The 57,671-nt window shown below is 46.3% G+C and carries 53 protein-coding genes, 1 tRNA gene and 1 rRNA gene (1 of these 55 running past the window's edge); 34 read left to right on the forward strand and 21 right to left on the reverse strand.

The window, feature by feature from the left end; translation table 11 throughout:
• Positions 1–4: 4 nt before the first annotated feature.
• Positions 5–116 (forward strand): 5S ribosomal RNA (rrf, locus tag NC796_RS18260).
• Between the two features lie 322 nt (positions 117–438).
• Here the strand turns inward: rrf and tgt are convergent.
• Positions 439–1,569 (reverse strand): tRNA guanosine(34) transglycosylase Tgt, encoded by a 1,131-nt coding sequence (tgt, locus tag NC796_RS18265; protein ID WP_409070395.1) that lies wholly within the window; start codon positions 1,567–1,569, stop codon positions 439–441.
• A gap of 165 nt (positions 1,570–1,734) precedes the next feature.
• On the opposite strand from tgt, the gene NC796_RS18270 reads away from it, so the two are divergent.
• From NC796_RS18270 to NC796_RS18315, 10 genes are all read left to right on the forward strand, one after another.
• Positions 1,735–2,463 (forward strand): polyprenol monophosphomannose synthase, encoded by a 729-nt coding sequence (locus tag NC796_RS18270; protein ID WP_310686508.1) that lies wholly within the window; start codon positions 1,735–1,737, stop codon positions 2,461–2,463.
• A gap of 150 nt (positions 2,464–2,613) precedes the next feature.
• Positions 2,614–3,588 carry an acetyl-CoA carboxylase carboxyltransferase subunit alpha gene (locus NC796_RS18275; protein WP_310686509.1) on the forward strand — a complete coding sequence of 325 codons (975 nt, stop codon included), beginning with the start codon at positions 2,614–2,616 and terminating at the stop codon, positions 3,586–3,588.
• A gap of 4 nt (positions 3,589–3,592) precedes the next feature.
• Complete coding sequence (locus tag NC796_RS18280) at positions 3,593–4,024, forward strand: thioesterase family protein (protein ID WP_310686510.1); 432 nt, start codon at positions 3,593–3,595, stop codon at positions 4,022–4,024.
• Positions 4,025–4,030: 6 nt separating this feature from the next.
• Positions 4,031–4,501 carry a DUF2085 domain-containing protein gene (locus NC796_RS18285; protein ID WP_310686511.1) on the forward strand — a complete coding sequence of 157 codons (471 nt, stop codon included), beginning with the start codon at positions 4,031–4,033 and terminating at the stop codon, positions 4,499–4,501.
• Between the two features lie 11 nt (positions 4,502–4,512).
• Positions 4,513–5,103: a DUF4199 family protein gene (locus tag NC796_RS18290; RefSeq protein WP_310686513.1), complete on the forward strand. Its 591-nt coding sequence runs from the start codon at positions 4,513–4,515 to the stop codon at positions 5,101–5,103.
• An 11-nt stretch (positions 5,104–5,114) separates the two neighbouring features.
• On the forward strand, positions 5,115–6,074 hold the full coding sequence (locus tag NC796_RS18295) for a CPBP family intramembrane glutamic endopeptidase (protein WP_310686514.1): 960 nt from the start codon (positions 5,115–5,117) through the stop codon (positions 6,072–6,074).
• Positions 6,067–6,342 (forward strand): putative signal transducing protein, encoded by a 276-nt coding sequence (locus NC796_RS18300; protein WP_310686516.1) that lies wholly within the window; start codon positions 6,067–6,069, stop codon positions 6,340–6,342. Before NC796_RS18295 ends, NC796_RS18300 begins: the two co-directional genes overlap by 8 nt.
• Positions 6,339–7,160 (forward strand): phosphatidate cytidylyltransferase, encoded by an 822-nt coding sequence (locus tag NC796_RS18305; RefSeq protein WP_310686518.1) that lies wholly within the window; start codon positions 6,339–6,341, stop codon positions 7,158–7,160. Before NC796_RS18300 ends, NC796_RS18305 begins: the two co-directional genes overlap by 4 nt.
• Positions 7,147–8,199 carry a dipeptide epimerase gene (locus NC796_RS18310; RefSeq protein ID WP_310686520.1) on the forward strand — a complete coding sequence of 351 codons (1,053 nt, stop codon included), beginning with the start codon at positions 7,147–7,149 and terminating at the stop codon, positions 8,197–8,199. The genes NC796_RS18305 and NC796_RS18310 overlap by 14 nt, the downstream gene beginning before the upstream one ends.
• Positions 8,200–8,776: 577 nt before the next feature.
• Complete coding sequence (locus NC796_RS18315) at positions 8,777–9,256, forward strand: hypothetical protein (RefSeq protein WP_310686521.1); 480 nt, start codon at positions 8,777–8,779, stop codon at positions 9,254–9,256.
• Positions 9,257–9,616: 360 nt separating this feature from the next.
• Here NC796_RS18315 and NC796_RS18320 read toward each other — a convergent pair whose 3' ends face one another.
• Positions 9,617–9,790, reverse strand: coding sequence for a hypothetical protein (locus NC796_RS18320; protein WP_310686522.1), 174 nt, complete (start codon positions 9,788–9,790; stop codon positions 9,617–9,619).
• A 738-nt stretch (positions 9,791–10,528) separates the two neighbouring features.
• Positions 10,529–12,454, reverse strand: coding sequence for a hypothetical protein (locus tag NC796_RS18325; RefSeq protein WP_310686524.1), 1,926 nt, complete (start codon positions 12,452–12,454; stop codon positions 10,529–10,531).
• Positions 12,455–12,692: 238 nt separating this feature from the next.
• Here NC796_RS18325 and NC796_RS18330 point away from each other — a divergent pair, with 238 nt between their 5' ends.
• From NC796_RS18330 to NC796_RS18360, 7 genes are all read left to right on the forward strand, one after another.
• Positions 12,693–13,037, forward strand: coding sequence for an AraC family transcriptional regulator (locus tag NC796_RS18330; protein ID WP_310686527.1), 345 nt, complete (start codon positions 12,693–12,695; stop codon positions 13,035–13,037).
• A gap of 375 nt (positions 13,038–13,412) precedes the next feature.
• Positions 13,413–13,592, forward strand: a complete 180-nt coding sequence (locus tag NC796_RS18335; protein ID WP_310686528.1) for a hypothetical protein — start codon at positions 13,413–13,415, stop codon at positions 13,590–13,592.
• A gap of 77 nt (positions 13,593–13,669) precedes the next feature.
• Complete coding sequence (locus NC796_RS18340) at positions 13,670–15,013, forward strand: DUF5687 family protein (protein ID WP_310686529.1); 1,344 nt, start codon at positions 13,670–13,672, stop codon at positions 15,011–15,013.
• Complete coding sequence (locus tag NC796_RS18345) at positions 15,000–15,686, forward strand: ABC transporter ATP-binding protein (protein WP_310686531.1); 687 nt, start codon at positions 15,000–15,002, stop codon at positions 15,684–15,686. The genes NC796_RS18340 and NC796_RS18345 overlap by 14 nt, the downstream gene beginning before the upstream one ends.
• Before the next feature lie 6 nt (positions 15,687–15,692).
• Positions 15,693–16,400: a hypothetical protein gene (locus NC796_RS18350; protein ID WP_310686533.1), complete on the forward strand. Its 708-nt coding sequence runs from the start codon at positions 15,693–15,695 to the stop codon at positions 16,398–16,400.
• Positions 16,401–16,916 carry a redoxin domain-containing protein gene (locus NC796_RS18355; RefSeq protein ID WP_310686534.1) on the forward strand — a complete coding sequence of 172 codons (516 nt, stop codon included), beginning with the start codon at positions 16,401–16,403 and terminating at the stop codon, positions 16,914–16,916.
• Between the two features lie 373 nt (positions 16,917–17,289).
• The gene (locus tag NC796_RS18360; protein ID WP_310686536.1) at positions 17,290–19,485 is read left to right on the forward strand and encodes a peptidase domain-containing ABC transporter; all 2,196 of its coding nucleotides are present in this window, start codon (positions 17,290–17,292) and stop codon (positions 19,483–19,485) included.
• Positions 19,486–19,667: 182 nt separating this feature from the next.
• On the opposite strand, the gene NC796_RS18365 is transcribed toward NC796_RS18360, so the two are convergent.
• A complete protein-coding gene (locus NC796_RS18365; protein ID WP_310686538.1) occupies positions 19,668–20,102 on the reverse strand; it encodes a MauE/DoxX family redox-associated membrane protein in 435 nt (144 codons plus the stop codon).
• Positions 20,103–20,210: 108 nt separating this feature from the next.
• Here NC796_RS18365 and NC796_RS18370 point away from each other — a divergent pair, with 108 nt between their 5' ends.
• A complete protein-coding gene (locus tag NC796_RS18370) occupies positions 20,211–21,107 on the forward strand; it encodes a TIGR01777 family oxidoreductase (RefSeq protein ID WP_310686539.1) in 897 nt (298 codons plus the stop codon).
• Between the two features lie 145 nt (positions 21,108–21,252).
• Here the strand turns inward: NC796_RS18370 and NC796_RS18375 are convergent, their stop codons facing one another.
• Positions 21,253–23,898: a VCBS repeat-containing protein gene (locus NC796_RS18375; RefSeq protein ID WP_310686541.1), complete on the reverse strand. Its 2,646-nt coding sequence runs from the start codon at positions 23,896–23,898 to the stop codon at positions 21,253–21,255.
• 139 nt (positions 23,899–24,037) lie between these two features.
• Between NC796_RS18375 and NC796_RS18380 the strand changes: the two genes are divergently transcribed.
• The 9 genes from NC796_RS18380 to tsaD all read left to right on the forward strand — a co-directional run bounded on the left by NC796_RS18380 (position 24,038) and on the right by tsaD (position 36,986).
• Entirely contained in the window at positions 24,038–26,170 is a 2,133-nt protein-coding gene (locus NC796_RS18380; RefSeq protein WP_310686542.1) for a BatA domain-containing protein, read from the forward strand.
• A complete protein-coding gene (locus NC796_RS18385) occupies positions 26,167–26,766 on the forward strand; it encodes a hypothetical protein (protein WP_310686544.1) in 600 nt (199 codons plus the stop codon). The genes NC796_RS18380 and NC796_RS18385 overlap by 4 nt, the downstream gene beginning before the upstream one ends.
• Positions 26,767–26,802: 36 nt before the next feature.
• Positions 26,803–28,092 (forward strand): GTPase HflX, encoded by a 1,290-nt coding sequence (gene hflX, locus NC796_RS18390; protein WP_310686545.1) that lies wholly within the window; start codon positions 26,803–26,805, stop codon positions 28,090–28,092.
• A 35-nt stretch (positions 28,093–28,127) separates the two neighbouring features.
• Positions 28,128–28,799, forward strand: coding sequence for a CBS domain-containing protein (locus NC796_RS18395; protein WP_310686547.1), 672 nt, complete (start codon positions 28,128–28,130; stop codon positions 28,797–28,799).
• A 108-nt stretch (positions 28,800–28,907) separates the two neighbouring features.
• Positions 28,908–31,901, forward strand: coding sequence for a tetratricopeptide repeat protein (locus NC796_RS18400; RefSeq protein ID WP_310686549.1), 2,994 nt, complete (start codon positions 28,908–28,910; stop codon positions 31,899–31,901).
• Positions 31,902–31,905: 4 nt separating this feature from the next.
• Positions 31,906–33,192 (forward strand): 3-phosphoshikimate 1-carboxyvinyltransferase, encoded by a 1,287-nt coding sequence (gene aroA, locus NC796_RS18405; protein ID WP_310686551.1) that lies wholly within the window; start codon positions 31,906–31,908, stop codon positions 33,190–33,192.
• 147 nt (positions 33,193–33,339) lie between these two features.
• Positions 33,340–33,765, forward strand: a complete 426-nt coding sequence (locus NC796_RS18410; protein WP_310686553.1) for an Hsp20/alpha crystallin family protein — start codon at positions 33,340–33,342, stop codon at positions 33,763–33,765.
• Between the two features lie 109 nt (positions 33,766–33,874).
• Positions 33,875–35,848, forward strand: coding sequence for a molecular chaperone DnaK (gene dnaK, locus NC796_RS18415; protein ID WP_310686554.1), 1,974 nt, complete (start codon positions 33,875–33,877; stop codon positions 35,846–35,848).
• 88 nt (positions 35,849–35,936) lie between these two features.
• Positions 35,937–36,986 (forward strand): tRNA (adenosine(37)-N6)-threonylcarbamoyltransferase complex transferase subunit TsaD, encoded by a 1,050-nt coding sequence (gene tsaD, locus NC796_RS18420; protein ID WP_310686556.1) that lies wholly within the window; start codon positions 35,937–35,939, stop codon positions 36,984–36,986.
• Positions 36,987–37,116: 130 nt separating this feature from the next.
• Here tsaD and rnhA read toward each other — a convergent pair whose 3' ends face one another.
• Positions 37,117–37,569 (reverse strand): ribonuclease HI, encoded by a 453-nt coding sequence (gene rnhA / locus NC796_RS18425; protein WP_310686558.1) that lies wholly within the window; start codon positions 37,567–37,569, stop codon positions 37,117–37,119.
• Positions 37,562–38,401: an orotidine-5'-phosphate decarboxylase gene (pyrF, locus tag NC796_RS18430; protein WP_310686560.1), complete on the reverse strand. Its 840-nt coding sequence runs from the start codon at positions 38,399–38,401 to the stop codon at positions 37,562–37,564. The genes rnhA and pyrF overlap by 8 nt, the downstream gene beginning before the upstream one ends.
• A 203-nt stretch (positions 38,402–38,604) precedes the next feature.
• Here pyrF and NC796_RS18435 point away from each other — a divergent pair, with 203 nt between their 5' ends.
• Complete coding sequence (locus NC796_RS18435) at positions 38,605–39,342, forward strand: class I SAM-dependent methyltransferase (RefSeq protein WP_310686561.1); 738 nt, start codon at positions 38,605–38,607, stop codon at positions 39,340–39,342.
• 365 nt (positions 39,343–39,707) lie between these two features.
• On the opposite strand, the gene NC796_RS18440 is transcribed toward NC796_RS18435, so the two are convergent.
• The 8 genes from NC796_RS18440 to NC796_RS18475 form a co-directional block, all read right to left on the reverse strand.
• A complete protein-coding gene (locus NC796_RS18440; RefSeq protein ID WP_310686563.1) occupies positions 39,708–40,367 on the reverse strand; it encodes a hypothetical protein in 660 nt (219 codons plus the stop codon).
• 162 nt (positions 40,368–40,529) lie between these two features.
• Entirely contained in the window at positions 40,530–42,716 is a 2,187-nt protein-coding gene (locus tag NC796_RS18445) for a sodium-translocating pyrophosphatase (RefSeq protein WP_310686564.1), read from the reverse strand.
• 37 nt (positions 42,717–42,753) lie between these two features.
• Positions 42,754–43,311, reverse strand: coding sequence for an aminoacyl-tRNA hydrolase (gene pth / locus NC796_RS18450; RefSeq protein WP_310686566.1), 558 nt, complete (start codon positions 43,309–43,311; stop codon positions 42,754–42,756).
• 40 nt (positions 43,312–43,351) lie between these two features.
• Positions 43,352–44,059, reverse strand: coding sequence for a 50S ribosomal protein L25 (locus NC796_RS18455; RefSeq protein ID WP_310686567.1), 708 nt, complete (start codon positions 44,057–44,059; stop codon positions 43,352–43,354).
• Between the two features lie 17 nt (positions 44,060–44,076).
• Positions 44,077–45,009 carry a ribose-phosphate pyrophosphokinase gene (locus tag NC796_RS18460; protein WP_310686569.1) on the reverse strand — a complete coding sequence of 311 codons (933 nt, stop codon included), beginning with the start codon at positions 45,007–45,009 and terminating at the stop codon, positions 44,077–44,079.
• An 82-nt stretch (positions 45,010–45,091) separates the two neighbouring features.
• A tRNA-Gln gene (locus tag NC796_RS18465) sits at positions 45,092–45,162 on the reverse strand.
• A 47-nt stretch (positions 45,163–45,209) separates the two neighbouring features.
• Positions 45,210–46,406, reverse strand: a complete 1,197-nt coding sequence (locus NC796_RS18470) for a DUF2851 family protein (protein WP_310686570.1) — start codon at positions 46,404–46,406, stop codon at positions 45,210–45,212.
• A 3-nt stretch (positions 46,407–46,409) separates the two neighbouring features.
• Positions 46,410–46,700, reverse strand: a complete 291-nt coding sequence (locus NC796_RS18475; RefSeq protein ID WP_310686572.1) for a YtxH domain-containing protein — start codon at positions 46,698–46,700, stop codon at positions 46,410–46,412.
• 160 nt (positions 46,701–46,860) lie between these two features.
• Between NC796_RS18475 and NC796_RS18480 the strand changes: the two genes are divergently transcribed.
• Together NC796_RS18480 and NC796_RS18485 are read left to right on the forward strand one after the other, a co-directional pair.
• Entirely contained in the window at positions 46,861–47,367 is a 507-nt protein-coding gene (locus tag NC796_RS18480) for a phosphoribosyltransferase family protein (protein WP_310686574.1), read from the forward strand.
• 54 nt (positions 47,368–47,421) lie between these two features.
• Positions 47,422–48,330: a DUF3078 domain-containing protein gene (locus tag NC796_RS18485; RefSeq protein WP_310686575.1), complete on the forward strand. Its 909-nt coding sequence runs from the start codon at positions 47,422–47,424 to the stop codon at positions 48,328–48,330.
• A 53-nt stretch (positions 48,331–48,383) separates the two neighbouring features.
• Here NC796_RS18485 and NC796_RS18490 read toward each other — a convergent pair whose 3' ends face one another.
• Both NC796_RS18490 and NC796_RS18495 read right to left on the reverse strand, forming a co-directional pair.
• Positions 48,384–49,919, reverse strand: coding sequence for an aldehyde dehydrogenase family protein (locus NC796_RS18490; RefSeq protein WP_310686576.1), 1,536 nt, complete (start codon positions 49,917–49,919; stop codon positions 48,384–48,386).
• Between the two features lie 76 nt (positions 49,920–49,995).
• On the reverse strand, positions 49,996–51,342 hold the full coding sequence (locus NC796_RS18495; RefSeq protein WP_310686577.1) for a polysaccharide deacetylase family protein: 1,347 nt from the start codon (positions 51,340–51,342) through the stop codon (positions 49,996–49,998).
• A 192-nt stretch (positions 51,343–51,534) separates the two neighbouring features.
• On the opposite strand from NC796_RS18495, the gene NC796_RS18500 reads away from it, so the two are divergent.
• The 3 genes from NC796_RS18500 to NC796_RS18510 all read left to right on the forward strand — a co-directional run bounded on the left by NC796_RS18500 (position 51,535) and on the right by NC796_RS18510 (position 54,769).
• Positions 51,535–52,320, forward strand: a complete 786-nt coding sequence (locus NC796_RS18500) for an RNA methyltransferase (RefSeq protein ID WP_310686579.1) — start codon at positions 51,535–51,537, stop codon at positions 52,318–52,320.
• Positions 52,321–52,529: 209 nt separating this feature from the next.
• On the forward strand, positions 52,530–53,864 hold the full coding sequence (locus tag NC796_RS18505; protein WP_310686580.1) for a PhoH family protein: 1,335 nt from the start codon (positions 52,530–52,532) through the stop codon (positions 53,862–53,864).
• A 35-nt stretch (positions 53,865–53,899) separates the two neighbouring features.
• Positions 53,900–54,769, forward strand: coding sequence for an SDR family oxidoreductase (locus NC796_RS18510; RefSeq protein ID WP_310686582.1), 870 nt, complete (start codon positions 53,900–53,902; stop codon positions 54,767–54,769).
• 128 nt (positions 54,770–54,897) lie between these two features.
• Here the strand turns inward: NC796_RS18510 and NC796_RS18515 are convergent, their stop codons facing one another.
• From NC796_RS18515 to NC796_RS18530, 4 genes are all read right to left on the reverse strand, one after another.
• Positions 54,898–55,755, reverse strand: a complete 858-nt coding sequence (locus NC796_RS18515; RefSeq protein WP_310686584.1) for a hypothetical protein — start codon at positions 55,753–55,755, stop codon at positions 54,898–54,900.
• Between the two features lie 102 nt (positions 55,756–55,857).
• Complete coding sequence (locus NC796_RS18520) at positions 55,858–56,040, reverse strand: PspC domain-containing protein (RefSeq protein WP_310686585.1); 183 nt, start codon at positions 56,038–56,040, stop codon at positions 55,858–55,860.
• A gap of 60 nt (positions 56,041–56,100) precedes the next feature.
• Positions 56,101–56,775, reverse strand: coding sequence for a CDP-alcohol phosphatidyltransferase family protein (locus NC796_RS18525; RefSeq protein ID WP_310686586.1), 675 nt, complete (start codon positions 56,773–56,775; stop codon positions 56,101–56,103).
• A gap of 123 nt (positions 56,776–56,898) precedes the next feature.
• Positions 56,899–57,671: the 3' portion of a M56 family metallopeptidase gene (locus NC796_RS18530; protein ID WP_310686587.1), read on the reverse strand. Its footprint extends 490 nt past the window's final position; 773 of the gene's 1,263 nt are visible here — the last part of the coding sequence; its start codon lies off the right edge, out of view; its stop codon occupies positions 56,899–56,901.

Raw genomic sequence — 57,671 nt, forward strand, 5'->3', positions numbered from 1 at the left:
TTGAGGAGGTGAGCCACAGCGCAGGGGCCCCACCCGTTCCCATCCCGAACACGGCCGTTAAGCCCTGCCGCGCCAATGGTACTGCCACAAGGCGGAAGCGTAGGTCCTCGCCTCCTCTTTTTTTATTTTGGCATTTGACCAAAGGCCATCTGCAACCAATGTGGATGGCCTTTTTTTGTATTTAAGGAGTAACCTTTTAAAGGTGAGCTTTTGTAGAAAACCTATTTAACCTGAGTTGGACATAAAAACTGTCAAAAGAGGGATTCGGCGACCTTCGGGAGCAATCCCGTGGAAATCTCCTAATAGTATAAACAAAAATCAGGCAGGGAGATCGCCACGTCGACCTCAAGATAGAGCCCACTACTATCAAAGACGCCTCCTCGCGATGACAGCTATGATTATTGTGATCCTTATATCAAACTGAGGTTATCCAGTATTTTAAATCTTTTGATCCACTTGCTCAGCAAAGTCTTTATACCAACCGGAAAAAGTTTCATTCTCAATTCGTTGTTTCATCTCTTTCATCAGCCAGAGGTAAAAGGTAAGGTTGTGGAGAGTCGCTAATTGCAACCCCAGAATTTCGCTATTACGAAAGAGGTGATGAATGTAGGCCATGGTGTATTTCTGGGAAAGATCAGATGGAAATTCCGGATCAAACAGTTTGTGATGATTCTTCCATTTGGCGTTGCGGATGTTGATAATTCCACGTCGGGTAAATAGTTGACCATTTCGGGCATTTCGAGTAGGCAGCACACAATCAAACATATCGATTCCCCGGGCAACACAATGCAGGAGATTGGCAGGCTTTCCGACGCCCATAAGGTAGCGAGGCTTATCTTCTGGAAGATCATCAGTATTATGGTCTGTCATTTCATACATCAGGTCGGTGGGTTCGCCCACACTTAAACCACCGATGGCTATGCCCTCAAAATCTTGATCCACCATAAACTGGGCGGAATCCCTTCTCAAATTTTTGTATGTGCTACCCTGGACAATGCCAAACTGAAACTGCTTGTGTCCATAATGAGGATCTGATTTTTTAAACGCTTTTCTGCCACGTTCGGCCCAGCGATGAGTTAGCTCCATTGATTCCTTGGCATAATCTTTATCACAGGGATATGGGGGACATTCATCCAAAATCATCATTATATCTGAACCGAGAACACGCTGGATTTCAACAACATTTTCCGGCGTAAACATATGCTTTGAGCCATCATGATGGCTTTTAAATCGTGCCCCCTTCTCGGTAAGTTCCCTGTTATCAGACAAAGAGTAAACTTGATACCCGCCTGAGTCAGTTAAAATAGGACGATCCCAATTCATGAATTGGTGAAGGCCCCCACCATCAGAAATAATATCACAACCGGGACGCAGATAAAGATGATAGGTATTACCCAAAATAATCTGGGCATTGATTTGCTCTTTTAACTCATCCTGGGTAACAGCTTTTACTGTACCCAGGGTACCGACCGGCATAAAGATCGGTGTATCAATGGTACCGTGATCCGTCTCGAGTCTTCCTGTTCTTGCTTTGGTCCCGGAATCTGTTTTTAATAATGTGAACACAATTTTATTTGGTAACCTGCTAATTAGAAATCTATTTTATATAATCGTAAGAGTAATTTTATAGACTATTTAAGACAATAGCCGTGATTATAACATTATTTGAGAACTAAAGTAAGTATTAGACCGGACGGCAGATCCAATTATAAAAGTATTAAATAACAGCAGTAGATGAGTAGTAAGTCCCTTGTTATCATCCCTACATTCAATGAGTCACATAATATTGGTCGTATAATTGAGGCGTTGATGCACCTGGAGGAACCGGTTGATGTCTTAATTGTTGATGATGGTTCGCCCGATGGCACCGCTGATATCGTAAAAGAACTACAGGAAAAGTACAAAGGACGCGTGCACTTGATCGAGCGTTCAGGTAAGCTGGGATTGGGGACGGCCTATGTCAGGGGCTTCCAGTATGCGCTGCAGCGTGACTATACCTACATCTGTGAGATGGATGCGGATTTTTCGCATGATCCCAAAGATGTCCCCAAACTCATTGCGGAGGTTAAAGCGGGCAATGCAGATGTTGCGGTGGGTTCGCGCTACTCCAACGGAATCAGTATAGTTAATTGGCCCTTGAGTCGTCTAATTCTGTCTTATTCGGCTAATCTTTATGCAAGATGGATAACGGGGCTCCCGATCTTTGATACTACTGCCGGTTTTAAGTGCATCCATCGGCGGGTGCTGGAAGAGATCTCTGTTGATCAGATGCGGTCTAATGGGTATGCATTTCAGATCGAAATCCACTTTCGGGCGTGGCGGGCCGGTTTCAAGCTTAAAGAGGTTTCAATTATCTTCAGGGAGCGTGAGGAAGGAGTTTCCAAGATGTCCAAGGGAATTGTGTGGGAAGCGATCTGGCGGGTTTGGACATTAAAAATTCAGAGTATAATTGGAAAATTATAGTCTGCAATCTGCCGGGGCACGATGCATTGTGCCCTTACCTCAACTGCTTATCCATTTGTTAAATGGTTCTCCTTCACCTTTTTCCTTAAAGTCTCCATTGAAGTTTGTATATTTTGTGATTGAATTAGTAAATATGTATAAGTCAGCACGATGCAATATTTAGATTTTGAGAAGCCAATAGCAGATTTGGAAAAGAAAATATCAGAACTTAGTGAGCTCACCGTGGCCGATGACGATGTGATCAAGCCGGAAATAACGCGGCTCAAGGGCAGGGTAGAGGAACTGAGAGAATCGATATTTACAAATTTAACGCGATGGCAGCGGGTCCAGTTAGCCCGCCACCCGGATCGCCCGTATACGCTTGATTATATTTATAAGATTACCGAGAATTTTGTGGAGCTGCACGGCGATCGTTATCAGAGCGATGACAAGGCGATCGTTGGAGGTTTGGCCACTATTAATGGACAGTCCGTTATGATTATGGGCCATCAGAAAGGGCGGGATACCAAGAACAGAAAATTCCGTCGTTTCGGGATGGCAAATCCTGAAGGGTATCGCAAGGCATACCGTTTGATGAAGCTGGCCGAAAAGTTTGAGGTCCCGGTTATCACACTACTCGACACACCGGGAGCATATCCCGGCCTTGAAGCTGAGGAACGCGGACAGGCTGAGGCCATTGCCAAGAACCTGAAGATGATGGCTACGCTTAAAGTTCCCATCATTACTGTTGTCATTGGTGAAGGTGCCAGCGGTGGAGCCATTGGAATTGGAATGGGCAATGAACTCTACATGATGGAGAATACCTGGTATTCGGTCATTTCTCCTGAAAACTGTTCAACCATTCTCTGGCGTACCTGGGACTATAAAGAACAAGCTGCATCAGCTCTTAAATTGACTGCTGTTGACCTAAAAGAATTGGGAGTAATTGAAGGCATCATTAAAGAACCGCTGGGTGGAGCACACCGCGATCCCGACAAATCGGCGGAGGCACTGAAGGAACAGCTGCTGGATTCACTGGAGCGCCTTAAAAAAATGAAGCCAGAAGAATTGGTTGAAGCTCGTATCGAGAAGTATTCTGCGATGGGAGAGGTGCAAAAGCAGACCGAATCCACAGCCAAATCGTGATATAGTGCTGCCGTCAACATCGCCTATCTACAGCTATACCTATGATCTCCGCAGTCGTTATGCTGAAACTGACAAGATGGGGTATGTGTATTACGGGCGTTACCTGGAATATTTTGAGGTCGCCCGTACAGAGATGATCCGGGAATTGGGAATGCCCTATAGCGATCTGGAGCACAAAGGAATCATGCTCCCGGTAGTGCAGGCGCAGGTGGACTATAAAGCTCCTGTCTACTACGATGAGTTAATGCATATTCATGTGCATCTGTATTCCATACCTGCAGTCAAATTGGAAACCTACTATGAACTTTGTACTGAGCGAGAAAGTTCACCCCATGCGATTGGAAGTGTCACGCTCTGTTTTATGAAGGAAGAGAATCGGAAACCATGCCGGGCACCTCAGCAGTTTATTGAAGGCTTGAAGAATGCCATCGACTAATCAGCAATGATATACTCCACAATCACCAGGAACAGGGTGCTCTACTTCGGGGTAGCACTGCTTTCTCTGCTGCTGGTTATGGTGGGCAGCGGTGGAGGCCTGTTTGGTTATGAGGGATTCTGGATAGGTGACTGGCAGCATAAGATGTTTCGTACCCTTTGTCACCAGGATCCATCGCGATCCTTTTGGATTAATGGCAAGCCGATGGCCGTTTGTGCCAGGTGTTACGGCATCTACGCAGGATTTAGCTTGTTCTGGCTGAGCATTCCATTGCTGGGAAAAATCAACTCTGACTTCTTCAGGTATACCAAGAAGATGCTACTGGTGGCCATTCTGCTGAATATTGTTGATGTGGTTGGAAATTTACTCGGATTTTGGCAAAATTCATCCATATCTCGATCCATCTTGGGAGCTATAATCGGGAGTACGGCAGTGTTAACACTTGCCAGAGAATTTTTAAAATCAAAGACAAACTAAACGGGATACTTATGGATTCGACAGATGAATTTGATCAAGAAGTACAACCAGAAAAGGAATCTCCTTCATACTGGACCTCAGTGGGTATCGCATCCCTGCTATTTGGAATTATTGCATTTGTAATCTCAATTATTACCGTCTATGCGACAATAAATGCCGAGCCGACCGGTTCCTTCTTTTCACCGACCCAACTGATAGGCGTGCTCGGTTGCCTGGTTGGCGCGTTTGGCGGGATGGTTGCAACATGGCATTATGCCAAAGAATATGATGTGGTGATTAAACTCGGTAAAGGGGCACTGATCGGGTTCCTGACCGGGGTCGGCATAACTGTCATAAGCACCCTGTTAAACCAGGTGTGGCTGCTGTTTGACCCCGATATGACGCAAAAGATGATTGAAAGTACCGTGGCCAATTTTGAGGCGATGGATATGCCGGATGAGCAAAAGCAACAGATGATAGATGCGACGGTGGAAAGTATGCGCGGCCAAAATAATATTGGAACACAGCTCCTGTGGGGCATCCCGATGTATGGTATTCTGAACCTGCTGACTGGCATGATTGGTGCGAAGGTATTTGGAAAAGAAGAAAGTGAATTTGGATAGATAATTATTAGATGACAATAAATCAGGAAAACAACAGCGGAACTACACCACAGCCCGAACTACCACTGAAATCTTGGGCCGAGCGCAACGGTTTTGCGGATTGGGTTTTAGCCTTGATGTGGATAGTGGTGGCATTTGTGCTTTTCCAGGTTTCGGCCGGGGTGGTAGCCTTTGTTCTGTTTATGATGCGCGAGGGGATCAGCGGCCAGCCTGAACCGCAACAGATGATGGATGCGTTTCAACAAAACCTGGATCTGTTGTTCATAGGCAACTCGTTTGGACAAATTGTATTCCTGGGCGCCGCCACCTGGCTGTTCAGCCGACTGCACTCGGTGGGAAATCATCCGCGATTTATGCGGTTTCAAAGTCATTCGGATACGCCCAGCAAGCTGGTGCAGACCGCCCTCCTCATTGTTGCCGCTCAGCCGGTCATCTGGTTTCTTTCTTGGGTTAATGTTCAGCTGCCGGCCCCCGAATTCTTTCAAAATATGCAGAATACCCAGATGCAGATGATTGAAGATTTCCTTAAAGGAGATCACAACCTGGCGTTGACCCTCTTTCACATCGGGTTGGTGCCGGCAGTCTGCGAAGAGGTTTTATACCGAGGCTATGTACTGCGCGCCTTTCAAAAAAGCTGGGGCATTTGGGTGGCCATCGTGATCTCTGGACTCCTGTTCGGCCTCTACCATGTGCAACTGACGAACCTGTTACCGCTGGCAGCCATCGGCATGATCCTGGCTTATGTTACCTATGTTTCTGAAAGTATTTACCCGGCAATCCTGGCGCATCTGATTAATAATGGGGGAAGCGTGCTGATCGCCTCGTTTTACCCGGACTCCTCTATCGCCGAAATGACTCCGGAAACGATGCCGCCCCTGTGGGCATTGGCTATCGGATTGGGAGTATCCGCATGGATTGTCTATCATATGTATCAAAACAGGCAACAGGACACAGGAGGCAAAGATGTTTGACGGGCCAAAACCAAGTGACATAAATAACTGGGTATGCATACTCGAGCGAAGTGTGGAATATGAAGTGGAACTGGTCAAGGGTTACCTTGCCAACCGGAATATTCCCTCCAACATTTTATCTAAAAGGGATTCGGCTTACAGCTTGACGGTGGGAGAAACAGCCCTGGTTTATCTCTATGTCCCCAAAGAGTACGAAGAGGAGGCACGCCGGGCACTGGAGGAGCTCGACGAACAAGATTTTGAAGATTTGGATGATTCGTCGTTGTGAGTGAACTGAGTAAAAGAGTACTCTTCGGCGTACCGGCAGCAGCACTTTTTATCTATCTTACCTGGCTGGGAGGATGGTATTTCCACATCCCGATGATACTGGTTGGGATGATGGTAGTTAAAGAGACTCTACTGCTTTTCAGGACCTCGGGACAGGAACCGAATCCCTATTTTCCCTATTCCATAGCTCTGTGGGTACTCTTGCTACCGGTGTTGCCCCATGCCCCACAAATTGGTCTCATCCTGTTATTGCTGATTATGTTGCTACAGTTGCCAAAGCCGTCCGAACAGAATATTCGCACCCTCGGCTCAACTCTTTTTGCCGGACTCTACGGCCCCCTCGGTATTTTGACATTTCTCTATATCCGGTTTCAGGCAATCCCCGAAGAGGGATTTATGCTGGCACTCTCCCTGCTATTGATGGTCTGGGGCAATGATGTGTTTGCCTACTTCGGCGGTAAGGCGTTCGGTAAGCACAAGATGGCCCCGGTGATAAGTCCCAAGAAAACGTGGGAGGGATTTATCTCGGGCATCCTGGGGGCACTGGCTGGGTTTGCGATCTGTATCTACCTAATTCCATTTCAACTTCCGTTGACTTTGATGCAGGGGATACCTGCAGTCATTCTCATTAGTGTATTTGGTCCCGCCGGCGATCTCAGTGCCAGCAAATTAAAACGGGCCAGCCATGTGAAAGACACCTCCAACATTCTGCCCGGTCACGGTGGATTCCTTGACCGCTTTGATGCCCTGATCCTGGCAGCACCGGCATTCTATTTATATCTATACTTCCTTAAAACGTTCGGCTATGTCTCGTTTTAAGCTTCAGTACCAGGTCGCCGAGCTGCATCTTCGGCAGGTGTTCACCATCTCCCGCGGATCAAAGGCGACCGTCAAAAATGTGATGGTGCAGCTGCAATCAAAAGGCATTACCGGTTATGGGGAGGCAGCACCCAACACGCGGTATGGGGAAGATGCCGCTAAAGTGATCGCCTACGTGGAAGCGCTACCCGATAACTTTTTTGATGAGATCGCCACCGCTGAAGAACTTGTGAAGAAGCTTGATCGGCAGGAACATCGCGATAATGTTAACCCGGTGCAGTCGGCACGTGTGGCCGTGGAGATGGCGTGGCTCGACTGGTGGGGAAAAGCACAGGACAAGCCGCTTTTGAAACTTTGGGAAACGCCCACCAACATCGGACCCGTAACCTCCTTCACCATTGGCCTGGATGAGCTGGATGTGATGCAACAGAAGGTCGAGCAGGCCACAGCATACCCGGTATTAAAAGTGAAGCTGGGCACCGACCGCGACCGACAGATTATTAATGCGCTGCGGGAGGTCACGGACAAGCCCCTCCGTGTAGATGCCAACGAAGGGTGGAAAACATTGGATGAAGCAAAGGCCGCGATCGACTTCCTGGCCGAGCAGAATATTGAGATGGTGGAGCAGCCGATGCCCGCCGACCAGTTAAAAGATATGGTTGCTCTTAAGGCCTATTCCCCGATCCCGCTCTGTGCCGATGAAAGTTTTGAGGGCCAAGAGAACCTGGAGGAGATTGCCCGGGCGTTTGATATCATCAACATCAAACTGATGAAGACCGGGAGTATAGTGAAAGCGCGGCAGATCATCAGCAGGGCAGGGGAGACGAGGCTGAAGGTGATGATCGGCTGCATGATTGAGAGCTCACTGGCAAACACCGCCGGGGCCATCCTAAGCCTGTGGGCTGACTACGCCGATCTCGACGGCCACCTATTGATAGCTGACGACCCGTACCAAGGCTTACAACTGGATGAAAAGAAGAGGATAGTGTTGAGAGATCGCCCCGGGCTAGGGGTGGTGAGGAGGAAGGCTTCCCGATGAGAACTTTAAGTTGAGTTCTTGGTAGCAGGTCTTAAATTCAAACGTCAGAAGGGAATTAAGAATGAAAAATCAGGAATTATGAATTTAGAACCGAGCAAAATAAGCAATGAGGTTAGTTCCCCCCTTTGGGCAAATCATGGATGAAAAGCTGGGTGTGATGTTCGAAGCATGCACTCCGTAGTTTTAAAAGAAGGAGTGGGATGACCAGCATATTTGTGTTATCCAGCCCTTTATAGCAAAAGAAGAAAACTAGAAGCATTTCTGTCTGACGACCCGCTGGCAAGGATCCCAATCAGAGGCTTCCTATGAGTTCAGTGGGGAGGAGTTAAATGCTTCTTGATCTTTTCGTCCCTTTTGTATCAAGACAAAAGGGTCACCCCTAAAAGATAATTTTGTCCAAAAATAACAGATAGGACTCCTATATCCATCTTCTCATTTATTTTTAATTGCTCAAAAAAATGAGCACCATGTTATCCCGGGAGTCTCATTTAATAGTTGACCAAACTTGCCCTCACCGTCTACTATTTATAGATTAATGCGACGAAAATTTTAAGAATTCATTTGACAGAGAGGAGAGATGGAAAAGATAAAACTCAAGATTGACTGGAAGCTCGTTGGCAGCATATTTCTTTTAACCCTGGTTATGATGGGATTCCTGATTTGGCTTGTCTTTGGTAACCTCGTCTTTACACTCCCCGTGTTATCGATCATTGCCGTGGGCTGGGCAGCTATTGCGGTGTTCATCAGCCTGATAGTGTATAGCAGCCAGCCACCCCTTGCATTGGGAAAGAAAGGAATTCACATTGGCAGAAAATACACAAGACAAATTCATTACAAGGATGTAACGCTTGTTCGGGCTACTCCGGAAGGTATGAAGATCCATGCTGGTCAGGAATCGGTTATAGTTAGTAACTTTTATGCCAACTACAACGAGGGACAAGATTTCCTGGAGCAGAAACTCAGTGGGCGAATCAGGGAGGAGAGCTATAATCAGCAGTTAATTACTGGTGTTGTCATCCTAGGGGTAATCTTGACCGTTTTGTCGCTTCTTAGTTGAGTTGGCTGGTTATAATAATGTGACTGGTAGCCTGAAACATTGTTAAACACTTGCGGGGCTCCCAAACCCACCTTTCAACTCAAATTCCAGTCTCCTACTAAGGACATTTTGATTCTCCTTAGTAGGAGAATCGGATCGTTGTATTAATGAGAATCATCTTCTCATAGTAAGGAGAATTGAATCGTCATACTAATGACAATCGAATTCCCGTACTAAGGGGAATCGTCTTCCCATACTAATGGGGGTTGGATCCCCATACTAAGGAGAAGGTCCTTCTCATACTAAGGAGAGACTTCAGGCAAAGCTGCAGGAAGGGTTATTGTATTCATAATTAACGTCGGTTCGATATAAAAACTGTCATTACAAAGAATTCAGCCACTGGTCTGGGTCCTCCATGTCAAACTTTAGCAGCGCGCCGGTAATGCGGGTCCCGGCCAGCGGCGTAATCGTCTCGTCCTGGCTCCCGGTTTGACCGTCGTAGTATTGACGCAATATTGGTTCCCGCTCATTGGGTTCTATCTTCTCTGTGGGCATACCGCGTGCCGCTACCGGAATGAAAGAATAATGTAAATCGGTACCCCATCGTCTTGATGAAACCACATTCTGTGGCTTCTCTACTATATAGACGGACGAGAAGGCGATTCCTTACAAAAAAATTTAATTTTTTTTATTTCGGGGTGAAAACGGGGGTAATATTCCCGCTGGGCGGCCGGGTTTTCCGGCGAAGGCTGTTGTACTGGTGGTGGGATGGGGAGTTGCTCGGATGAGATAAGTAGAGTCTTCATCCTGTAGGGTTGTCCATTTTTTTAGCGATAAAAAAATGAACGAATAAAATCGCCGGCTGATGAAAACCTTCCCTGAAGGACACTCCGTTCCGCTAAAAAAATCACAGATTTTTTCTTTACGCTCCTCTCCGTTTCCTTCCGAGCGGTCAGCTTTTCAAGGCCGGAACGTTTATAGCAAAAGATGAAAAATCCGAAACATTTCTGTTTGACGACCCGCTGGCAGGTAATTTGACTAGAGATGTATTCCGTTATCAGTGGGGAGGAGTTAAATGCTTCTTGAATTTTTCGTCTCTTTTGTTCTGTGTCCGACTACTGGCGTGATCAAGACAAAAGGGACACTGCCATCAGAAAAATGAAGCTAATAAATGCCAATTAGGGTCCTTATCCATGTTGCTATACTTTTTTGATCATTCAAGAAATGAACATGGAAAAATCTTCTAACCTTTAAGCCTCTGACGTTCAACTTAGCTACCAACAACTCAACAGTTCAACAACTCAACGTTTCAACTTTATCCAGTGCTACCGCTGCACGCCACATCGCCGGCCAGTGAACCAGAAGGTCACCATACTTTTTCATTAGGTCCTGCAGCAATGCCAGGCGTTCCCCGGTGCTACCCGGCAAATCAGAAGGGACACACAGGTCGGCACTGTCTCGCAGGGATTTGAAGTTGGCAACGACCTGCTCGGCATCCCGTTTCCAGTAATCCGGGGCATCGATCCGCTCGTTCAAAAGCTGTTGAACAAATGTCATCCGGATCGTCAAAAGGTCAGCACAGTAATCGCGGACTTCTTCCTGGAACACTTTCTCAGGCGCACCACTCATGTTTTTGATATGCTTTCCCACAGCTGCCAGATTCTTGGCACCGTTGTTTCCCATATTATCATTTTGTTCGCTTAGCGCCAGTAGTACAGCAACCAGTATATCATTGGTGCGCAGAGGTCCCACGCGCAGGGCTTCCTCCTTGTCTACGGAAAAGTCTCTGCCCGGGGGATCATGGCGGATGGCATAAGGCAGATATCCTTTGCAGGCGGTGGGAAAATAGCGATGCAGGAGCACGCCGAAGGTTCCATCCTCATTTCGTTGCACCGGCATAAAAGGTGGCAGGAGACGACGGGTATCCAGTCCCATGTTCATGCCCATGCAGTAGATCGTGTCCCCAATACTGCGGTGAGACACAAAGCGAAAAAGCTGCCGGGTACACATCGCCTCATGATAGGACGATTCATCCTCCACCAGTTTCCGAAACGAGTGTTCATTACGCGCCAGGCGCTGCCAGTGATGATTCATGCCGGAATCGCCCAGGGCCCCTAAAAAGGTAACTGCAATATGGGCATCCTGCTTTCGCATCTTCTTCAGCAACCGGTCCTGGCTCAACCGGTCATAATCAACTTCATCCTCATTATGAACCAATACGCCCGGGTGTCTTCCCAAAAGCGTGTTGTGATGGGAGAAAAAGTTGTTGCCCGTCCCGCTACCGTTGGGCTTGTGCTGTTTTGTAAACTCAGAAACCGCGTCTCTACCGGGGAAGAAGACAAACTTGTGAGATTCTTCTGTAGAGAGCGCGAGCTCATCCTGCATGTTGGGGGCGGGGCGGATCTCATTGATGGTATCGTCATCAACCTGCGTAGACTTGGTGCCCGCAGCCTGCAGAAGCAGGGTGTTCCGTGAAGCACCGGCCGTGAAGGGTATGCGGGAATCCCCAAAGAGGGCAAATTGGGTTACGTCTTCCGGGATATCTCCCGCCTTGGAAAGTTGCTCCGCAAACCTGGTACGATATGATCTATCAATCCACAACAGATTGGTTTCATGCCGGCGGCATAGTTTGTTAATAGCTTGACGATTTTGATTGTCCGGGTCCGTCTGGTCGGAATCATCCACAATGTGCAAATGCGAAATGCCACTGCCATTTACAGGATTGGATAGATAACTTTCGACGCAACGCACCAACATCTGGTTCCTGTTACAAGTGGGAATGCCAAGAACCTGGATACCCGGTGTCGATTCATCTGCCACATCCAGTGCTGATACGCACGATGTTACCTTTGCAGACAGCTCATTCGAAGTAATCAGGTTTCCGCTTTGTACAAACAGTTCCAGCTGCTGTTGAACGATCTGCAGATTGCGTTCCGGCAGATCCTGTTGTGGAGTTAGCCATACGGGAGCAATTGATCCTAATAATTGTTTAAGTCCTGATGGTGATTCAGGATTTTGTCCGTTTTGCCTTGCCGCAACAAAACGACGGGCGTGCTGGGCAAGCGATCTGAACTGTTTGCAACTGGCCAACAACTCTTCGGCAGCTTTGTTAGCATCCGAATAGAGGTGAAAGAGGTCCGTGCTAACCGGGATACTGTTATTGCTGGAAATGTCAGATTCGGTGTAAAATCGTCGATACTTATTGTCTTCTCTCCTCATAAATAATGCACTGGATTTTGTGATTTATCTTGACTTTAGGATTTGTATTACCATCCGAATGGAGGGTCCACTAACAAGTTTATCAGGTAGCTCGTCTCTATATGCCAACGTGATTATCTTCGTAGTTGAAACCCTTAAATAATAAAAAATGATCGTTTTGTAAATATTTGTAACATGTTGCATACCTAGCTCTCTTGTTAGCCTATTCACCAAAGATTGAATTTCAGAGGGGTACATCATGGAAATTGAAAGGGTAGAACCCGATCGCATACCGATGGAACGTGCTGTAAAAGAGTTAAAGACTAATTATCAGGAACTAACGTGCGTAAATGAGTGGGCTGAATATATGGGATATTCCAGGTCATACTTTAGCCGGAGAATCAGGGAGATATTTGGTCGTCCGCCCAAAGAAATTATGATAGAAATAACGATGAAAAGCGTAAGGGAAGAGATCTCCGAAGATCCCAGGGCTATCGGGTATAAAATAGCTGTCAATGTAGGACTGAATGATGAGAAGGCCCTCAACAAGTTCCTTGATTCCCATTTTGATACCTCGCTGACAGAGTTGCGCCAGCAGCTGTAAGGGACCTCACAAATGGGATAATGTTGATACTTGATGCGCTTAAATAAATTTACATTATTTTTTTACTCACAAGGGAGACGGTGCTTGTTTATTAGAGACTTCTTTCGGATACCAAAACCCTTATTCAAATAATAAGAACAATTTTGTGTCACTAATTTATGGATGGAATCGAGGGGAAAGCGGCAAGTTTAAAGTGACACCTCACAAATGGGATAAAGAAAACCCTTGATGATTTTACTCGAGTTTACATTTTATGAAATGTATTCACTTGGGAGAAAGAACTGGAGAGGAGGTTCACTTCTCTTCAATAAATTTTTCGGGGTGCAATACAACATTTACTAAAAACCTATAATCAAAGAGATAAGAGGTATTGTTATGGAAAAGTTAGATTTAAAAGAAATGGAACAAATAAAAGCAAAAGGCTGTCTCGAATATGCAACTGGAGTCGCCTTAATTGTAGCAGGAGGCTTAACTGGAAATCCCGCTCTAGGTTATGTCGGTTTTGGTATCGGATTCTCCAATGCCCGCTCCTGTGCTTCACAATTCACTAGTTGACAAATAGGGCATGATACAAAAAATAGGCAGAGCATTGAAAAATGTTCTGCCTAAAATAAATTTATTTGTATTAATAAATGATTCAACCATTTTTTCTCATACTGAAAACTGACATAAAAAAGATTGGCGTAGATCTAAAGAGGGAAAAAATATCTAGTCTTCTTGGGTTATTGTTTAAAGTGTTTCTATTGATAGTTCTATATATGACAGGTTGGGCTGTTAATATAACACTTCCTCTTGATCTATCGAATTATTTTCTATTGCTGTTATTAACTGTAGACTGGATTTTTAAATACCTAGCAATGAAGGTTAGTTTTTTAAATATAGGCTTTTTAATCCCTTTAGTTAGCAAGAGATACATATCACTTTATGCTTTGATGAAGATGATATTTTCATTTTATAGTATTTGTTTCCCATTCTTATTTTTGGGATACGGTCAATTTGATTTGTTTGTGGTCTCTTTACTTGTATCGATATTCAATTCATTTTCAGTTTTTGTCGTAAAAAATTTTAGTAAGCTGAACGCCCTGCTACCGATTGTCTTGTATATGGGCTTTTATTTCCTTGGTACTGACTTGAGATATGGACAATTTGCAATTCCTGCCCTTCTGATTTGTGTTATCTACATATATGTATCGTATAGAATAATCTATAAAAACATTTATGCAGAATGGGAAGGTAGAAGTCGTTTAATAAAACTTCTGTCTTCAAAAATTAACAGGCTTTTTCATACACTATTTTTTAATGAGTTATTGCTGTATGTCAGGAATAAGAGAACCAGGATATTTTTTGTACAGGGAGTTCTCCTTTTCCTTGTGGGGTTCTTGTACTTATATCAGGAAAGTATAACAGAAGCTCTTTATCAGTTTGAAATTGCGCTTCTGTTTACCGGGGCTTTTCTATTGACTTTCTGGCAGTTTTTCCTTGCGTTAGACAGTAGCTACTTCCCTTTTTTGCTAACCCAATCCAACATATATGAGGTACTCAAGGGCAAGGTTAACTTCATGTATGCGGTTTTAACCGTTTCTTTCCTTATCTGCTACATAATATCTATGATATATTTTCCGGATAAATATTTGTTTGTACTGGCAGCATACCTCTACAACATTGGAATAAATCTAAAAATAATGCTGTGGTATGGATTTTATAACAGATCTAGAATAGAATTGAACAAAAGCCCTTTATTTAATTATGAAAGCGTCAACCAGTTTCAATTTTTTGCCCCAGTAGTTTTGTTCCTGACATCCGGGTTTGTATTCATGATATTCCTGGCTGTTTTTTCGACCACGAATGCTCTGCTTGGTATTTCTGGATTGGGTACAACAGGTCTGCTCTTCAACAAGCCTTTTTTGCAATACGGCTCCAGAACATTAAACGAAGCTAAATATAGGTTGCTAGTTTCTTTTCATGCTAGATTTTGAAAACTTACAAAAACGATACCACGATTTTCTGCTGGATATATCCAACCTGTCCATCAGCAAGGGCGAAATTGTAGGAATTGTAGGCAATAATGGTGCAGGAAAGACTACCTTTCTAAAGCTGATGCTTGATCTGATCAAAGCGGACGAAGGGCAGGTTGTTAATTTTGGCGTTAGAGTTGCCCGGTCGGAAGACTGGAAAAGGCATACCGGAGCTTATCTGAACGAAGATTTTTTAATTCCCTACCTGACTCCTCTGGAATATCTAAAATTGATTCAGAACTTGAAGCATATTTCGGCGTCGGATTTTCGTCATTTTCTGTCAGAGATTGAATTTTTTACGGGAGCGGCACTGAACAGCTCAAAATATATTGATGAACTGTCGAAAGGCAATAAGTTAAAGGTCGGTATTACAGGTGCTTTGGTAGGGGATCCCCGGTTACTGGTGCTTGACGAACCTTTTTCCCATCTAGACCCGTCTTCCCAGGTTGCTTTGACCAGTTGGTTGAAAAACAACAGAGCCCATAATTCAATAACTCTTTTATCTAGTCATAATCTGAGCAATGTAAATAATCTCTGCAGCAGGATAGTTTTACTGGACAATGGAAAGGTTGAAAAAGATTTATACAAGGATGAGGGGACTTTTGATCAGATTAGAGCATATTTTGAATCGTAAAAGTTTATGATCGACTGGAGAATTATGCGGATTTCTTTAAAAATATTTAGTGATAAGACTACACAGCATAGAAACGTGAGTCAGGATTTAGGTTTTTGGGTACTTTCTGGGATAATAGTCGGTTTATATTTGCTATTAACCTATATCTCAGATCAATACATTTTTGGAAATGAGCTGTACCTGCGAAGTTATTCTGATCAACTCAACCGTCAGCGCATTGTAGATTTTCTTGATATGCAGGCTCGATATCGGTGGGCTGGTTATATCTTAACACCTTTCATCCTTACGATAAAATTTCTTTTCACAACCGTTTGTATCTCCGTTGGTTTGATTTTACTGAAGTTTGATTTTCAGCTTAAAAAAGTTTTTAAAGTTGTAATTCTTTCAGAGTTAATATTTATAGTTGCCAAAGTAATCTATGTAACAAATCTTTGGTATCATTACGATTCTCTTGTTATGAGTGAGATGGCAGACTACTATCCACTGACGGCATTAAGCTATTTTGGTGCTGAAAATGTAGTCACATGGCTACACTATCCATTGCAGACACTAAACCTTTTTGAGGTTTTCTATATAACTGCCATTTCCTGGCTACTTTCCAAACAATGGAAGCCTGATTTTGTAGAAAGCCTCTCCATCGTACTCCCATCATACGCTACTGGGCTTATCCTTTGGCTGGCCTTGGTAACCTTTTTGACGATTCAGGTGAGCTAGATGAAACGGAAAGTGGCTATCATACTGCTGTTAGTAGTTTTGACTGCAATCGGGTACCTGGGATTTTCTATTTACAGCGAGTTTCAGCAGAAGCAGGCTATCCAGGAGCGAATATCTGATTTGCCGGAATTTACGTTGACAAACCTGGAAGGTGAGCAGGTAGAAAGTGGTGGAATGGTGGAGCAGAAGCCGTTAATTCTGACCTATTTCAACACCGAGTGTAGATTTTGCAAGGCTGAGATAGCAAGCATAAAAGAGCATGAACTGATACAGGAGCGTGCTGCTATTTTTCTTCTCTCAGACGAACCGGAAAATATATTAAAAGAATTTGCCCGGACGATGAAACTGGATTCCCTTCAAGCTGTTCAGGTTTTTCGGGACAGCAGTAGAGAGGTGAAAAACTTGTTTGGCGTCAATGGGGTACCCTACACGTTTGTGTATGATGCCAATGGGAAGCTGCTCGAAAAATTTAAGGGAGAAACACGGGCTGGGGTTCTGTATGATTTGATTAAATAAAATACCAAATCCCTTAGTGTTCTCTAATCGGACTTGTAAAGTATTAACTTGTAAAGTATTAATAGAGCATTTACCAGTTGAAATATCGATTTGTTTCTTTTAGTGGGAGAATTCAATCTCCCTAAATCCCTCTACCGCCAGTGGTCGGCCACCGTACCGCCGGTAGTCGGTCACGGCTCCAAGAGGGACTTCCTGAGCGTACCCTCACATATGTTTTAACAATGATTTCCTCACCGACAGCAGTCGATGCAGGCTCTTGGAGAAGAGCCCGTCCGACCACAGGCGGAAGGACAGGAGGATTGACAGTTCTTATTGGATTGGGTGGCTTAGAAGGAGGTACTAGTCATTAAACACGTTAAATAATATTATCAGGATGAAGTTTGATGAGGAAGATCTTAAAAAGAGAGCAGAAAAATCATTTATACAACAACGAGACCAGTCGGACTGTGGGGTTACCTGTCTGGCAAGCGTCATAAAGTTTTTGGGTGGCGAAGCTAAGCTGCAACGCCTGCGGGAAATGAGCGGTACCAATCAGCAGGGCACTACGCTGCTGGGACTCTATCAATCCGCCAATGAGCTGGGGCTGGAGGCCGAAGCTTATAAAGCAGATACCGAAAACCTAAAGGAGCAGTCTGATCCTTGTATTTTGCATGTTATAAAAGGGGGACAGCTGCAGCACTATGTCATATGTTTCGGGTTCAAGAATAACCAGTTCCTGATCTGTGATCCTGCCGTTGGAGTCACTTCATATTCACCGGAGGAGCTGGAAAAGGTCTGGCAGAGTAATGCACTGCTTTTGATTAAACCGACGGATCAGTTTGAGACCATCGAGGAGCAAAAAGAAGATCGCTGGGTTTGGATTAAGCATCTCATCAAAGATGATCTCAATATTCTGGGGCTGGCCCTGGCACTAGGCGTTTTTGTCTCGGTACTGAGCCTGGCTACGGCCATCTTTTCGCAAAAACTTATTGATGAAATATTGCCTGCCAAAGATACTCTTAAGCTATTTGTCGGACTGGGGCTTCTCGGTTTTTTACTGGTTGCCAAAAGCGGACTCTCCTACATACGGCAGCTTTTTTTAATACGGCAGACGCGCGATTTTAATAACCGCATAATCAATACCTTCTACAGCTCTCTGCTCAAATTACCTATCCCGTTTTTCTTTAATCGCAAGACGGGAGATCTGATCGCCCGCATGAATGACACCCGCCGCCTGCAGCAGACCATCACCTTTCTGTTTAGCCAAATTATGATTGATGTGCTACTGGTGGTCACGGCCTCGATCTTTATCCTTAGTTATTCCGTTCCGTTGGGGCTTTTCGTGTTGCTAAGTGTACCCTTGTACTTTCTGCTGACGTGGTTTTACAATGAACCCATCCTAAAAGGTCAGAAAGAGGTGATGGAGGCCCACTCTTTAAATGAGAGCAATTATGTAGACACTATCCAGGGGATGGCAACGATTAAAACAGGAAATAGGCAGCAATTCTTTTCCGGTTTTACGAAAAGGATATACGGTTTTTTCCAGGATAAAATTTTTGACCTTGGAAAGGTCGGTATTCGATTTACGTTTTGGGCTGATATGATCGGAGTCTTCTTCATCGTTGGGGTACTTGGGTTTACCTCTATGCTGGTATTGCAGGAAGAGTTAATGGTCGGTGCACTGGTTGCCATTTTTCAGATGACAAGCCAACTTATTCCATCCGCCACCAAGCTGGCACTGACCAATATTCAGCTGCAGGAAGCCCGTGTTGCTTTCGACAGGATGTATGAATTGACTTCGCTGGAACCGGAACGGGAAAATGGGGATTCAGATGATCAAAAGTTTACTGAAAAGATCCAGTTCCTGGAGGTCCAAACCCTGGCGTTCCGCTTTCCCGGTCGCAGTCGCCTGATAGAGGATGTTTCTTTTGAAGTGGAAAAGGGAGAGATGATTGCTCTGTTGGGGGAAAGTGGTTCCGGAAAAACGACACTGCTCCAAATTTTACAGCAATTTTATAAACCGGAGTCAGGAAACATAATTATCAATAAAGAACACAGCTTACATGATTTCCCGGTTAAAAAGTGGCGGAGTAAAATCGCTGTTGTCCGACAGCAGACAAAACTATTCAATAGTTCGCTGCTGGAAAATATTTGCCTTGGGGATCTCCAGAAAGAGGCCGAAGAAATTGTCGAGTTTTGTAAACAAGAGGGCTTTGACCGGTATTTTTCGCTTTTCCCACGAAATTACGCTACGCTGTTGGGGGAGGAAGGTACCAATATTTCAGGAGGGCAACAGCAGCTGATCGCCTTGGCAAGAGCCCTCTATCAGCAGCCCGATCTTCTGTTGCTGGATGAAGCCACGGCTTCAATGGATCGGGAGATGGAACAGTTTGTGTTGGAAAAACTCGTTCAATTGAAAGAAGAGATGGCCATAATTTTGGTGACCCACCGCATTCAGAGCTCCCGGCTGGCCGACCGCATCTATATCCTGGAGAATGGAACAATCGCCGAACAGGGTAGCCCGGAAATATTGGCATCGGGCAATAATCTCTTTGCAAGATCACTGGATGACATCCGCGTATTAACCTGATGTATCCGTTTTACCCCAAAATGCAGGGTCACAATGCTCGTGACCTTACACTAAGTAGTGTTGGTCTTTTCCGAATAACAAAGAACTGATAACCAATAACAGAGTCGTTGGTGCGGAAAGATTTAATCACTGGGATAATGACGATACTTTTTTAGTGGTAATTCCACTAGGCAACCCTACCTTCAGCTCTTGGTATTAAAAATATATCCTCCCAATATAAGGGCAATAAGCACAAGGTTGCGTATCAATGTAACAGTTATTCCACCCCCGCCCCCGAAGGCACCGAAGCAGCCGCAGCTGGCCACCGACATGCCCTGAATGTAGAAATAGCTTAGCACCGTAGTAAAGGCAAGGATAAGCAGGAAGCTGGCCAGCAGCACCCAGGTGAGCTTACGTCCCCAGAAGAGAAGCCCCGCCAGTAGCAGTTCCAGGACTGAAGTGGAGATCACGATGATGTTACTGTATTCAATGAGCCAGTAGAACTTGGTTGCCATCAGCTCCACAAGGTAGACCGCATCGCTGCTGTCAATCAGTTTGCCGATACCCGAAAGCAGGAACACCCCGCCCAGCAGTATGCGAATAGCCAACAACGTATATTTTTGTGTTTTTGGGGACATCCGTTTATGAATTTGGATACAGATTTATACCTTCGGTCATCATATGGAATTTTTTCTTAAAAGTAGATGTAGTTAACATTGCTTGACAATTAAGATCACATATTGACTATGAACATTCTAATCAGTGGTGGAACGGGTTTTATCGGTACAGAAATACGAAATAATTTCCTTAAAAAGGGGGATTTTTTAACTATTATCACGCGTTCGCCTGAGAAGTATGCGAGCGAAACAGCGAAAAATCAAGCCTTTATTGACTGGGATTCTGACCTATCGGCAGTCATGGAAGAAGCGGATGTGGTCATTAACCTGGTAGGGGAGAGCATATTCGGAAAGCCGTGGACCGAACAAATCAAGAAAAGACTTTATTCCAGCCGTGTCGACAATACGCGCAAACTGGTGGAGGCCGTTGAGAAGTCCGAAAACCGACCCGAACTGTTTATCTCGGCATCAGGCATCAGCTACTATGGCGACCGAGGGGACGATATCCTGGATGAGAGCGAACCACCCGGCGACCGGTTTCTGCCGCAGCTCTGCGTTGATTGGGAAAAAGCAGCTCAGCCGGTGAAGGGACTGGGCGTACGTCTTGTGATCTTTCGCAATGGCATTGTGCTGGAGAAGGGCGGGGGAGCTTTCCAGTACCTCTATCCATTATTCAAGCTTGGCTTGGGAGGGCCGGTGGGAGACGGCAGCCAGTATTTCCCCTGGGTTCACATGATGGACGTTTGCCGTGTCGTGGAGTTTGTTATTGAAAATGAGGAAGTAGAAGGTATCATGAACCTGGTGTCACCGAATCCGGTAACCATGAAAGAACTGACAGATACGCTGGGAGAGGTGATGCACCGTCCTTCCTTTTTCAGGGCACCGGAATTTGCCGTTCGGTTTATCTTGGGGGAAGCAGCTGATCCACTACTCGACAGCCTGCGCGCTCAGCCCAAAGCCCTGCAGCAGGCGGGATTTGAGTTTAGGTTTAAATCTCTAAAAGAAGCGCTCAGTGATATTGTTTAGCAGTGAACAGAGTACAGTTGATCAGTGTGACAGTGATCATTATTTAAATAATATCTCCGCTGACCTATTTTGGGGCGACTTATGAAGCATAAATCTACCGGAGACACTCGTCAAATTCTCTAAATAGGCATATTCTGCTCACTGCTCACTGCTCACTGTAAATTGTCCAGCAACGCAGGCCTTCGCTGGTTTGCGCTATGAGTTCTTTGTTTCCATCCCCATCCAGGTCTGTGACTACAGGGAACTGCATGCCGCTGGTCGGGAGATCATAAAGGCGTTCGCCGTCACTTACCTGCCAGGCATAGAGCCTGCCAAAACTGGCCAGCGAAATGATATCCTGCACGCCATCACTATTAATATCCGTAACAAAAGGAGAAAAGTTCTGGGCTGCCGGTTGTCCCATGCTCTTGGTCATTCGCAGTTGTCCCTGCTCATTCAGTAGAAAAACTGATCCGTTGCTGCTCATGGTCAGTATCATATTTCCCTGGTAGGTCTGTCCAGCAGACTGTAATGTGAGGGAATGCAGAGACGGGGTACCCATAAGTGCGCTGTTGGATACATAGGCTGCCTCCAGGTTGTTCGACTCTGGTCGATTGCTGTACACATTGATAGAATCTGGGAACATCGGTTCTCCCCCCACGGCGTAGAGATATCCATCGGCCGCCCCGCCTAAAATACTGCTATTGTGAAGCAGGGGCGATCCATTGAGTGAGGCATTGATAAATTTTGGAAAGTCGTTTTTGGGAGATCCATCCTCGTTCCACGCATGTATCGCATTTTCGGAAAAAGCGATGACCCCAATACTTCCCTGGAAGTTGTTTACCACCGGTTTTTCATTGATGACAGCATTGGTCATGACCGGCCACCCGGACATATTATTGCCACGACCATTCAACGCATGAAGCTGCCTGTCGGCCGTAGCCACCAAAGCATCAGGCAGACCATCACGGTCCAGATCCGTGATTGTCAGTGGCGTAGTTATCGTCTCCTCGAGCTCAAAAGGAAATTGCGGTAGCGCCGTGCCACTTTCATTCCACCCGTAAATTTTATTGCCTGCGGCAAGGAGTATCACCTGTTGATCGGTATTATACCAGTCATAAACTACAGGTGACCCCACCGGTTCATCATCTCCAGTATTGGTCTGCATCACTGTAGTACCATCGGAAGCAAGGGCATAAACGCTGCCTGAAGTAGTGGCAAAAACAATTTCATCGCGGGCACTTCCTCTCAAGTCAGCGAGTACAGGTTCCCCGGAAAGCTGGGCACCACCGGCAGGAAAGAACCACTGTTCCTCGTAGGGAATGTCACTTTGCTCTCGGGTATAAGTACGCATCTCAAATGCAAGTTGCTGCTCATCCTGGTTCAGCTGGAAAGACATGGTCAGCTGATTAAACTGTGAAGTGATGGCATTAGCATAGGTGTCGGGATCCAGGTAGGACTGGATAAAATCATAAAAATCAGTATTGGCAAACACGTAACTACTCACTTCCTCCGGCAGGTTACTACGGATATCCATATAGTCTTGGTCATAATAGATTACACGCCGGCGGGTACGATCAGATTGAATTATTTCAGCAAGACCTTTCCGTTTGGATATCACTGCCACCTCACCCGTCAAATCGAGGTAAAAGTCTGTATAACTGCAGAGTTCAGAACCGATCAGCTTAGCCAGGATGCTGCCCTGGACCACAAAAGTACCATCGGGTTTTCGGAGCAGTCCATCTTTAACAAGCTCGTTGAGCTGTTCCTCAAACCCATTCCGGTCATTTAGCTTACGCAGAAACAGGTGCTCACCAGTTGAGAGGAATCCTGATTCCGTATAGGTGACAAGTGAAAATTCGGGGTCGAGAGTACGGGCAAGATCGGCATACCGGGTATTATCTGACATATAAAGGGAATCCAGCTCAGAAGCATTCTCGAGGGAATCGGGGGGAACCAAACGGGGAGGTAACCTGAAGATGGCGAAAGAAGCCGCATTCCCGGAGATATAACGATCAAGTGTAATCGGGGCATTTTCAGATGAAAAAGCATCCACCAACTCAGACCGGTCCGCCTGGGTCAGGGGAACATTTCCGTTGAACTGCAACTCATTCTTCCCACCTTCGGAAGAGAGTTTCTCGACATCCAGTATAACGGGGCCTGTTCCGTTAAATGCATCTTTGATGCCCGGGCGATACTCCACTTTGGTTAACTGTTCCACCCAGTGATCCAGCGAGGGAGTATTTACTATAAGTGATGGGGTCTTGAGTTGTTCAGCGTCTACGGCAATGGAAGGCATCAGGTCAAGATAGGTACGAATTGCATCTTCGATTCCAAGGCTTGATTCTGAAAGCAGAAGCTGGTTGTGCAGTTGGCTTGCATAGACTACCCGATCTTTAACATGCAGTCTGTAAATGGTCCGATCGTGAAAGCTATATTTATTCTGTGTAAAATCCTGGTAAAATGACTGGTGGAGTGTTTCTACAAACCCGTTTGGGGCCTGGATGAGCCACGTTGGTTGCAGCTGCTGATCTACCCCGGGATACAGCACCAGCGCATTGAGTTGGAGGTTGACCGTGGAAAAGGAGTCAATTTCGGAAACGAGCTGGATCGCTGACGATGTAATATCATCAATAAATGGGATATACTCCTGTTCCAGGGCCTGCGTAGGCGTTAAGTTTGTCGAAGGGACAATGACAGCAGGAGTTTTTCCAGGAATAGATTGCAGCCAGTGTTTTTGAGAGAGGTTTTGGCAGGAATAGGTACCCAGGGATGTAAATAGTATGACAACGAAAAGAAAAAACTTCTGCATAAAAAGGAATTAAAAATTCAGTGAAATAATGTTAGGGGATAGCATGTTTTATTTTATAGCTTATACCAACAACGAAAAAAAGTTTCGAAATCATCATTTGCAAATCATGACAGCCCAAAAGTAAGAATTTTAAGATTAAATGAACTTTCTGAACCCATTTTTTTTGCTGGGCGCCCTTGCAGTGGCTGTTCCGGTGGTGATACATCTTATCAACTTACGGCGCCCGCAGAAGGTCTCTTTCTCCACACTCGCCTTTTTTGAAGAGCTCCAGAAAAGTACGATTCGCAAAATTCGTATCAAACAGTATATCCTGCTTGCCCTTCGGGTGCTGGCCGTCCTGATGCTTGCCCTTGCTCTGGCGCGCCCGTTGCTTACTCCTACCCTGGGAGGGGCTGCTGCTGATTCAAATCAACCCAAGTTAGCAGTTTTACTGGTAGATAACAGTCCCAGTATGAGCAGGATAGGTGCGGATGGCCCCTTTTTCGATCAGGCACGCCAGGTCGCCCAGCGCATAGTCGAGAGCTCAAAGAGCAGTGATCGTTTCATTGTGACAGGAACAAATAGCTCGGAACAGGGCCTGCAGATGGTGAATGCGGCCCGTGCGCTCGACCTGCTGGAGGAGGTGGAGATAGCGAATACCGGCAACCATATTAACCAGACGATACAGATGGTGGCCAACCAGCTCAAAAATTCATCAATGCAGAACGGGGTCATCTACCTGTTAACGGACGGACAGAAAAGCCAGCTGGACAATCTGCGGGAGCTGGAAGAGATTGGCCTTGAGGGTACCCGGCAACTGGGTTTACAGGTGATAACACTCGGCTCGTCAAGCCAGCCCAATATCGCCGTTTCTGATGTTCAGCTTCAATCGCGTATGCTCAGCCAGGGTAACCCGGTAGCGCTGCAGGTGGAGATTCAAAATTACGGCGATGCCGGTGCGGCCAACCAATTTGTCTCATTGGAAGTGGAGGGGAATATGGTCGGCCAGTATGAAGTTAATTTGGAACCGGGGGAAACCAGGCAGTTGGGCTTTGAGATTGTGCCTCAAAAAGTGGGCGATATCTCCGGGAAGATTGTAATTGAAGGGGATGAGATCAGTTTTGACAATGAGCGTTTCTTTGTGATTAATATTCCGCAAACCCGCACAGTACTGCTCGTCAATGAAATTGAAGAGGAGGGATCAGAGTTTGTATCCTACCTGCAACCCGCGCTCGAAGCAGCACGGCTCTCCAACACCCAGATTGAGTTTAACCAGCAGGAGTCTGGTGAGGTAGACCAATCAAACTGGATGCAAAATGATGTCATCATTCTTGACGGTCTGCGGGAGGTACCCGAATACTGGTATGAGGATCTGCAGCGATATGTGCAAAATGGCAAAGGCCTTCTGTTTTTCCCATCAGAACAGGGGAATATCGAAAATTATAACAGCTTTCTTGGACTGTTTAATGCCGGACGATTAGCAGGAATCCGGGGAGAGTATGCCAGTTTTAAACCGGTAGCGCGCATTGCAGACCTGCAGGAGGGCCATCCCATACTCGACGGCATATTTGAGAAGGAGGAAGACGAAGATATCCGGGTGGATCTGCCCGAGCTTTTCTTTTATTACCAGTTTGAACAGGCTTCGAGTACAGGTTCTTATACGATTCTTTCTTCGACTACTGATGAAGAAATTCTGGTCGAACAGCGTTTCGGCGATGGCCGCATGCTGGTCTCTACGTTGGGCACCGATCCCGGATGGTCCAACTTTCCGGTTAATGCACTCTTTGCACCTATTTATTATCGTTCAGTATTATATGCTTCTTCATCTGAACAAGGGGGATTGAACAACTATCAGCTGGGCAGTGAATTTGTCTGGAACGGCAGGGTGGAAACACAATCTATAGAACTGTCGCTTGATAGCGTCACTTATAAACCGGAAGTGCAAAATATACCTAACGGTACATCCGTTCGTTATTCAGGACGCGAGTGGGAGCCGGGCATATTACATATTGAAGCCGGCGATCAGCGGCGTCTAGTTGCTGTGAATCAGGATATATCAGAATCAGATTTTCAGTCGTTTACGCAAGAAGAACTTGAAAATTTTTCTGATATCCCCGTAACTATAACAAATGTTTTAAACAAGAATGAGCTCTCGCAAGAAAACCTGGTAACTGAGTTGCAGTCAGCCAGTATGGGCAGAGAAATCTGGAGTTGGTTTATCTGGATCGCGTTGGCCCTTTTAATTGCGGAGACACTCATTTCAAAGCTTTACAGGGCGGAGTCGATAACATGAATGAGTCAGCATTACCAATTGAACCTGGATTTGTAGTTATCCTGCTGGTTGCCATATTTGCTTTTTCAGCAACAATACTGGCTGCTGCTACATTGCTGAATAAAATTCGGCTTCGTAACGTACGCCTGAGCTGGAAAGCAGGCAAGTTAAACGGGTATCCGCTATTTGCCACACTGTTTTTACTATTCAGCATCGGCCTGTTCGGGCTGGCATTCTATAAAGGTTCAACGGCACACTGGATTACATTCATGCTCTACTCCTGGATGAGCGGCGGCTGGTTCGTGAACAGCTATCTTGCCTCAAAACGATATATCACGGACAACGCCATCATCAAAAATATCAACGATCCCTCCCAGTCCATCCAGTGGTACCAGATACGTGACTACCTGGAACAGGATGAAGGCAGCTATCAGAAATACATTTTCCTCTACAGGGAGGATGAAACACCCACCAAAACACAATTTGTAAGATTAGAACTGGATGTGCCTAAAAAGTATCTCGAAAATTTTCGTAAATTATTAGCACATAAACTTGGACGGCAGATTAATTGTTATAATACAGCCAGTTTTGATCTGGAACAATTTAATCTGAAGTAGCAGGTTCAGTTATAATTTTACTTATACCCTAATTCTTTGTTAGAAGACTTACAGAAATCCGACATAATACAAGAAAGATCGCTCTTGGTCGGCGTCTACGGGCCTGAAACCCCGAGAGTGGTAGCTGAAGAATATATTGAAGAGCTCGGTATGCTCACCAAAACAGCGGGAGGCATACCGGTAGACACTATTTTGCAAAACCGAACACACCCCGATCCCTCCACTTATATCGGTAAAGGGAAATTGAGTACCATTCGGCGGATGGTGGGCGAACGGAACCTGGAAACCATCATTTTTGATGATGACCTTTCTCCTACTCAGATCCGTAATGTGGAGAAGGAGACCGAAGCAAAAGTGTTGGACCGCAGTGGCTTGATTCTCGATATTTTTGCCACGAGGGCGAAAACGTCTGCCGCGAAAACGCAGGTTGAACTGGCACAATTGCAATACCTGCTGCCACGCCTCACGCGTTTCTGGACTCACCTTTCGCGCCAGCAGGGTGGTATTGGCACACGTGGACCCGGTGAAACCCAGATCGAAACTGACCGTCGCCTGATTGACAAACGCATTACCACGCTCAAAGACAAGCTGGATAAGTTGGATCAGCAGCGTCAAACCCAGCGCAAGGGGCGCTCAAAGATGAACCGTGTTTCCCTGGTGGGATATACCAATGCCGGGAAATCCACACTGATGAACACCCTTACTGATACCGAGGTGTTGGCGGAAGACCGCCTGTTTGCCACGCTTGACTCCACGGTGCGGCGTTGTAATATCGGGCACCACGAGATATTGCTTTCCGACACTGTCGGGTTTATTCGAAAGCTGCCGCACAATTTGATTGAAAGTTTCAAGTCTACGCTGGATGAAGTGCGCGAAGCAGATATTCTGATTCACCTGGTGGATGCCTCAGCCCTGATGATTGAAGACTATATTGAGGTAGTTGAAGAAACGCTGGCTGATATTGGTGCCAAAGACAAGAAAGGGATTCTTGCCTTTAACAAGATCGACAAGCTGGAACCGCATCGGATTGCAGAGCTTAACTCGGCATATCCCGACGCCATATTTGTTTCGTCCGAACGGGGTATCGGTATCGGGAAGTTAAAAAATAAGATTGAGGAGCTAATTGAAGAGAACTATGTGACCAAAACAATGACTATACCGGTCGCAAAATATGAAGGAGTGGCCTTCCTTCACCGAGAAGCTCACATTCACTCCAAGGAGTATGTAGGGGCTAATGTTGAGATCGAGTTTAGTATTTCAAAAAAAGATTTTATGCGCTTGGAAAATTTACTTGATAATATTGACTCTACCGAATCAGTTGTTTAAATAGAAATAGTAGGTAATTAACAAATGAGGCTGATATGCAGGCAAAAGAAATACTCAATACCGAAATCGCTCCTCTAAGGGGACAGGATACCGTTGCTGAAGCTCTGCATCGGATGGAGGATCTGGATCTGGATTGCCTGCCAATCGTTGATTCGACTACAAGAAAGCTGATCGGCCAAATACGAACTTCAGAATTGCGACGTGTCGAAGACCCCGATGCGATTGTTTCCGACCTCGAACTGGAAGAACCGGTCAAAGTATTTAAACGCCAGCATATTTTTGAAGCGGGTCGGTTGTTGCTTCAGTATGAATTGCAGATTATTTCTGTTGTAGACAGTGAGATAACCTTCAAAGGGGTAATTACCATGCAAAGCATACTTGAGACCTTGCCCGACATGTTGAATCTGGTGGCAAACGGCTCAATTCTGACGATTCAGCTTGAAAAAGTTGATTTGACGCTTTCAGAGATTGTGCATCTGATTGAAGTTGAAGGTGCAAAAATTTTGGGACTTTCAGTCGAGCAGCCCCGGAAAGAAGGTGAACTCTTTAAAGTTTCTATTAAAATTAATCTTCGGGATGCTACCAGGATTACATCAGCACTTCGCCGGCACGATTACGACGTTATAGTTGACGATGCCAGCCGGGATGTCTTCGGTTTCGATATGGAAAACCGGGCTGATGAACTGATGAAATACATCGATATGTAACGATCTTATCTTTCAGACTTACCATTTCTTTAATTCTGGGAACAAAACCCGTATAGTTGGTATATTTTATTAAAGAACCATTAAGTATAAAAAGGAACGAAAAACTGAATGACCTCAATCCGGAATCTTTGTTCGTACTTTCTCATCATAACTTTTTTCCTAATTCCGGTAATTGTATCAGGTCAACAGGTATTTGACTCACCAGAAAATCTGTACCAAAAGGGCGTCAATCTTTTTGACCGAGGACTGTACGAAAAGTCCGCTGGTCTGCTGGACCAGTTTGGGACTGAGTACCCGGATCACAAGCTCAGGAGATCTGCTGAGTTCTACCGGGCACGAGCCCAGGCCAGGCTTGATTCCACTTCGAAAAAACATGCATATGAGGCTTATATAAAGGAATATCCAAATACGGCATTTGCACGGAAGTTATTTTTTGAACTTGCCAATGAGGCTGAAGCGGATAGCAATTTTACTGGCGCACTGAGTTATTATGAGCGTTCACTACAGCACCAGCCAACGGACAAAGAGGCCGCTCAGATCTATTATTGGTTGGCTGAAGCCTCCGTATCCAACGGTAACAACCAGCAGGCACGTAATTATTTTATGCAACTTGCCGACCGTTATCCCGACTCTGAATGGGCCCCCAAAGCGTTGTATTCCCGCGGCCGCCTCTACCTGAGTGACAGTAAGTTTGACTCCTCATCTGTTGCCTTTGAAGTGCTTAAAGACCGATATCCCAATCACGAGATGACCCGCCGCATCGGCACCGCGCTGGGGGAATCGTACTATCAGCAGGGTAAATACAAACAGGCGATTGAGGCATTGCAAAACTCCATGCCCTACTTGGATGATGAGATGCGGTCAAAGGCCGTATACCTGGTTGCGGAAAGTCATAATTACCTGAATAATTTTGATGAAGCGTCGAAGTTTTACCTGCAGTATATAAATATGAACAAGGGTACCGACCGGGTTCGAATAGCCCATTACGGCCTCGGGTGGGTCTACCATAAACAACAAATATACCATTGGGCTGCTGATTCATTTGAAAAAGCGGCACAGGGCGACGATGAAACTGCCCGGAAAGCCCTTTATTACAAAGCGGTCAACGAAAAGCTGGGGGGGCGTTACGACCAGGCGATAGAAACGTTCCGTACGTTTGGTGACCGGTACCAGGAAGGACTCTGGGTGGAAGAAGCTTATTATGAATGGGCGATAACGGCCTACGAGATGGGAATCTATGCAGAGACAATTGAAACCCTGCTTTCTATTGTTAGAGGAGAAGATAACCTTGATTGGGCCGGTAAAGTCTACACCCTGCTTGGAGAAGCCTATTTTGCCAACAAGGAGTATACACGCGCCCTGCAGGCATTTGAGGAGGCTGAACAGCTTACGAATATAGACGATTCTGTGAAACGACAGGCCCGGTTTCAGAAAGCATGGGTTCAATATCGAAATCAGGCGTATGAGCAGGCACAGCCCACGTTTGAGAGTGTGTATAACGAAGCTCCAAATTCTGATCTGGGTGCTGAAGCTCTTTTCTGGAGTGCTGACAGTTATTTCAATATGGGAAGGTTCGGTTCTGCCAGCGACCGTTTTGGGGCCTTTGTAAATCGGTATCCCGAACACGAACTTGCAGGCGCGGCCCGGTATTCGCTGGGATGGAGCTACTTTAACAATGGGGCGTATCAAAATGCGATTGAGCCTTTCAATACGTTTCTTGCCCAATATGAACCACCACCCATCGCCTTGTATCCCTATGATACCGATGCCACGCTGCGCCTTGGTGATTCCTATTACGCCTCGCACCGGTATGAGGACGCAATCGAAACTTACAAGAAATCAATCGGGGCCGAACCGGGCGGTGATTACGCGATGTTCCAGGTGGCTAACAGCTACTACCGTGCGGATCAGACCTATGAAGCAGTAACGACCTTCCGACGACTGCTTCGTATCTATCCCTATAGCCGTTTGCGGGAGCAGGCCCAGTACAACATCGCTTATATCTACCTGAACACGGGCAATTATACCCAGGCGATCAATGAGTTCCGAACCGCAATTAACAAATATCCCAATACCAGCTGGGCAGCGCGTTCCCAGTACAACATCGGGGATGCCTACTACAATGCCGGAGATTTTGAAAAGGCGGTTGAAGCCTATAAAAAAGTACTGGAGGAATATCCGCAGAGTGATTACCTGATTGAGGCGATCAACGGCATCCAATATGCGCAGCTCTCTTCGGGCCAGCAGGATTCCAGCTCGGCTATTCTCGAGGATTTCCTGGGTGACCATCCCCAGAGCACAACGGCCGATCGCCTGCGATACCGGCAGGCAGAAAACCTTTACCAGTCGGGCGATTACCCTGGAGCCATTAATGAATTTCGCCAGTACATCCGGATTACGAATAACCAGGATCTGCTCCCGGAAGCCCATTTTAGTCTGGCTAATGCGTATGAGCAGACCCAAAAAGTGAACCAAGCCATTGAGTCATACCAGACCATTGTCGAAAACTATCCAGATTCCGAACAGCTGGGACCAGCTCTGGTTGCGCTGGCACGCATTTATTTTGATCGCTCGGATTATTCAACCTCGTTTGACTACTACAACAAATTGCTGGAAGAGCGCAAAGATTTCAGTCTGGAAGCGTTGGCGGGCATGGGGAAAACCCAGCTGGCGATGGGTAACGTTGATGCAGCTGAACAGCATTTCAATGCCGCTCTGAAGGTGAACAGCGATTATGATCCCGCAAAGGTGGGGCTCGGGAAGATCGCCCTGCGCAATGGCAACTATTCGGAAGCCACCGATCAGTTTGCATTGGTAGCAGAATCAAATACTACTGAAATTGGTGCTGAAGCACAGTATCTTCTGGGCCAGACTCAACAGCAACAACAGAACTATAATGAAGCCCTGGATGCCTATTCAAATGTCAGCGTTTTGTATGAAGCGTTTGACGAATGGGTAGCAAAAGCGCTGTTGAGAAGTGCTGAATGTCATATCCAGCTGGGTAACACGGGGGAAGCGAGAAGTACTCTCAATTCCATCGTGGAAAATTACCCGGGAATGCAGGAGGCACAGAAGGCGCAACAGATGCTTAATTCAAACTAACCAGATGAACCGAGAGATAGTACCGGCAACTGAACTAAAAGGTACGATAACACCTCCACCTGACAAGTCAATTTCTCACCGATCGGTAATGTTTGCCTCGCTCCACGAGGGCGTATCTACTATTAAAAACTTTTCTGCCGCCGCCGATCCCCACAGCACGATATCCTGTTTCCGGTCTCTGGGGGTAGAGATTGAAGAACAGGGTTCAACCATTACCGTGCACGGTGTGGGACGAGATGGTCTTGAAGAGCCGGAAGAAGATCTTGATTGTGGTAACTCCGGTACGACCATGCGACTGCTTTCCGGTATTGTCGCGGGGGCCGGTATCTCTTGTACACTGGTGGGAGATGAATCTCTTTCTGCCCGGACCATGCGCCGTATTATCGATCCGTTGGAGAAAATGGGGGCCGAGTTTGAAGCACGGCAGGGTGACTATGCACCTCTCAAGATAACGCGCCCCGGATCCTTGATCCCATTACGTTTTGATCTGCCGATCCCAAGTGCCCAGTTAAAATCGTGTGTGCTGCTGGCAGGACTTTTTGGAAATGTGCCAACCCGCGTAATTGAGACGGTCCAAAGTCGCGACCACACCGAACGACTGTTGAAACTCGGCATCCAAAGTGACGGAAATACCAGGATCATTTCCAGCAGCCGGGAGGATGATATCCTTGAGCAGAGCTACAATATACCCGGTGATTTTTCTGCAGCAGCGTTCTGGCTTGCAGCTGGTGCCATCCACGGCAACGCTGAAATTCACTTGCCGGACACTGGCATGAATCCCACGCGCACGGCATTTCTGGATATTCTGCAGGAGATGGGAGCAAATCTCACGATAGGTGAGCAGCGGCAGGAGGGAGCTGAGCCGGTCGCCGATATCACGATAAGCACCAGCAAGCTAAAACCGATTGATATTACTCCGGAACGCGTGCCCAACTGTATCGATGAGCTTCCAATCCTGGCTGTGACAATGCTCTTTGCTGATGGCGTTTCCCGCATTTCCGGTGCTGAAGAACTGCGTCACAAAGAGACCGACCGCCTGATGGCTGTGGCTGAAATGCTGGAGAAAGCCGGGGCGGAGTTCACTGAATATAAAGACGGGCTGGAAATTCACGGGAACCCGGATTTTATTCCCGAACCTGCTACTTACAACAGCTACCACGACCATCGAATTGCGATGTCTGCAGGCGTGCTTTCACTGCTCGCGGATGGGACAAGTTCGGTAAAGGGAGCTGTGTGTACGGCTATCTCGTATCCTTCCTTTTGGGATGATCTGCAACTACTGACGAATTGAATTTTTTCCCACCGATTCGTCCGCAATTCTGACAAATCCCACTGTAACATTTTTTTTTAATGCCAATACGTCATAAAACGGGGATTACTATATCGCTTGGCATTGTGATTGCTCACCATAAGATGAAAATGAACGAGCGAAAAGCTTATGAGTGAATTTGTTATTGATATTGAAAAACAGTTGAACCGACTGGGTAGAGATATCCAAAACCTGGTGGAACGTATTGTTCCGTTGGAAGACAAGGGACATGATTTTACACCGACATGTGATATCATTGAAAGTGAAGAGCATTTTAAACTTCTGCTGGATCTTCCGGGATTATCGAAAAAGGAGATCCACATTGCGTTGAAAGATCATGTGTTGACTGTAAAAGGTGAGCGCGTGGAAGAGTTATCAGACGATGAATCGTACAAAAGGCAGGAACGAAAAAGCGGTGTTTTTTCACGTTCGTTTGCGTTGCCTGAAAACGTAAATGCTGCAGAAACGGAAGCCACGTTCCGAAATGGTGTTTTGACGATCAAGATGCCCAAGTCGGACGTTTTGAAAGACTCAAAATCGATCCCGATTAAGTAAAGGAATTTAGCAGATGGTCAATTGCTGTATACCGGCAATTGGCAGCTGAAATAAGAAAGAATATTGATTAAAAAATTAAACAGTAAACTAAAAACGAAGATTTACCACTATGGGAAAAATTATAGGAATTGACTTAGGTACTACCAACTCCTGCGTTGCGGTAATGGAGGGAAATGAGCCTACAGTTATTCAAAATTCAGAAGGCGGACGTACAACCCCTTCCGTCGTAGCTTTTTCTAAAGAAGGTGAACGGTTGGTTGGTGCGCCGGCAAAACGACAGGCTATTACTAATCCTGAAAAAACGATCTCCTCTATTAAGCGCTTTATGGGCCGTTTTTATGAGGAAGTTAAAGAGGAGTCCAAGCAGGCTTCATATAAAATCGTAAAGGGCGATAATAATACGGCGCGTGTTAAAATTGAAGACCGTACGTACGCCCCGCAGGAAATTTCTGCGATGGTACTGCAAAAAATGAAGCAGACCGCTGAAGAATACCTCGGAGAAAAGGTAACGGAAGCGGTCATAACAGTACCTGCGTACTTTAATGACGCGCAACGAAAAGCTACACAGGAAGCCGGTGAGATTGCCGGGCTCGATGTGAAACGAATTATTAACGAGCCAACGGCTGCTTCTCTGGCATACGGTCTTGACAAGAAAGATCAGGATCAGACCATTGCGGTTTATGACCTCGGTGGCGGTACATTCGACGTGTCTGTTCTTGAGCTTGGAGACGGTGTGTTTGAAGTAAAATCGACACACGGTGACACTCACCTCGGTGGAGACGACTTCGACTCCCGCCTTATCGATCACCTTGCCAAGGAATTTAAGAAGGATGAGGGCATCGATCTGCGCGAAGATCCGATGGCGATGCAGCGACTGAAAGATGCTGCTGAAAAGGCCAAAATTGAGCTTTCAAGCTCACAGAAAACCAACGTAAACCTGCCGTTTATCACGGCTACCGATTCTGGGCCCAAGCACCTGAATATTGACATCACGCGGGCCAAGTTTGAGCAACTGATTGATGATCTTATTCAGAAAACAATCGATCCCTGCCAGAAGTCACTGGATGATGCCGGGTTGACCAAAAGCGAAATTGACCAGGTGATCCTGGTTGGTGGTTCAACCCGGATTCCGAAGATCCAGGAAGTTGTGAAGAACTTCTTTGGCAAGGATCCAAGCAAGGGTGTAAATCCTGATGAGGTTGTTGCTATCGGTGCTGCGATCCAGGGTGGTGTAATGTCTGGCGACGTTGACGATGTTGTACTGCTTGATGTTACCCCGCTGACGCTCGGTATTGAAACTTTGGGCGGTGTGTCTACCAAGCTTATTGAATCAAACACTACCATCCCGACCAGCAAGACGGAGACATTCTCTACGGCTGCTGACAACCAGACCAGCGTTGAGATCCACGTACTGCAGGGTGAACGAGCGAAGGCACAGGACAACCGCACGCTCGGACGCTTCCATCTCGATGGCATTCCACCCGCACCGCGCGGCGTGCCACAAATTGAAGTTACCTTCGATATAGACGCCAACGGTGTGCTCAATGTAAGTGCAAAAGACAAAGGCACCGGCAAAGAGCAGAGCATCCGCATCGAATCTTCTTCCGGACTTTCCGAAGAGGAGATCGAAAAGATGAAGCAGGATGCCGAAGAGCATGCTGAAGAGGATGAACGCATCCGTGAACGCACTGAGAAGCTCAACGAAGCTGACAGCCTGGTATTCTCAACACGTAAACAGGTTGAAGAGCATGGCGACAAGATCTCAGATGCCAACAAGGAGAAAATTGAAGAAGCTGCTGAAAAAGTAGAAAAGCTCCGTAAAGAAGAGAACATGGAAGAGCTCGAAACAGCCATGGAAGAACTCAACGAAGCATGGAATGAAGCTTCTCAAGAGATCTATCAGGCTGCTCAACAAGAAGCAGGCGGACCTGGAGCTGCTGGTGCAGGTCCCGGAGCCGCTGGAGCAGCAGGAGCCGCAGCAGGCGGACCTGGAAACGGGCAAACGGAAGATTCTGCTGACGAAGGTGAGGACGCCGTTGATGCTGACTTCGAAGTTGTCGACGAAGACGATGATGAGAAGTAAGTAGCAAAATTGATCTACAAAGTAACTCGAGCCCTGGATTCTTTCGCTAAGAGGATCCAGGGCTTTTTATTTTATTGGGTATTACGATATGCGTATTTTGGCACAGCTTTATGTAAATACGCAATACGAAACATGGATTATTATGAATATCCTGGGCATTGAATCCTCCTGTGATGAAACAGCAGCGGCTGTCTATACTGATGAGGGGCTCAAATCAAACATAGTCGCCTCACAAGCCGTCCATGAGCAGTTCGGAGGGGTTGTCCCCGAGCTGGCTTCCCGCGCCCACCACAAGACGATTTGGCGAACGGTAAGCCAGGCCCTTTATGAAGCGGATACCGAACTGGATACAATAGATGCGATTGCCGTAACCCAGGGACCCGGTTTGATGGGCGCACTACTGGTTGGCCTCTGTTTTTCTAAAGGGTTGGCACTCTCACGTGGGATAAAACTTATCGGCGTGAACCACATGGACGCCCATATCTATGCCAACTTTATTGAAGAGAAGCCCCAATATCCATTTGTAGCACTGACTGTCTCAGGTGGCCACACACATTTAATCCATGTAACAGCACCATTTGAACATAAAATGCTGGGACAGACGCGTGATGATGCCGCCGGAGAGGCGTTCGACAAGATCGGCAAGATTCTAGGTCTGCCTTATCCTGCCGGTCCGATTATTGATGAAAAATCCAGTGAGGGGGATCCTAACTTTCATGACTTTCCCCAGGCGATGATGGATGGTGGATTCGAGTTCAGTTTTTCCGGACTCAAAACCTCTGTGCTTTACTACCTCGAGGACAAGGATGATAAATTTGTTGAAAAGCATATGAATGACATCTGTGCCAGTGTATCACGCGCTATCACCGATGTTCTAACTAAAAAACTAAAATGGGCCGTAAAAAAAACAGGAGTTGACACCATTCTGTTGGCAGGAGGGGTGTCAGCCAATTCGATGTTACGGGCTAAAACAGAAGAACTGGCCAATGATAAGAGTCTTCAACTCTATATCCCCAGGATAGAATTTTGTACCGATAATGCTGCTATGATTGCCATCACGGGCCATATGATGGCTGAGAGGGGCGAATTTTCTGATATGAATCTCAAACCGTTTGCACAGCTTAGTCATGGGACATGAGTCTTGAGTCCTGAGCAAAAAAACAGCTGTATCGTGAGGTTCGTCCTGCGAAAAGAATGAGATAGCGAGCTAAAGCTCGCTGTACAACCCAGGCTCAAAACTCAAGATTAACATCTCATGACTCATGATTCTATTGATACTGTTTTGAGGCTTCCACGGCCAGCCCGTCTACGTGATTGTTTCGCTCGTCATCGGCATGCCCCTTTACCTTGGTCCATGTGACATCGTGGGGTTTCATCGCCTTTAGCATCTCTTTCCAAAGATCCTGGTTTTCTACCGGCTTTTTGTTGGATTTTTTCCAGCCACGCTTGATCCAGCTGCCAACCCAATTCTGTTTAAAAGCATTGATGATAAGAGCGCTGTCACTGCGTATTTCAACTCTGCAGGGTCGGGTGAGTGCTTTCAATGCCTCTATGATGGCACGCATCTCCATACGGTTGTTTGTCGTATCAGGTTCGCCGCCCGATATTTCCTTTTCCTTTCCATTCCATGAAAGCAGGGCAGCCCAGCCGCCCGGACCTGGATTTCCACTGCAGGCCCCGTCAGTATAAATCAGAACGGATGGCTTTTTCTTCTTACTCATAGCGTTGGGTAATTGGCATTAGCCGTTGGCGGTATGATTTAACTTTTTCTAATACGGCCCGTTCCCATTTACGGTCATCGCCACCGGCAAAAAGAATGCTTCTGCTGGATGAGATGAGTGGGGCACCCGTGTGGTTATGAAGCACATTTTTCAGCTCCTCAATGCTGCCACCTTGACTGCCAACACCAGGAATTAGGAGCGGGGCCGAGGAATGTTTTTCCAATACCGGACCCAATTCACGGGGCTTTGTGGCACCCACGACCATGCCAAGTGCAGCATCACTTTTGGACTGAAATTCGTTCATTTTGGTAGCAATGTATTCAGCCATGGTCGCAAAACCGTTAAAAGGTTTTGTCAAAAAGTCACTTGCCCCGGGATTTGAGGTCAGAGTGAGGACATACAGTCCCTTGCCGGGAAATTTGAAATAGGGGGCCAGCGTCTCAAATCCCATCAGCGGGTTGAGCGTAATAGCATCCATATCATATATATCAAAAAATGCCTCGCGGTAGTGTCGGGCCGTAGAATCGATGTCTCCCCGCTTGGCATCCCCGATAACGATCTTGCCTTCCGGTATTGAATTAATGACTTCATGAAAAACTTCGAGGCCACCATCCCCCAGGGCTTCAAAGAAAGCCAAGTTTGGTTTGTAGGCGGCACAGTATGGCGCTGTTATCTCTACGACTTTGGTAAGGAATTGGGTTACCCGTTCATTATCATCCGGAACCTCATCACTCAAATAATCCGGAAACAGGTCAAGGTGAGGATCTAGCCCTACACAGAGGCAGGAGTGTGATTCTGAAATAGCTTTTTGTAACTTTTTAGCGTAGTTCATAATGCCGTGAAGATACCAACTAATTTGCAAGGCAAAAATAAAAATCACGACTGAAATCCCCTTACAAAATATGATTTGAAACAAGCGTTATGAAGAAATGAATTGGGGCGGGAATTTGTAAATATATACCAGATGTGAGACTTAAAAAGTATAGGTGTAATGGTTATATTCCGCCGAATTTAAAAAAGAAATAAGAATCAGCAATGAATTGGTTTGAGGAATGGTTCGACAGTCCACTGTATGAGAAGCTGTATGCGAACCGTGACGAGGAGGAAGCCCGTCAGCTAATAGATCTGTTGGAAAAAACGCTTAACCTAAGTGGGTGTTCTGAGATCCTTGATTTGGGATGCGGCAGAGGTCGGCATGCCATTAGCCTGGCCGAACAAGGATACAAAGTAACCGGTATTGATCTTTCGGAAGAGGCGATAAAAACAGCACGGGAAAAAGCTGAAGCAAGAGGGCTGGATATTCATTTTCAGGTACGTGATATGCGGAATCCACTACCCCGGAAATTTGATGCTATTGTAAATCTTTTTACAACGTTTGGATATTTTACTAATGACAAACAAAATTCACGGGTGCTTGACAGCATTGTAGAGATGCTGGATATGGGGGGAATGTTTGTGTTGGACTATATGAACTCCCAAAAGGTGGCAAAGACATACCAGTCACTGGATCACGGAAACTTCAGAGACATAGATTTCAAGGTAAACCGCTATATCGACAACGGGGCTATTATCAAGGATATCAAGTTTACCGGTGGGCCCATTGAGGATTCTAAAGAGTATACTGAGCACGTCAAATTGTACGATCTGGACTGGTTCAAGAAACAATTTGCCAAGAGAGGTTTGCAAATTGACCATCTTTATGGAGACTATCACGGCAATCCCTATGATCCGGAAACAAGCCCCCGCCTGATGATCGTCAGCCATCTTGAATGATGTGAGACGTGAAAAGGGAGACGGCAGGGAAAATGTTAGGCGTTAAGTAACATTATCCCATACGCGTTGTTTGACCACAAATAAAGCTAAGCGAGCTCCCCGGTAAAAAGACTTATTTCACGTCTTCACATCTGTTGTCTCACTTATATTAACCTGAGTTCGGGATAAAAAAAGTCATTGCGAGGGATTCGGTGACCATCGGGAGCAATCCCGTGGCAATCTCCTAATCCTAATAGTATGAATAAAAAACGGACGGGGAGATCGCCGCGTCGAACTCATCGTTAAGCCAAAAAGGGGAACAAAGCCTCCTCGCGATGACAGTTATGATTATTGTGATCCTTACATCGAACTGACGTTATATTATATTACAACACTGTTTCAGCAAAGACCTCTTCCGCACCGTGAGGTGGGTTCTCCAGTGTCCAGGTTTCGAAATAAAATTGACGCTCCGAACTCACGCGTTTGTTGTTTATGCTGAAGAAACGAAACGAATCACAGACCAGCTCTTTTAGTGGATAGAAAAGCTCTTCGTAGATATTCTCCATAGAAAAAAGGTGCAGGTCAAATCCGTGATGTGCTTTTTCTTTGTAGAGTACCAACAGCCCTTCTTTTAGCGCTTCGCTTAGCTCTTCCTTGAAGTGCCCAACATTGGAATTTCGGTCTACGTGCAGATCAGGGGGATTAAATTCAATGTCATCCTCCTCGCTGATCAGGATCGCCTCACCAACATCGATCTGCTCCAGTGCTTCACCCAGACTTGCAGTGGCACCGTAAGCCGTAATAAATTTTTTATCGTGGAATATATTCTCAAGACATAACAGAAGCTCGTTATTATGCTCGAGGATGTTGAGGCCGAATTTCTCCTCTTCCAAACGGGTACCTGTCAGGTAAAATTTTGAATAGGTGGGATCCGGTTTCATAAAATCCTCAATCGAGGGGCCCGTCTCGGGATTTCGGCTCGTGTGTCGTTCCTGCAGTTTATCAAGTCGAAGGTCGTGTTCGAAAAAGAGTTTGAATATATCCATATGAGATACCTCTGTTTTACGCTCTATCTCATTAGTGAAGCTGTGCTATGCACAAGTATTTAACTCGGAAAATACGAAATACGCAGAACGCAATAAATTATAAATAAAAAAGCCTCACTGTGATTAAGCAGCGAGGCTCCTTAGAAATACTACGATGTCGTTTTAGATCATGGTAGCAATTACCAGTGCTACGACCGACATCAGCTTAATGAGAATATTGAGTGAAGGTCCCGAGGTATCTTTGAAGGGGTCGCCTACTGTGTCTCCAACGACGGATGCTTTGTGAGCATCGGAGCCCTTGCCAAGCTTTTGGCCATTATACTCAAATCCTTCCTCAATCATTTTCTTGGCATTATCCCAGGCACCACCAGCGTTGGATTGAAACAGCGCCATCAGTACACCGGCAGAGGTTACACCAGCCAGCAGTCCACCGAGCATTTCTGGCCCACCAATGAATCCAAAGGCAACAGGCACCACAACAGCAAGCACGCCCGGTGCCACCATCTCACGGATGGAAGCCGTAGTCGAAATAGCCACACATTTTTCATATTCAGCCTTTCCTTCCGCAGCTTCAAACGTCTTGCGATCTTCTGCAGACCAGTTTTCGAGCTTGATGCCTTTATTTTTATTCATGGCATCGAGCCCGGCGCGAAGCTCGGGAATATCGTTGAACTGGCGGCGGACTTCCTCAATCATCGACATCGCGGCTCGTCCCACAGCTTTCATCGATAAAGCAGAGAACAAGAAAGGGAGCATCGCGCCAATAAAGAGTGCCGCCATGACAGTGGGCTCGGTCACGTCGATACCCGAAAGGGCAACATCGTGCGTAGCATTATAAGAGGTAATAAATGCTGCAAAGAGAGCCAGGGCTGTCAGAGCTGCGGATCCAATCGCAAATCCTTTACCAATGGCGGCCGTGGTGTTTCCAACCGCATCCAGCTTGTCGGTGCGTTCGCGTACCTCACTGGGGAGTTCAGACATTTCGGCAATACCACCGGCGTTGTCAGAGATCGGACCGTATGCGTCAACGGCCAGCTGAATTCCGGTGTTGGAGAGCATTCCTACAGCGGCAATTGCAATTCCATAGAGGCCTGCAAAGTGGTAGGCACCAATAATGGAGGCCGCAATAATAATAATCGGGATTGCTGTTGACATCAGACCTACGCCAACACCGGCAATAATATTTGTTGCAGAACCGGTGACCGACTGCTTTACGATAGAGATTACAGGCTTGGTTCCGGTCCCGGTGTAGTGTTCAGTGATAAGCCCGATGAGCAGCCCGGCCGCAAGACCAAAAATCGTAGCCCAGAACACACCGCTCGGCGTGTATTCAATTCCGTTGAACGTCCAGCTTGCGGGCAGCATCCAGTGGATCAGTATCCAGGAGGCAACCAGCATAACGGCCGCGGAAATAAATTCACCAATATTCAGGGCCGATTGCGGATTGCCACCCTCTTTAACTCGAACAAAAAATGTTCCCAAGATAGAGGTTAGAATCCCCGTGCCGGCCAGTACAAGCGGCAGAAGTACAGCAGAAAGGCCACTAAAATTATCGGCCCATTCCGGGTTTGCCATGAAAGCAGCGCCCAAAACCATGGTACCAATGATTGAACCTACGTATGATTCAAAAAGATCGGCACCCATTCCTGCAACATCACCTACATTGTCACCGACATTATCCGCAATAGTGGCGGGGTTCAACGGGTGATCTTCAGGGATTCCCGCTTCTACTTTTCCTACAAGGTCGGCCCCAACATCAGCGGCCTTGGTATAGATGCCGCCGCCCACACGAGCAAAAAGGGCAATGGAGGAAGCACCGAATGAAAAGCCGGTAACGACTGCCAGAACCTTGTTAACATCAGCAGCAGTACCCGTACCAAACATATCACTAAAGATCAGGAACAAGACACCGAGACCAAGAACACCGAGCCCCACTACACCGAGACCCATAACGGAACCACCGGCAAATGCAATATTAAGTCCTTGCCCCAAACCAGTTCGGGCAGCATGGGTTGTACGAACATTAGCCTTTGTTGCCACCCGCATACCGATAAAACCGGCTAATCCTGAACATAAAGCGCCTACCACAAACGACACGGATATTAACCAGTGCGATGTTTGTGAATTGGCCGTGATGCCCAGCAGGATGGCCACGCAGATAACAAAGATGGAAAGCACTTTGTATTCTGCTTTTAAAAAAGCCATTGCCCCCCGCTGTATGTGTTCGCTTATTTTTGACATTTTGGCGGTTCCGGGTTCTTGCTTGCCGACCCATGAGGATTTCAGGGCGGTATACAGCAGCGCAATAACCCCGGCTGCAAGAACTAAGTAGGTGATTAGTGTAGTCATGTGAAGGGTTTAGGTTTCTGAAAGTTAGAGTTATAGATTAATTGTAATCATTCATCGCGGTATCAATCCCGTGATCCACAAAGGCAAAAGCGGCTTCACAGGCGTGATGTAATGTCTGATCAATCTCTTTTTGTTCACTTTTAGAAAATTTGGAGAGGACAAAATCTACCTGGTTCCCGTCCATAAAGTCATTCCCAATACCAATTCTCAGACGTGGAAACCCATCAGTCCCTAGTTTTTTTATGATATCTTTAATCCCGTTGTGTCCGCCTGCACTCCCCTTTGGTCGCATCCGTATTTTCCCCACCGGAAGATTCAGGTCGTCATAGCATACCAAGCAATCTGCGGCATCGAGTTTATACCAGTTAAGCACCTGCTGAACAGCATCACCGCTTCTGTTCATGTATGTAGTCGGCTTGACCAGTAGCAGCTTTTCGCCGTGATAACGCACATCCCCGATATAAAAAGGGCCCTTGCCAGGCCCAAGTTTGACAGATAATTTCTCCGCCAATAAATCAATGACCTCATACCCGATATTGTGGCGGGTGCCGACATATTTCCTGCCGGGATTGCCTAAGCCAACAATTACAGGCATGGGGTCATTATATAATTAATTTTTTGAGAAGAAGGAAATGTTATTCTGGCGCTTCTTCGTCGCCTTCCTCTTCTTCGCCTTCTGCCGGCTCTTCTCCTTCTTCGAGTTCACCTTCAACAGGCTCTTCTCCTTCTTCGAGCTCTTCTTCTGGTTCTTCTTCGGTAACAAGTGTAGAAGTGAGCAGAGCTTCGGATTTTGGAGGTACGATTGTTACGATCGTCCTGCTGGCCTCTTCGAGGGCTTCAAGGCCTTCGAGGTCTAGATCGCCAACGTGGACCGAATCCCCAATCGCCAGTTCCGAAATATCAATCGTGTATTCCCCTGGAATCTGGTCGGGATAGGTGCGGATTCGCAGGATGTGCAGTGGTTGAAATACGCGGCCGCCGCCATCGGTAACCCCGATCGCGCTCCCGGTAAGGCTGACAGGCACGCTGAGAGTCACCTTGTGGTCATCATCCAGCACATAGAAGTCGGCGTGTACCGCACGGTCAGATACCGGGTGAAAATCAGTGGTCTTAAGCAGTGTTTTATACGTCGTGCCATCGATTTCAAGCTCGATGATCTGACGTTTTCGTTTTGAAAGAATTTTTTCAAGCTCAAGTTCATCAACAGAGAAGTGAACATTCTCTTCAACTTCCGGTCCGTAGAGGACGGCGGGGACTCTCATAGAATCGCGAAGGGCATCTGCCACCTTACGTCCGGTTTCTCTTACTTTTCCTTCTAGGGTAACTACTTTTGGCGTTATCATAATTTTAACAATTGAATTTAGTCATCAAATAGAACACTAATGCTGTCATTGGTATGGATACGCTGTATCGCTTCAGCAAAAATACCCGCTACGCTCAGAACCCGGATTTTGTCCGAGGGGCGTTGAAGCGGAACCGTATCGGTAACCAATAACTCATCAATAGGTGAATCATCAATGCGCTGGTACGCGGGCCCTGACAAAATGGGATGCGTACACGTAGCGATTATATTTAAAGCTCCTCGTTCCTTTAATGCCGCTGCGGCATTTGTCAACGTGCCGGCAGTATCGATCAGGTCATCAACAATCAATACATTTTTATTTTCCACTTCGCCGACAATATTCATCACTTCGGCTACATTGGCTTTGGGTCTTCGTTTATCAATAAAGGCAAGCCTTGCCCCAATGCGTTTCGCATACGAGCGCGACATCTTCAGGCTTCCGACATCCGGTGCAACAACAACCAGGTTTTCGATCGGATTCTCCTTAAAATGATCGATAAAAAGCCTGCTCGCGTACAAGTGATCCATCGGGATATCAAAAAAGCCCTGAATTTGGGCTGCGTGAAGATCCATAGTCAAAACACGGTCGGCGCCGGCCTCGCTCAGCAGGTTGGCCATCAGCTTTGAAGCGATGGAAACCCGTGGGCGGTCCTTGCGATCCTGCCTGGCATAGCCAAAATAGGGGATCACGGCTGTGACCCTCTTGGCCGAAGCCCGCTTTGCCGCATCGAGCATCATCAATAATTCAATAATATTGTCGCCCGGTGGGGGCGTGGATTGAACCACAAAAATATCCTCTCCACGGATACTCTGTTCATACTTCACATAGAGCTCGCCATCCGAAAACGGCTTGATTGTTACTTCTCCAAGTGATGTGCCATAATGTTCGGCAATAGCCCGAGCTAGCGCCAGGTTACTGCGGCCGGCAAATATGGCTAGAGGTGTATCCAACGAGGCTATGCAATCAGTGGTTCAAAATAAAAGAAAAGGATGGCTTTACAGTCATCCTTTCAAAGAGTTTCGATCTAGTTTGTTGCCCGGGGAGGACTCGAACCCCCACTGACGGTACCAAAAACCGCTGTCCTGCCATTAGACGACCGGGCAATGTCGTTTTCAAGAGATTCAGATGATATGAATTTACCTATTTGGAATCAAGAAGAAATTATCTCTTTTAATACTTTGCATTGATTGCACCTGCGGGGTCTGCAATAGTGTTTAAGTTGGTGGACAGCCCCTAACCGTTGTTCATATAGCTCAGAGGGAATATCAGAGTGTGCGAAAAGTTTAAACAGGGATGAAGGAAGTTGTGCGTGATGATTCATCCAGTGTTGGAAAGAAGCCTGTTTTAGATCCTTTTTATGAAACAGGTTACCGAGTAGCCAGAGCGCTGGCAGAAACACAATACCGAATAAAATATCATTTCGCTCCCGGCCGATACCGGTTTTAGTATTATTTTTTTTGAGTAGGTCACTCCACAGGTTTTTTGGGTCATCGGAATACCAGTGATTCAGCGGTTGGTGGAATACGTGCCATAGAAGGGTGACAGCTTGTTTTAGCCGCAGCTCAGGATGATTGGTCGGACGGCAGCCCTTATGGTTCCAGGCTACAACGGCCGGGGACTTCTCATGAAAGCCGCCCAGCTGAAGTGCCCGGGCCTGCAGTTCCTGGACAGAACCGGGGGATTTTTCTTGGTCATGAATGCGACTCCAAAGCTGTTTTCCCATCTTGAGCATCGGTTCGCGATTTAATGAAATCCCCAGCCCGTCGAAAAGGCCTAAGGTGAACACTCGTTTCCAGGCTGCCGGCGTGGGGAGTGAGGGATCATAAAACCGGAGTAGAAAGTCGACCTTGGTTTCAAAGTATTCGCACTGAGCATGCTCAAATTGCTGTTCAATAGCCTCTTGGGAGATATACTTGATATGCCCGGAACACGGTAGTTCGTCGGTTTGGTTGAAGGCAAAAAGCAACTTTTCCAGGTTCGCCGGCAGGTATGGACCCAGGTGAAGGGTAAAGGGTGTGGAGCCATCCTCTCGGCGCACGGTTTTATTTCCGGGATCATGATATACCACATGCAGAACAACTTGGTTGTAGCCAGGGTCAGTGTTGTGTTTATGGCTGTTCCATTCAGTAATAGACCAGTGAAACTCTATATCCCCGTGCCACTGCAGGTCACCGATTTGAAGTCGAACATTTTTAAAGTCAGGGCCGTCGGAATGGTTTAGCTCACCTTCGTCCCAAATAGTGATCGGTTTACCACAGGTGGTCTCCAGGCCATTCAGTTCAAAGTACAGGGATTCCCAGATCCAGTGAAGCAGTCTCTCGTGGTATTTCTTATCCAGATCTTTCATCCCCTAGATAGAGGAATCGAAATCGATATGTTCAGTGGCTTCGTACAGGTCGGGGACGGTATTCTTGTAGCTCTTTTCCATGCGGTTTCGAATTTTATGTAATTGGTCACTGCTCTTTTCCAGGGTAACATTCTTTTTGTCATCTACCCATCTGGAAAAATCTGACGCATGGCTGGAAACCCACTGCCGGGTTTTTTTACCACGATCAGTTGCGATAAAAATCCCCACACCAACTCCGCCGATGAATGAACCGGCAGCAACTATTAGTAAACTGATATTTGAATGTTTGCCCATAGCGAATACCTCTCGTCTTTATTGTAGAATGATAATTGAAATTTAAGAAACCTTGCTCCGTTTTCTAAACTATTAACGCCCATTTTCTTCTTTTTAGTACTCGTAAAACTAATGATAAATCTTTATTTTCGAGCCTAATTTTTAAGGATAAGTTCTAGTTATGACTGATAGTTCGGAGTTGGTATATATGGATCGTGAGCGTGTGAAGCGCACACTTAAACGAATGGCATACCAAATATCGGAAGACAACCGAAAAGATCGTGATATCTGTCTTTTGGGTATTGAACGCCGAGGCTTTTTGGTGGCCAGGCAGTTGCAGGAATATCTTGCTGAAATTTATGATCGTGAATTTCCGATTGCTCAGCTCGACAGGTCAGAACCTCTTAGCGAGGAGAAAGTATCGGCTGAGTTGATCAAGTCAGCCTATCCGTTGGTTGTAGACGATGTGATTTTTTCCGGCCAGACAATGTTCACCGCGCTAAACAATGTATATGATCTCGCTGCGTTTAATGAAATCCACACGGCTGTGCTGGTGGACCGCGGGCACCGTACATTTCCCATACAGGCTCAATTTGTTGGCTTGGAACTTTCCACCAAGCTGAAAGAGCATGTTTCGGTCATTACCAGCCAGGACGAACTCGAAAAGGTAGTGCTCGAGCTCGGCTAACCAACTGTTATTTAATAAGATCAGTTAAACAACTCAATTTTGGAGTAAAAGTTCATGTATGCTAAGTACGTACTGCTGACGGTGTTTCTCCTTTCTCTCGCTGCAATTACAGGATATGCCCAGAGTGACCAGGATTATGTAGATATGATCTATGCAACTTCAGCGGAAAGTGACATAATCTTGCAGGATACCACCAATGGTTGGCATTTTGAGTGGGTTGGAGGCTTAAACGGGTCTCAGGCCACATACCGGAACTGGAGCCAGGGTGGGGTGAACACCATAAGTATGACTGCTTCCACGCTATTTAATTTGAAATACAGACGAAACCAATTTGGCTATCAACTGGTAACAAATTTTAGATATGGTCAAGCCCGCATCGAGGGAGAAGGAACGAGAAAAACTGATGATAAAATTGCTTTGGCCAACAAGTTCAGTTACCTGTTCAAGGATGAGCGGTTTAACATTTTTGGGAATATTAATTTTACCACCCAGTTTGATAAAGGATACGATTACAACAAGGATCCCAAACTACTCCTCTCCAGATTTATGGCACCTGCCTATCTTTCTCAGGTGCTTGGCCTCGGCTTTCATCCCGCCGAGTATTTTAGTGCCGAAGCGGGTTTGGCAATGAAAGAGACGATTGTTCGAGATACCACACTTTCGGAGCGCTATGGACTTGAGCCGAGAGAAAAGTTTCGGTTTGAGCCCGGGTACTCACTGATTTTCAATTTCGAAAAGAAAATAGTGAGTAACGTTCGTTTGGTAAGTACTGTTGAAACATTCACGAACCTTAAGGAATCGGTCCGAAAAACAGATATTAACTTTTCAAATGAGGTTGTCGGGAAAATTAATGATTATCTGAATACATCCTTTCAATTTGTCTTGGTATATGATGAAGACTTTTCCAGGGAAGTACAGCTAAAGCAGGTGCTGTCGGTTGGCTTTTCATATAGTTTCCTTTGAAAGTCTTATACTGATCCGACGCTAATAAGTTTTTCTTTACGCCCTGTGCACTTCTAATCTACGTCAAATTCGATACCCTGGGCCAGCGGCATCTCCTTGCCCCAGTTGATGGTATTCGTTTGTCGGCGCATGTAGGCTTTCCAGGCGTCGGAACCTGACTCCCGTCCACCGCCGGTCTCTTTTTCGCCACCGAATGCCCCGCCGATTTCTGCCCCACTCGTACCCACATTGATATTGGCGATGCCACAGTCGGAGCCACGGGTACTTAAGAAGGTCTCGGCCTCTCGCAGGTTTAGGGTGAACATTGCAGAACTCAATCCCTGGCGCACGCTGTTATGCATGGCTATCGCTTCATCCAGATCACTGTATTTGATGAGGTAGAGAATCGGGGCAAAGGTCTCTTCCTGTACGATGGGGTAATCATGCTTTGCAACAACGATGGCAGGTTGCACATAATGACCGCCCTCAACCTCCAGGTTGTTTCCTTCCAGCAGTTCCCCGCCATATACCAGTTCTCCACCAGAATCCTGAACCTCAGTCAAGGCCTGTTGCATACTCTCGGCCGCTTTTCCGTCAACCAAGGGGCCCACCAGTGTATCATCATTTAGCGGGTTGCCGATTTTAACCCCTTTATAGAGCTGGACCAGTCGATTTTTGAAATCCTCAAAAATAGTATCCTGTACAATCAGCCGCCGTGTGGTGGTGCAGCGTTGCCCACAAGTGCCTACTGACCCGAATACCGTTGCTCTGGCAGCCATTTCCAGGTCTGCGTTTTCAGAGACAATGATCGCGTTATTTCCACCAAGCTCCAGGATCGTTTTGCCCAGCCGCGCACCCACGGTCTGTGCCACCTGCTTGCCCATCCGGATGGAGCCCGTCGCCGAAATGAGGGGCAGCCGTTCATCATTGGTCATCCATTCGCCAACCTCTTTATCTCCGGTCACCAGGTTGAAAATGCCCTCCGGCAGATCATTTTCTCTTAATACTTCACTTACAATATTCTGGACCGCCACGGCACAAAGGGGTACTTTTTCGGACGGTTTCCAGATCATCACATCGCCACAGACGGCAGCAATCATGGCGTTCCAGGACCAAACGGCCACCGGGAAATTAAACGCTGTGATAATGCCTGTTGGTCCCAGGGGATGCCACTGTTCATACATGCGGTGTTGTGGGCGCTCAGACTGCATCGTTTTACCATAAAGTTGCCGCGACTGGCCAACCGCAAAATCACAGATGTCAATCATTTCCTGCACTTCTCCGAGGCCCTCCTGGAGGATTTTGCCCATCTCATAGGTTACCAGTTTGCCGAGATCCTCTTTGTGCTCGCGCAGTTTCAGACCAATCTGTCGGACAATTTCTCCTCGTTTGGGCGCGGGGGTCTCTCTCCACTCATTAAAAGCATCCTGGGCGGTAGTTACTACTTGGTCATATTGTTCACGAGTCGTCACGCTGACTTCGGCAATATGGCTGCCATCAATGGGTGTGGCACTCTCAATCATCTGCTGGCTGCCATCGCCCAGCGATTCCTGTCCTGTGCTGGTACCGTGATTTGTTCCCTCAATACCTAATTTTCTGAGAAACTCCATGGCGTTCTCTAACTTGTTTTATCGTGTTTAATATTAGCTATAAAGTTAAGAATAGTAACGCGATTTCAAATCATTCCTATTGTTCAGTAATAATAATCGAGCCGCTGTTTGGTTGTGCCTGGTACTGAATAAAAGCTCCTTTCTCATCCTCCTGGATTTCAATACCCTGCGTTTGGCCCTCCTGTTTTACCTGGGCTGCTTTCCATTTTTCGGGCACATACGTTTTTAGGGTGAGGGGCAGCCGGTAGAGTGCACGGTCAAGAGAGTGGGTAAGATTGATCGTAACTGTTTGTCCGGATCGCTTGCTCTTAATATCGGCATTCATCCGCTCTCGGTGGTACTTTGTCACATCCTTGAAGGTAGCCACCCAAAGCTGCTCTTCATGCTTTTTTATGTAGTCAAAATACTCTTTCAACTTATCCTTACTGAGAGGTTCCCAGCCTACGCCTTCGATGCCGTGAAAAACCAATACCAGCCAGATGTTATCTTTTTCCAACGATGTGTCTATCCATGATTTCATCTTTTTCACAGGTGTATCGGACAAAGGGCCCCGTTGCCACTGTACATATTCTTTTTCAGGAGTGCGCGGATCAATATCACTGGCACGATTGAGCTCTGCCAGCCAGGGATGCGGCATGCGATTTCTGAGGGCGGGAAAGATTTTGTGTGCGTATTTCATTACCCGCTCATCTTCAGTACCAAAGGGGCATTCTGCTGAGAATGTATGCCCAGGCCCAAGATGGTTTAGAATGTCAAGCCGGCTTTTTTCCAATTCATATCGAATGTTAGCCGAATCCATGACGGCCAGCCAGGGGTGAAGGATTGTGTGGCTTCCGAATTCGTGGTCCTGCTGGGCATATTTTTGGAGCTTATCCCAGGTAATCAGGTCAACGCTGGGGTCTTCGATTGCCAGCACATTGTACAACTCATCATGGTAGCCATTGCTCGGTTCAAACTCCCCATTCCGAACTTTCCTGAATCCCTCGTCAATGATATCATATGCTTTTTGTAATTCTCCATTTCCATAAAAACCGGCCGCCTCATTGTGGTACCGGTAGGTCCCTTCATAACCAAGAAATCGGATTGCTGATGCCCGCTCATAAAAATTTTCTTTATTAGTCGGAATTTGGGCTGTTTCTGCAATAATTTCCTCTACGGGGCGACCCACGAACTTTGGCTCATATTCTGAACCGGGGATGGCGCCCGTAACAATGTAAAATGTGCCTGGAAATCCCCGCTCATTCATCAGCGGCAGTGCAACGCGAAACTGGTTAATTGTACTGTCATCATAGGTGAGTGAAACCGCCGCTTTTTTGCCATACTGCCATTTTGTGATCTCGGTATGTCCAACCTGTGTTTGAAAATCTGTTGCAGGTAGTATGAGCGAAATGGAAACCAGGAAAAGTATTGTTTTGTGAATCATGACACTAAGATTTTTGAAGATCAAAACAGTTTCAGGTTATTCATATTCGTGATTTATCTCAAACCGATCTGAACGATCCAAGGTATTTCTATTTGTCCAGGTTAATTAATGAAACCTTTCAACATTTTTTGCATGCTCTGTATTTCGTATAATCCTGACCCGTCACATTTATAACGAAATATGCAATATTCAATGGATTCGATTTCAAACCGGCAGCGCAAGCTACTTCGAAAACTCCAGCAGAAGAAGTATCGAGAGAAGGAGCAGCTGTTCCTGGTGGAGGGAGAGCGGGCTGTAGAGCAGGTGATCGAGAATGGAATTCTCATGATTGAAGGCCTGTTTTTCGACGAACGCAGCGCGCTGTGGCAAAATTCAAGATGGAGTGAAAGAGTCGCTGGCTTATCGAGTGTAGCGGTGGATACGGACACATTCCTTGAACTTGCCGATACGCAAAATCCGCAGGGGATACTCGCCCTTTGCCAAATGCCGCAGGAAGCAGATCTTGATGAACTGGCAAAAAACGATGGGGTGATTGTAGCCACCGATCGTATCCAGGACCCGGGAAATCTGGGCACAATTGTTCGTACGGCGGCCTGGTTCGATGCTATCGGGCTGCTGTTGGGCAAGGGAACCGTAGATCTTTTTAATCCCAAAGTGGTACGCAGCACGGCAGGCACTACTGGAGCGCTTCCTTTTGCAAACGTGGACCTTCAGTACACGCTCAACGATTTTGCCGAGCGGAGATGGCAGATTTTGTTACTTGACGCTTCCACGGGCGCTGAAAATTTGCGTGCTTTGGATACGCCCGCTAAGACGGTCCTTGTGATTGGTAATGAAGCCAATGGTATTGATGCATCTCTATTGCAAGGGACCAACCGCCGGAAAATTGAAATACCATCGCCTGCTGAAAAGCTAAAAGTTGAGAGTCTAAACGCCTCTATCGCACTCTCTATAGCTCTTTATGCTTTAGCAGGATAAATAGTGGAATAGATGTGCAATTCCCTGTGGACCAAATAGCATATACCTCCAACCTTTAGACCTTCGACCTTCCAACCTTCGACCGGTAAGAGATTAAATTTTTAATAAAAATATCCTCAGGATTGATTCTATTCTGCCATTTAGGTATAGTTCGAATAGGTTCAGCTATCATCTATGACGTTCTTTAAATAACTAAACCTCTGTATCATATGGCAAGAGCTAAGAAAAAGGACAAAATCTTCGTCCTCGACACCTCTGTTCTCCTCTACGATTACGACGCTGTAAAAAACTTCCAGAAAAACGATATTGCTATCCCGATCACAGTTCTTGAAGAGCTCGACACATTTAAGAAGGGAAACAATGTGATCAACCTTCATGCACGGGAATTCATCCGCTACCTGGATAAAATATCCGACAAAAACATGCTGCAGGAGTGGACACCGCTCAATGGTCAATCACACGGAAAGCTGCGGGTGTTGAACAATGAGGACAGTGAGGTTGACGCCTCCGAGGTGTTTGGCAATAAGAAGAATGACCACCGCATTCTGAACTCCACGCTCAAACTGATGGAGAATGAACCGGGGAAAGATGTGATTCTGGTTTCAAAAGACATCAACCTGCGTATCAAGGCGCGTGCCTTGAATATACCTGCCGAAGATTACGAGACTGTCCGGGTCAAGGATATTGATCACCTGTACAAGGGAAAGACCGAAGTTAAGTACAATGATTCGGAGGTGATTAATGAGTTTTATAATGAAGGGAAGCTTAATCCCCAGAAGGTGGTTGATGAACAGCCGGTGAGCAATCATTTTTACATACTGAAAAACCATTCCAGTTCTGCCCTTGGGTTTTATAATTCGCGAACCGACCAGATCGAACCGGTCCGCAAGACGTCAGCTTACGGGGTTAAACCGCGGAATGCGGAACAGACATTCGCCCTCCAGGCGATCCTGGATCCTGAAATACTGCTAACCACCATTACGGGAGCTGCCGGAACCGGGAAAACACTGCTGGCCCTGGCTGGTGCCATGGAACAGCGACGAAATTTCAAGCAGATCTACATGGCACGGCCGATTGTGCCTTTGAGCAACAACGACATCGGCTATCTACCGGGTGATATCAAATCGAAGATCGATCCTTACATGCAGCCGCTCTGGGACAATCTGAGTTTCATTAAAAATCAATTCCCCGAGAACAGCAAAGAGTATAAGCGAATTGAAGAGATGGTGGAGACCGAGAAGCTGCGCATCGTGCCGCTGGCGTATATTCGCGGGCGAAGTCTTTCCAATGTGATTTTTATTGTGGATGAAGCCCAAAATCTGACCCCGCACGAGGTGAAAACCATCATTACCAGAGCCGGTGAAAACACCAAAATTATTTTTACCGGTGATATCTTCCAGATCGACACGCCCTACCTGGACACGCAGAGCAACGGGCTTTCATTCCTGGTGGATCGCATGCACAACAACGACCTGTATGCTCATATCAACCTTGAGAAAGGGGAGCGCTCCGAGCTGGCGAATCTGGCAAGTAAACTGTTGTAGTTAATAATCCACATTACGGATTTGGGAGGCGAAGTATGTTCACAACGGATACGTTGGAGGATCAGACCATTCTAATTACCGGTGGGGGAAGCGGCCTGGGGCTGAGTATGGCCCAGAAGTTTGCATCTCTTGGAGCTAATATCGCTATTTGTGGTCGCACGGAAGAGAAGCTGAAAACGGCCACCGAACAGATTGATGACCAAGGTTCCGGGCAGGTTCGTTATTACGTAGCCGATGTGCGGGATCATGACCGGGTTGGGGAGATGGTTCATTCCATCATTGGGGATTTTGGAGATATGGCAGGACTTGTAAACAACGCTGCGGGCAATTTTCTTGCTGCATCCGAGGACTTGACGCCCGGTGGCTTCAAATCCGTAGTCGATATTGTGCTTCATGGCTCATTCAACTGTACGCATGCTTTTGGAAACTACCTGATTGATAATGACAAGAAGGGGAATGTGCTCAATATCGTAACGACATATGCGGAATCCAGCGGATCGGCTTTTGTCCTTCCCTCCGCATGTGGCAAAGCAGGTGTGCTGGCGATGACGAGGTCGCTGGCCTATGAATGGGCGACGTATGGAATCAGGCTGAATGCCGTAGCTCCGGGCCCTTTCCCAACGGAAGGAGCGTGGTCAAGATTACTACCCGAGGAGGAGATGGAGGAAAAATTTCTTTCTAAGATACCGGCAAAACGATATGGAAATCACGAAGAACTGGCCAACTTAGCCGCTTTCCTGATGTCTGATATGGCCGAATATATAACTGGGGAATGCGTCACAATCGACGGGGGAGAAAGCCTAGCTGCCGGGCAGTTTAACTTTATCGACCAGCTGGCTCCGAGGGAACAACTAAAGGCATTTTTTGCCCGCATGAAGTCTGAATCCGGAAAGAATGGGGATTAGCCTTTCGTACCATATAAACGACTTGTAAGCAAGTTACTTAACTATATCTTTTCTGCAAATATTTGTAACGGGGTGTATTCTATTAAGGTTATTGTCCTCATCGCCAACTCCCATGGATAACCTGAACTTTAATATCCCTGCGTAACCAGTTTCTTGTTGATTTGATCGGCTACCTTTAAGGTTTGAAGCAGTTCGTAGGCACCAAACGGGGTAGGTCTGTTAAGCTGGACAGCCTTAAGAAATTGTGTGGCTGCAAGCTCGGCGGACCTGGATGCATCAAATAATTTTTTCTTGAAAAATAGGTGCCCCCCGTCGTTGGCTTGTCCAGCGCGAACGCTTTGGCCCAGTACGTCGCAGTCTAATATTGTGGAGGCATCAGAGGCCGTGCGTTTGTGATTGCTGCGGTTTGCAACAGTAGTTACATAGATATTTGCCGTGGCAGCATTGTTGAAGCGCAGGAAAAGGTGGATTGCTCCTCCTTCATTTGCCACCCTGTTTGTCTGATTTACTTCCGTAGTGTGGATAACACCATCAATCCACTGCATGCACAGGGCCAGTTCATCGATCCAATAGTAGCTGAAATCATTGTCACGTTCCATAAAGTCGGTGTGTTCGACTTCCCTGACAACCTGGATAAATTTGGGTTTCTGAACTTTCGAAAACATCCATTTTGAGGCGGGGGCAAGAGAAGGCCAGTGGCTAAATTGAACAACCACATTTGCTTCTTCAGATGCGTGATATATGTTTTTGACCTTTGCCGTATCACGGGGAAGACGGGAAACCAAAAAGCTGTGATACCCGCGCTTAACAGCTTTTAAGAGAGAATCGAGATTGGATTCGGAATCATCGATGATAACGCATGCGTCCACTTTGCCGATGCCATCCAGTGCTTGTGCAATCACGACTTCATTAACAGAGGGGTGTTGCCCCATGTTTTTTTCCCATGCAACAGCACGATCTGCACTCCCAATAATTCCAATTTTCATGATGGTATTAGCTAATCCAAGACATAACTTGAGCTATTATCAGCAAATACCTGTTGAATTTCAACTAGATGGGTTTAGGTTAGGGATATTGCATCTCCAAATTTAGTCGGGCATGACGAGTGCCAGGATAAAATAAAGCAGAACGGGACTGCCCCAACCCATGATGGTAAGTACTACAAAAATGATCCGCACTATAGTTGGATCCCATCCGAGGTATTCAGCAATTCCGCCGCAAACACCGGCAATCATTTTATCTGTTCTGGATTTTGATAATCGTGCTCCCATAAGAAGATAATCATTAATTATTTTTAAGCCGTTGTTCTCTGCCTTACGCACAATGTAAGGTTATGTTTCAACTTTTTTTACGTTCAGGTAGAAAGATAATCCAAAATAATAAACCGGGAATAAAAAAGAGCTGTAGATCAACAGTGGGGGTGATTCGTCGAAAAGATACAGCAGTAACAGCAGCTGCAGGAAAAACAGGGATCCCAGCAGGATCGTAAGTGTTTTAAAGTGAACCGTTTTTGTTGGGTAAATAAACTTGACAGGTATGAGTGTAGCGGCGGCAAACAGTAGTAAAACTGCGGAAGAGAATGTAAGGGGAAGGTCGAGCAGGAAAAGATACAACACCACGATATTCCAGTAGGAGGGAAAGCCCAGGAAAAAATCATCGGATGTTTTGGCACGTGTATTAGAAAACCCCAGGATGCTGCATATGGCACAGATCATGACTACCCAAAGAGGAATAAGCATGGCAGCATAAGCCCAAAAAAGCGGAGCTATAGTCCAGGTAACAAAATCGATAATATTATCCATCAATGCCCCATCGATTTTGGGGGCTTCTTTCGTTATGTCAAATGCACGAGCTAGCGTGCCGTCGATGGAGTCTATGAACACAGAAAGTGCTAATACCCACAGCGCATGTTGATAGTAGCCGTCATAAATTAAAATGATTGACCACAATCCCAGCGCAGCCCCGACAGCTGTTAAAACGTGCACTCCATATGCTGATATTTTCACTTCAGGCTATTATGATATTGATGTCAATGCCTTCTCAATATGTGGTAAAGCTAACTAAAATAAAAAAGGCGGAGCAATGTAAGCTCCACCTTAAATACTGAAATTGAGAGAACTATTTAAAATTTAGTTCGTTACGCTTCTATAGTTTATGCGTAGTGTTCCTCTTTCCCTCATGTTTTTTTCCACATCAGTAACCATGCCAAAATGGGCATCTTCGTGGACCGCCAAAGTAATGACTCCGATCTCTTCTAGTGAATTTTCTTGCAGAAATGTATTAAACTCAGAGAGGGTCACTTCGGTGTTATTTACAGAGATATGGTTGTTTGGACCGATATATACATTTGGATTATGGGGATTTATGTTGGCAATTTTACTTGCGGTAGTAGCGGGCGATTGTAGCTCTGTGCATCCGATAATACCGGCTAAAACGATAAGAATAGTGAGGTTCAATGCAATACTTTTTGGGTACGAAAAACTGCTGATGTTATCTCTTTTCATAAAATCGATTCGCTTTTTAAGGTGTGAATATTCCGAAGCCATAGGGACCGCGGGGATAGTGGATCGGCCTGCAGTAGAACACATGTCATAGAGAAGCTGTGCGTATTGTTTGGCTGTAATTGGATGAGATGAGAGCACTTCTCGATCGCAGGACATTTCCCGGTAGCAGGCAACTTCATTGGCAAGCCGGTGGATCAGCGGGTGGAACCAACACAGAGATTTCAAAACCTGGACAAAGGCGTTGAGGAGAAAATCGGCCCGCTGAATATGGACAAGCTCATGTTGCAATATTGTTCGTAACCGTTGAGGCTGATTTTTCAACTGAATTGGCAAGATGACTGCCGGGCTGTTCCAACCATAAGTGAATGGAGTAGCAACTCGTTGTGAAAACCCGATGA

This window comes from Aliifodinibius sp. S!AR15-10 (assembly GCF_031569985.1).
In the GTDB taxonomy this organism is placed as follows: domain Bacteria; phylum Bacteroidota; class Rhodothermia; order Balneolales; family Balneolaceae; genus JAMQKA01.

Coding starts and splice junctions, on each gene's coding strand:
- NC796_RS18270 (WP_310686508.1), top strand. CDS start 1,735: ATGAGTAGTAAGTCCCTTGTTATCATCCCTACATTCAATGAGTCACAT.
- NC796_RS18275 (WP_310686509.1), top strand. CDS start 2,614: ATGCAATATTTAGATTTTGAGAAGCCAATAGCAGATTTGGAAAAGAAA.
- NC796_RS18285 (WP_310686511.1), top strand. CDS start 4,031: ATGATATACTCCACAATCACCAGGAACAGGGTGCTCTACTTCGGGGTA.
- NC796_RS18290 (WP_310686513.1), top strand. CDS start 4,513: ATGGATTCGACAGATGAATTTGATCAAGAAGTACAACCAGAAAAGGAA.
- NC796_RS18295 (WP_310686514.1), top strand. CDS start 5,115: ATGACAATAAATCAGGAAAACAACAGCGGAACTACACCACAGCCCGAA.
- NC796_RS18300 (WP_310686516.1), top strand. CDS start 6,067: ATGTTTGACGGGCCAAAACCAAGTGACATAAATAACTGGGTATGCATA.
- NC796_RS18310 (WP_310686520.1), top strand. CDS start 7,147: ATGTCTCGTTTTAAGCTTCAGTACCAGGTCGCCGAGCTGCATCTTCGG.
- NC796_RS18315 (WP_310686521.1), top strand. CDS start 8,777: ATGGAAAAGATAAAACTCAAGATTGACTGGAAGCTCGTTGGCAGCATA.
- NC796_RS18320 (WP_310686522.1), bottom strand. CDS start 9,790: ATGCCCACAGAGAAGATAGAACCCAATGAGCGGGAACCAATATTGCGT.
- NC796_RS18325 (WP_310686524.1), bottom strand. CDS start 12,454: ATGAGGAGAGAAGACAATAAGTATCGACGATTTTACACCGAATCTGAC.
- NC796_RS18330 (WP_310686527.1), top strand. CDS start 12,693: ATGGAAATTGAAAGGGTAGAACCCGATCGCATACCGATGGAACGTGCT.
- NC796_RS18335 (WP_310686528.1), top strand. CDS start 13,413: ATGGAAAAGTTAGATTTAAAAGAAATGGAACAAATAAAAGCAAAAGGC.
- NC796_RS18340 (WP_310686529.1), top strand. CDS start 13,670: ATGATTCAACCATTTTTTCTCATACTGAAAACTGACATAAAAAAGATT.
- NC796_RS18345 (WP_310686531.1), top strand. CDS start 15,000: ATGCTAGATTTTGAAAACTTACAAAAACGATACCACGATTTTCTGCTG.
- NC796_RS18350 (WP_310686533.1), top strand. CDS start 15,693: ATGATCGACTGGAGAATTATGCGGATTTCTTTAAAAATATTTAGTGAT.
- NC796_RS18355 (WP_310686534.1), top strand. CDS start 16,401: ATGAAACGGAAAGTGGCTATCATACTGCTGTTAGTAGTTTTGACTGCA.
- NC796_RS18360 (WP_310686536.1), top strand. CDS start 17,290: ATGAAGTTTGATGAGGAAGATCTTAAAAAGAGAGCAGAAAAATCATTT.
- NC796_RS18365 (WP_310686538.1), bottom strand. CDS start 20,102: ATGTCCCCAAAAACACAAAAATATACGTTGTTGGCTATTCGCATACTG.
- NC796_RS18370 (WP_310686539.1), top strand. CDS start 20,211: ATGAACATTCTAATCAGTGGTGGAACGGGTTTTATCGGTACAGAAATA.
- NC796_RS18375 (WP_310686541.1), bottom strand. CDS start 23,898: ATGCAGAAGTTTTTTCTTTTCGTTGTCATACTATTTACATCCCTGGGT.
- NC796_RS18380 (WP_310686542.1), top strand. CDS start 24,038: ATGAACTTTCTGAACCCATTTTTTTTGCTGGGCGCCCTTGCAGTGGCT.
- NC796_RS18385 (WP_310686544.1), top strand. CDS start 26,167: ATGAATGAGTCAGCATTACCAATTGAACCTGGATTTGTAGTTATCCTG.
- NC796_RS18395 (WP_310686547.1), top strand. CDS start 28,128: ATGCAGGCAAAAGAAATACTCAATACCGAAATCGCTCCTCTAAGGGGA.
- NC796_RS18400 (WP_310686549.1), top strand. CDS start 28,908: ATGACCTCAATCCGGAATCTTTGTTCGTACTTTCTCATCATAACTTTT.
- aroA (WP_310686551.1), top strand. CDS start 31,906: ATGAACCGAGAGATAGTACCGGCAACTGAACTAAAAGGTACGATAACA.
- NC796_RS18410 (WP_310686553.1), top strand. CDS start 33,340: ATGAGTGAATTTGTTATTGATATTGAAAAACAGTTGAACCGACTGGGT.
- dnaK (WP_310686554.1), top strand. CDS start 33,875: ATGGGAAAAATTATAGGAATTGACTTAGGTACTACCAACTCCTGCGTT.
- tsaD (WP_310686556.1), top strand. CDS start 35,937: ATGCGTATTTTGGCACAGCTTTATGTAAATACGCAATACGAAACATGG.
- rnhA (WP_310686558.1), bottom strand. CDS start 37,569: ATGAGTAAGAAGAAAAAGCCATCCGTTCTGATTTATACTGACGGGGCC.
- pyrF (WP_310686560.1), bottom strand. CDS start 38,401: ATGAACTACGCTAAAAAGTTACAAAAAGCTATTTCAGAATCACACTCC.
- NC796_RS18435 (WP_310686561.1), top strand. CDS start 38,605: ATGAATTGGTTTGAGGAATGGTTCGACAGTCCACTGTATGAGAAGCTG.
- NC796_RS18440 (WP_310686563.1), bottom strand. CDS start 40,367: ATGGATATATTCAAACTCTTTTTCGAACACGACCTTCGACTTGATAAA.
- NC796_RS18445 (WP_310686564.1), bottom strand. CDS start 42,716: ATGACTACACTAATCACCTACTTAGTTCTTGCAGCCGGGGTTATTGCG.
- pth (WP_310686566.1), bottom strand. CDS start 43,311: ATGCCTGTAATTGTTGGCTTAGGCAATCCCGGCAGGAAATATGTCGGC.
- NC796_RS18455 (WP_310686567.1), bottom strand. CDS start 44,059: ATGATAACGCCAAAAGTAGTTACCCTAGAAGGAAAAGTAAGAGAAACC.
- NC796_RS18470 (WP_310686570.1), bottom strand. CDS start 46,406: ATGAAAGATCTGGATAAGAAATACCACGAGAGACTGCTTCACTGGATC.
- NC796_RS18475 (WP_310686572.1), bottom strand. CDS start 46,700: ATGGGCAAACATTCAAATATCAGTTTACTAATAGTTGCTGCCGGTTCA.
- NC796_RS18480 (WP_310686574.1), top strand. CDS start 46,861: ATGACTGATAGTTCGGAGTTGGTATATATGGATCGTGAGCGTGTGAAG.
- NC796_RS18485 (WP_310686575.1), top strand. CDS start 47,422: ATGTATGCTAAGTACGTACTGCTGACGGTGTTTCTCCTTTCTCTCGCT.
- NC796_RS18490 (WP_310686576.1), bottom strand. CDS start 49,919: ATGGAGTTTCTCAGAAAATTAGGTATTGAGGGAACAAATCACGGTACC.
- NC796_RS18495 (WP_310686577.1), bottom strand. CDS start 51,342: ATGATTCACAAAACAATACTTTTCCTGGTTTCCATTTCGCTCATACTA.
- NC796_RS18500 (WP_310686579.1), top strand. CDS start 51,535: ATGGATTCGATTTCAAACCGGCAGCGCAAGCTACTTCGAAAACTCCAG.
- NC796_RS18505 (WP_310686580.1), top strand. CDS start 52,530: ATGGCAAGAGCTAAGAAAAAGGACAAAATCTTCGTCCTCGACACCTCT.
- NC796_RS18510 (WP_310686582.1), top strand. CDS start 53,900: ATGTTCACAACGGATACGTTGGAGGATCAGACCATTCTAATTACCGGT.
- NC796_RS18515 (WP_310686584.1), bottom strand. CDS start 55,755: ATGAAAATTGGAATTATTGGGAGTGCAGATCGTGCTGTTGCATGGGAA.
- NC796_RS18520 (WP_310686585.1), bottom strand. CDS start 56,040: ATGGGAGCACGATTATCAAAATCCAGAACAGATAAAATGATTGCCGGT.